Origin of the sequence: Desulfosarcina sp. (assembly GCF_046496365.1) — a bacterium.
GTDB lineage: Bacteria > Desulfobacterota > Desulfobacteria > Desulfobacterales > Desulfosarcinaceae > Desulfosarcina.
The window spans coordinates 1-57132 of record NZ_JAWOHB010000156.1 but is presented as its reverse complement, the minus strand read 5'-3'; the positions used below and the strand labels follow the sequence as shown (position 1 = coordinate 57132).

Below are 57132 nucleotides of genomic sequence, written 5' to 3'. Positions count from 1 at the left end.
GTTTTGGACGAAGCGATAACCGTTGTCGGACAGTTTTATCCGCTTATGGACACATTGGCCATACGGTCCGCATTCAACCAGACCGTATCGCTGTATGCGGGCGAATGGGAAGACATCAAAGGCTGTAACACCGATTATCACAACCTCAAGCATATCACCGATTGTTTTCTGGCCATGGTCCGGCTTTTTCATGGCGCCGTGGAGACGGGAAGCCATTTTTCCCCCCGGCAGGTGCACCAGGGGCTGGTGGCGGCCCTGCTGCACGATGCGGGATACCTGCAGAACAGGGAAGACTCGGAAGGCACCGGGGCCAAGTACACGATCAGCCATGTGAGGCGGAGTATGGACTTCGCCCAGCGACACTTCGCGGCCTTCGGCCTGCAGGAAAGCGACGCCTATGCCTGCATGGCGATGATTCACTGCACCGACCTCAACTGTGATCTGGCATCGGTTCCATTCCCCGATGACGCCACCGAACGGATCGGCAAGATGCTGGCCGGGGCGGATATCCTGGCCCAGATGGCTGATCGTACCTATCTGGAAAAGCTGCTCTTCTTGTTTTACGAGCTATCCGAGGCCCGCATCGACGACTATGATGACGAACTGGATCTGCTGAGACAGTCAAAGGCCTTTTACATTCGTATGGCGGACCGAATTGAAAACCAGCTGTCCGCTTCCAACCGTTTTATGATCCACCATTTCAAGGCCCGATGGCGTATTGATGAAGACCTTTATCAGCGAGCCATCGAAAACCAGCGGGTCTATCTGACGGAAATTCTGGCGGGGGACGACCCTGATCCTAAAGCGCGGTTGCGCCGCAGCCGGATCGTGGAGGCGTTGAAACATAGGTACGCTTCAGGCGCTGTCCTGACTTAACCGGCACAACGCTGCTTGCCTGTCGGCCGATTTCCGGGGTTGGCCAAAAGCGTCCATACAACAACGATGTGCCTTTTTCCCCGCCTTGACGAGGCGGCTACATTCGGCGACATCTTTTTGGATTTATTTGAGCCCGCCACCCGAATGCGATATGACCCCTTCGGGCATGGGCGCGACGGATTCCCCGCCTAAAAAGTAGCCGCCGTCCAGTCGCATTACGCTGCCGGTCATGAACGGGGCGTCGTCCAGCAGAAACCGGATGGCCCGGACCACGTCGTCCACCTGGCCGATTCTGGCCAGCAGGGTGTGATCGATGATGGCTTGCCGCTGACGGTCGGTCAGCAAGCCCCAGCCCCGGGTGTCCGGTCCGTGCCGCGTTTCAAAGATGCCCAGCATCAGTTCGTTGACCCGCACATGGGGTCTACCCAGCCGCGCCCAGGTTTCCGTGAGCAGTGAAATGCCGCGATTGGCAGCCGCATACCCTTCGTTGAAAAGAAGACTGGCCGGGCCGCAGCGACCGACAATTGCGGCAATGGACGATATGTTGACGACCGCCCCGTCTTCCGAGGCCTTGAGATGGGGCAGGGCCGCGTCGAACACCCACTGTTTGGCACGCAGGGTGGTGGCCATCTCCAGATCCCACTGATTGCAGGTGTATCGACCATGAACGACCGGCCACCCTCCCCGTTCAATGTTGTTGATCAGGATGTCCAGGCGGCCAAAATGGTTCACGGTCCGTTGAACCAGGCCGGAAATTGCATCGGTTTCCAGCAGGTCGATCCGTTCGATCAAATGGTCCGTTCCCGTGTCTGCAAAATCGTTTTGCATGGCGGCCAGGCTTTCCGGCCAGTCATGCCAGGTGGCCGCCACCCGGTGACCGCGGCGAAGCAGATCAAGAGCGATGGCCTTTCCAATGCCCTTGATGCCGCCAAGCACCAGGGCCACTTTGGCATCGGTTTTCATTTTCGGGCGCTCCCATGGATGCGTTGAACCGCGACAGCGAGCGCATTCCCCGCTGCTTGCGGCGGGGTTAGCGAGCGAGCAGGAAATTGCTTTTATATCCTTCCGGTGAACCCTCCCCGCGGCTTGCCGCGGGGAGGTTCCAATAGGTTGTTTATGACCCACTTTATGCCAACCTGCAGCAGCTCCAGGTCGCTGGATCGGGCACGGTCAAGGGCCCGGGTATCGACGGTGATCGCTAAGGGGTCGTCCTTTTTAAAGATCCCATCGCGAAACCGGTCCAGATTGTACAGGGCGGTGTATACCTGCTGGTTTTCGGCAGGCCGCAGCGGGTCTGGCCGATAACGATTTTTATGGCTGATCAATTCCAGCATCATATCATTCATGCGGTTGTGGTCGGCAAGCTGCTGGGCATCCACCCATTGGTCAACCGTCTGCCGCTCACCACGCCTGAATCCCAGGCAATGGGACTCTCGAATCAGTGCCCATTGTTCGGTCAGCATACCGGTTTCCCGGTTGCGTGAGACCCCCCGGGCCAGCGGATAGGTGCGGCAGGAGGCGGGCCGGGCAGGGTATACGCGGCAGCCGGCATCGGTCACAAAGGGGCAGGCCAGATCACCCGCGTCCTTGAACCGCAGTGAGACGACCGGCAGGCCCGTTGCGGGGCCGGTGCTTTTTTCGGTGTAGCTGTTGAGGAAATCAGCGGAGGAGATCTCTAGAAACTGCTTGAGGCACAACACGTCATAGGGGGTCAACACCTGGTTCAGATCCCGACAGCACCTGTTGAAGCAGGCCACCTGCGGCGAGCAGCTGAAACAGAAGGTCTGATTTTTTTCCAGGGGCGTGACCAGGTTATGCATAGCCGGTTTCCTGCAGGGTCGGTTTGTGAGCGATCAGTCAGTGCTAACATGCTGGGTGCCCGTGTCAACCTCAATTTGGGCCTGATAAGCCAATCGTACGAATCGGCAATCGATTTAAACCGGTTGCAAAGGTTAGGCGTGGGCAGGTTTTTCCACCACATATTGTACCTCTGCCGGAAGGTTCAACCATATGTAGGCTATCGCCTGTTTGAAGGTAAGTGACTGCATCTTTTGGGATTTTATGGCGCCGAAAATTCTTGACAATGAACATGCTGGATGGTATTGATCTTACCTTGTGTTACACAATGACTATCTTCCCGAATTTATACGATATATTCGATAGAACAAATCAATGCCGCAGCGCATTGGATCCATACACGCGACGTGTTTTGTGAAAACAGAGTAAGGGGTATTTTTGTTTACCCGGTGTAACTGTCCGGATCGAACCATTCGGGCACTTAATCTATGGAAGGGAGGTGCGAGGAACAGGAGGTCTAATCCTTAGTTTCGGAAGCAGGTTGAGTGAAATCTTTCTAACTAACCGTAGGAGGTATACTAAATGCCAAGTTTTGTAATTCAGGAAAAATGTGACGGCTGCAAGGGTGGTGACAAGACCGCTTGCATGTACATTTGTCCCAATGATCTGATGGTGCTGGATCCCAACGCCATGAAAGCCTACAACCAGGAGCCGGATCAATGCTGGGAATGCTTTTCCTGCGTAAAAATCTGTCCCACCCAGGCCATTGAAGTACGCGGCTACGCAGACTTTGTTCCGATGGGAAGCTCCATCATGCCCATGATGGGCACCGAAGATGTCATGTGGACCTGTAAGTTCAGAAACGGACTCATCAAACGCTTCAAGTTCCCCATCCGGACCACCCCCGAAGGCCAGGCCAATGCCTACGCCAACCTCAAGGGCAAGGACCTCGAAAGTGGACTGCTTTCCACCCAAGAGGCTGACGGATACACCATTCCGACCCCGAAGGTTTAATTCCGGTCCATTGTTTGCTGGTGAGATAAATTCAAGAATTCGATTTTCTACAGGAGGATAAAATATGGCATTACCGAATAAACCTGTGGGTGAGCTCAAGGCCGTGCGGGATCCCGAAGTCGTCGAAAAAGAGGTCGACATCCTCATCGTCGGTGGTGGTATGGCTGCCTGCGGTACGGCATTTGAAGTAAAAAAATGGATGAAAGACGGCCAGACTGTCCTGCTTTGCGACAAAGCCGCCATGGAAAGATCCGGTGCAGTTGCCCAGGGTCTCTCCGCCATCAATACCTATGTGGGTGAAAACTCTCCGGAAGACTATGTTCGCATGGTACGCAACGACCTGATGGGTTTGGTCCGTGAAGACCTGATCTATGATCTGGGTTGCTATGTTGACGATTCCGTTCATCTGTTCGAAGAGTGGGGCCTGCCGATCTGGAAAAAAAATGAAGAGGGCAAGAACCTGGACGGTAAAAAGGGTCAGAAAATGGGGACCCTGAAGGGTGGCGCCAAACCGGTGCGCACCGGCAAATGGCAGATCATGATCAACGGCGAGTCCTACAAGCGCATTGTCGCTGAAGCCGCCAAACTGGCCCTGGGTGACGACAATATCATCGAGCGCTGCTTCATCGTCGAGCTGCTCCTGGATGCCACGGTGCCCAATCAGATTGCCGGAGCCGTTGGTTTCTCCGTTCGTGAAAACAAAGTCTACATCATCAAATGCAAGACCATGATGGTTGCCTGCGGCGGTGCAGTGAACATCTACCAGCCCCGTTCGGTCGGCGAAGGCAAAGGCCGCGCCTGGTACCCGGTATGGAATGCCGGTTCCACTTACACCATGACCATGAAGGTCGGCGCCGAGCTGTCCATGATGGAAAACCGCTTCACCCCGGCCCGTTTTAAAGACGGATACGGCCCGGTGGGTGCCTGGTTCCTGCTGTTCAAGGCCAAGACCCTCAATGGCCTGGGCGAAAACTTTGCCGCCAGTGACCACTCCAAAGCCGAGCTGCAGAAATATGCACCCTACGGTACCGCCGCCATTACCCCGACCTGCCTGCGTAACCATCTGATGCTGGTCGAAATGAAAGAAGGCCGCGGCCCGATCATGATGGATACCGTGACCGCTCTGGCCGAGTTGGGCAAAACCATGGACAAGAAGGAGCTCAAGCACCTCGAGTCCGAAGCCTGGGAAGACTTTTTGGACATGACCTGCGGCCAGGCCAACCTGTGGTGTGCCCAGGACTGCGAGCCGGAGAAAAAGAATTCCGAAGTCATGCCCACCGAGCCTTACCTGCTGGGTTCCCACTCCGGCTGCTGCGGTCTGTGGACCTCCGGCCCGGATTATGACTGGGTTCCGGATGCATACAAGCTCAAAGCCCGCAATGGCAAGGTATACAACCGCATGACCACGGTGGAAGGCCTGTTTACCTCAGGCGACGGCGTGGGCTGCTCCGGCCACAAGTTCTCTTCGGGTTCGCATGCCGAAGGTCGCATCGCCGCCAAGCAGATGGTGCGGTTCGCCAGCGACTTTGCTGATTTCAAACCGACCCTGAAGCAGTCCAAGGAAGAGCTGGTGGATTTGGTCTACAAGCCTGTCCGCACCTTCCTGGATCACAAGGACTATACCACCGCCATCGACATCAACCCCAACTACATCAAACCCAACGGCATGATGTATCGTCTGATGAAGGCCACCCATGAGTATGGTGCCGGTACCGCCACCTACTACATGACCACCACCAAATCCCTGGAAGTGGTCATGGATCTGCTCAAGACCATGCGCGAAGACTGTGCCAAGCTGGCGGCCGGTGATCTGCACGAGCTGATGAGATGCTGGGAAATCGAACACCGCATCTGGACGGTGGAGGCCCACCTGCGCCATATCCAGTACCGCAAAGAGACCCGCTATCCGGGCTTCTACTATCAGGCGGACTATCCGGGCCAGGATGACGAGAACTGGTTCTGCTTCGTCAACTCCAAGTACGATCCGGCTGCAAAAAAATGGGATATCTTCAAGAAAGACTACATCAAAATCATCCCGTAATGGCATGACGGCTGACACATTAGTCGAATAGGAAAGTACCTCCAGGTGTCCTTGCGACACCTGGAGGTTTTTATTAACGTGGATCGGTGTGGGTTTTTCTGTTTTCGGGTAGTACCCATCTGGGAGAATGTGGCTGGGGTTCCCACAAAACCAGTGTACCACTCCCGGACTGTATTGGAGCGTGAAACCGGCAGCTGGAGACCCGGATCATTCGGGCCAGCGGTTTCCAGCTCCCCGTTTCCGGTTTCAATAAAAAGGTATTACCCGAAACCATTGGCAGTTTTTATGGACAACTTGTTTTCATGACCTTTTAGAAACGTTGATGCACGGAGGGATAGCATGACAAACGACAAAGCAGCCCCTGCGAGTGGAAGCATTATGGTGGTCGGCGGCGGCATCGCCGGCCTGACCACGGCCATCGAGGCCGCTGAAGTGGGGTATGAAGTGTTTCTGGTCGAAAAGAATCCTTATCTGGGCGGAAGAGTTGCACAGCTGAATCAATATTTTCCCAAGCTATGCCCGCCCTCCTGCGGATTGGAAATCAACTTCAGACGGATCAAGGACAATCCCAGAATCAAGGTGTTTACCCTGGCGGAAGTCGAAAAGGTGGACGGCACGCCAGGCAACTACAATGTCAGCGTTAAAATCAGCCCCCGTTACGTAAACGCGAACTGCACCTGTTGCGGCGCCTGCGCCGACGCCTGCCAGACGGAAATAACCGATGACTACAACTTCGGCATGTGCAAAACAACAGCGGCCTATCTACCCTTTGAAATGGCATTTCCGGCGAAATTCGTCATTTCACCGCAGATCATCGGCACCGACGATGCGATCAAGGTCAAAGAAGCCTGTAAATACGATGCGGTGGATCTGGACATGCAGGCCAAGACCGTTGTCCTGCCCGTGGGTGCCATCGTCTGGGCCACCGGCTGGGAACCCTACGACGCCCATCGGATCGACAACCTGGGTTTCGGTCAGTACGATAACATAATCACCAACATGATGCTGGAGCGTCTGGCTTCAAAATCGGGTCCCACTCACGGTAAAATCGTTCGCCCGTCGGATGACAAGGCACCGGCGAGTGTGGCCTTTGTCCAGTGCGCCGGATCCCGGGATGAAAATCACCTGCCCTACTGTTCCTACATCTGCTGCATGGCCTCCCTTAAGCATGCCACCTACATCCGCGAACAGTATCCGGACACCAAGGTATATATTTTTTACATCGATATCCGTTCGCCTGGCGACCGGTATGAAAAGTTCTACAACAAGATCAAAGAAGATAAGAACGTCATCCTGATCAAGGGCAAAGTCGCCGAGGTCAGCGAAGATCCGGCCACCAAGAACATCACCGTGGTTGCCGAAAATGCGGTCACCGGGGAAAAGATTCACCAGACGGTGGAGATGGTTGTTCTGGCCACGGGAATGCAACCCTCCGCGGCCAACACCAAGCTGCCTGCCGATCTGAAGACCAACGATGACGGATTCATCATCAATGACTTTGAAAAGGGCGGCATGTTTGGCGCCGGCTGCGCCACCAAGCCGGCAGATGTGGTCTCATCGAATCAGAATGCGACCGGCATGGCCCTGAAAGCCATTCAAACCCTGGTGAAAAGGTAGGAGGTAATCCATGGATAAAAAGTATGGTGTATATATCTGCGAAGGTTGTGGCATCGGGGAATCCCTTGATGTAAAGGCCCTGTGCGGGATTCCGGAAGAGGAGGGGGTGCCGGTCAAAACCCACCCTTCCCTGTGCAGCAGTGCGGGTGTTGAACTGCTAAAAAAAGATGTTGCCGGCGGTACCAACACCCTGGTCATCGCGGCCTGTTCCCGCCGGGTCATGTTTGATATCTTCCGTTTCGACGGCTGCATCGTGGACCGCGTCAATCTGCGTGAAGGGGTCGTCTGGTCGCACCCCCGCAGCGTCTTCCCGGCATTGACCGAAGAAGAGAAGGACGACGAGGACAAATTTGACCGTGTTCAGATGATGGCCGAAGACTATATTAAGATGGGCATGATCCGTGTGGAGAAGATCAAGCTGCCGGAGCCCTACCTGGTGGAGAACCTGTCCAGAAAAATTCTGGTTCTGGGCGGTGGAATCACCGGTATGTCCGCGGCGATTGACGCAGCCAAGGCCGGTTTTGATGTCACCATCGTCGAGAAAACCGCATCCCTGGGCGGATACGCAGCCAAGGTGCGAAAACAGATCCCGGTAGCCGCACCCTACGATGCGCTGATTCCCCCGGTAGTCGAAGCCAAGATCAAGGAAGTCGAATCCTTTGCCAATATTACCGTTAAAACCGAGACAGAAGTTGCCCGGATTGCCGGTCAGCCCGGTGAATTCACCGTCACCCTCAAAAAACCCGGGGAGAAAATCCCCTTCGACGTGCCTTTTCCGCTTCCCGACGAAATGAAGGTGGATGGGAGTGGCAAGGAGCTGGATGCCGAGAAACTTCACGAAGCATATATGGCTTACAATGAGGGCAAAAACGACATCCTCAAGCTGGACCCAGACGGCGAGATGTTTGGCGCCGTCATTCTGGCAGCCGGCTGGCGTCCGGACAACCTCCAAGGTGACCAGTACGCCCATCTGGGGTTTGGTCAGCTGCCCGACGTGATCACCAACCATCAGTTCGAAGCCATCGCCAAAGCCGGTAAGATCGTTCGACCCTCGGACGGCAAACCGGCCAAGTCTGTGGTTTTTGTCCAGAGCCCGGGCAAGGATGAATCTGACAGCGACTTTGCCTATGCCGGTTCGGTTACCAGTATGGTCGCGCTGAAACAGGCCAAGTACGTACGCGAAGACTACGCCGACGGCAAGGCCTTCATTTTTTACCAGCACATGCGCACCCCCGGCTTTTCAGAGCTTTTTTACAAGGGGTTGCAGCAGGATCCAGGCATCTTCATGACCAAAGGTGCCGTGATGGGCGTGGCCAAGAACGGCGGCGGCATGATTGTGGACGCCGAAAACACCCTGCTGGGTGAAAAGCTTCAGGTCAAGGCGGATCTGGTGGTTCTGGGCGCCGGTATGGTTCCGGCGACCAAGGATGACCCGGTGATCAACCTGGCTTACCGCCAGGGTCCGGGTTTCCGCGATATCGGTCTGTTCAACGGTTATGTGGATTCCAACTTCATCTGTTTTCCCTACGAAACCCAGCGCACCGGTATCTACGCTGCTGGCGCCATCCGTCGCTCCATGACCATGGAAGAGGCCATGGAAGATGCTTCCGGTGCGGCGCTCAAGGCCATTCAGTGCCTGGAGTCGGTCAACCGCGGCGTCAGCGTGCATCCGCGTTCTGGGGATATGACCTTCCCGGACTTCTTCTTCCAGCGTTGTACCCAGTGCAAGCGTTGCACCGAAGAGTGCCCCTTCGGGGCCCTGGACGACGATGAAAAAGGCACACCCAAACCCAACCCCACCCGCTGCCGTCGCTGCGGCACCTGCATGGGGGCCTGCCCCGAGCGTATCATCGGGTTTGCCGACTACAACATTGACAGTGTCGGCTCCATGGTCAAAGCCGTGCGCGTGCCGTCCGAAGATGATTACAGCGAGCCACCCTACCGTATCCTGGGGCTGGTTTGTGAAAACGACGCCTACCCGGCATTGGATATGGTCGGTCTCAACCGGCTGTCCTACTCGGCGGACGTCCGCTTGATTCCGATCCGTTGCCTGGGATCCATGAACGTAATCTGGATCAAAGATGCCCTGTCCCAGGGCATGGACGGCGTCTTTCTGCTGGGCTGCAAACACGGTGATGACTACCAGTGCCATTTCGTCAAAGGCTCCGAACTGGCTGAAATCCGAATGAAAAAGATCGGTGACGCCCTGGCCAGCCTGGCTCTGGAAAACGAGCGCGTGGCCCAGTTTGAAGTGGCCATCGACGACTACGACAAGATTCCGCAGATCATCAACGGTTTCGTGGAGTCCATTGAGGCACTCGGGCCGAACCCGTTCAAGGGCTTCTAATCAATTGATCCGATGGAAAGGCGGTGAACGCCGCCTTTCCTTTCTATTTTTGCCAAGTGAGGAGGTTACCAATGGCGGATTCATATCTGGTCGATCCTGATGTGGCTTTTATTGAAGAAGTCAGCAGGCTGGGCGGCGCCGATGTCAAAAAGTGTTACCAATGCGCCACCTGCGCGGTGGCTTGTCCCATCTCCCCGGATACCAAGCCCTTTCCCAGAAAGGAGATGATCGCAGCATCCTGGGGATTGAAGGACCGGTTGATCGGCAGCGGCGATGTCTGGCTGTGCCACAACTGCGGTGACTGCTCGACGCTCTGCCCCCGCGGCGCCCAGCCTGGTGATGTGCTGGCAGCAGTACGTGCAGCCACGGTCATTGAATATGCCACGCCCAAAGCGTTGGCCAGGATGGTCAGCGATCCCAAAAAACTGCCCATCCTTCTGGCTATTCCGGCCGCGATATTTCTGGTGGTGGGCCTGCTGCTGAAGATGGTGGGTGTTGACTGGCTCAATTTCAACCCCACCGGTGACAATCTGTGGCAGGCGGACTACATCGGCAATTACCTGGTGGACATCATCATGATTCCCACCTTTTTCGGCGCCGTGGGTGTTTTTGCCCTGGGATTGAAGCGCTTCCTGGCTGATATGCATGCCAATGCCGTCAAGGAAGGCAAGACCGACAAGGAGAAGATCGATCCGGCCGGTTTCATCCAGGCCCTGATCAAAACGGTGCCGACGATCCTGAAGCACGATAAGTTCAATGAGTGCGGCGAAAACCGGGAACGTTCAACGGCCCATATGATGGTGCTTTTCAGCTTTATCGGCCTGTTCATTGTGACCAACGCCTTTTTTGCCGCCGAGTGGATTTTCCACATCGAAGGGCCCTACCGCCAGATCAACCCGGTCAAATGGCTGGCTAACATCAGCGGTATCGCCCTGGTGATCGGCGGTATCCTGCTGTTGAAAAACCGTCTGGTTAAAAAGGACCAGATATCCAGCTACTGGGATTGGTATTTGGTGGGAATGGTTCTGGCCCTTGGTGTGACCGGCATGCTGACCCAGATGCTGCGCCTGGGCGGGTTGTACGACCTGTCGGCCTTCATCTACTTTCTGCACCTGATCTTCATTTGGGCCCTGTTCGCCTACACGCCATTTTCGAAATTGGCCCATATCGTCTACCGCACGGTGGCCATGGGCTACCAGGAGTACAGCGGACGCAAATAGTCAGATCCGTTCAATGGGAGCGTTAAAAAAAGGGGGCGCACAGCGCCCCCTTTTTTTATAGTGTCTCATCGCCGGAGTGATCGCCGTCGCCATTCATATAGGGCCACTGCGGTGGCCACGGCTGCATTCAGGGACTCCACATCGGGCGCCATGGGGATGGCCACGGCATTCGCCTGCCACCGGGGAGGCAGTCCCGGGCCTTCCATACCGGTCAGCAGGCAAAAGGCTTCCGGAAAAAAGGCCTCAACCAGGGGTTGACCCGATGCGGCCAGGGCGATGACCGGCAGGTCCGACGGGATCTCGGACAAGGATGGGCCTTGAAACAACCGGGCGGAAAAGACGCTTCCAGCCGACGCTCGAACCGCCTTGGGATGGAACGGGTTGGCGCTTTCGGCCAGCAGAATGATCCGGTCCACCGCAAAGGCAACGGCAGAGCGAATGACGGCACCCACGTTTTCTGGGTCCTGAAACGGAACCAGCAGGCTGCATCCGGCCAGCAGGCCCTCTTCCGGCCGCCAGGATCCGAACTCGGGAAAAGTAAAAAGAACGATGGGATGTTTGGTTCCGAACACGTCCAACGTCTGAAAAAGTGCTGGTCCCAGTTGAAGCCATTCCAGATCGCCGGGCGCATCCGCTGGGGGCGCGTGGCGGTTGCCGGAACTGATCCAGGCCAGGCAGCGCTCGGGCAATCGTTCCATCACTTCGGCCACCAATGTGGCCCCGCAAACCAAGGTCTGACCCTGCTTTTTGACCCCGCGTCCGCCATGCAGTTTTTTCAGGCTTTTGAAAATTGCGTTGCTTTCGCTTTCGATGACCTTTACGCGGTGTTTTTCCATGGTTTGCGATCTTTCACCGGCTCCAATGGGCTGACTTTTTCTCCGATAGACCACCAGCCGGCGCCGGTGAGGGGTGTGGGGGATCTGGTAGGGGATATCTTCGGCCAGTTCATATGTCGAAGCAAAGGTTTTCGAGGCCGCTTCGATTTCCACGTCGCAGCGGGGGCCTTTCATGAAAATGACCCTCCCGTCCTGTATCAGGCAACCGGCTACCCGTGCCAGGGTGTCGGCGATGGGTTCGACGGCCCGGGTGATTACGCCGGCAACCGGCCGGTCGTAATCCGGGGCAATTCCACGTTCCACCACATCGATGCCGGACAGGCCCAGCGCAGAGACGACTGTCTTTAAAAAGTCACAGCGATTCCGACGGCTGTCGGCCAGCAGGATCTGCAGATCGGGCCGCAGGATTTTAAGGGGAATACCCGGCATGCCGGGGCCGGTGCCCAGGTCCAGCAACGGAGAAGGCAGCGGTGTGTGCAGGGCCGGCAGGATGGCGTCGGCGTAGAGTTTGAGCACCATGTTCTCAAAATTGCGGATACGGGTGAGGTTCAGATCCTCATCGTGGCGCCGCAGCAGCTGGTGGTAGCTCCACAGCTGCTTGAGTTGATTGGCGGCCAGGTTGATACCGCAGCGTTTCAACAGCGCATCCATTGCGTCTGGGCCGGGGAGCATATGTTTTGGCCGGCTGCTCTGTTTGCCGGAAGACCTTGTCCCGCTATGCGTCACGTGCTACTCCTTGGGGTCAAAAGAATGATGAAACAAGGACCTCCACGATCCGGATGGGAGCGATGAACACAACCCCCTGCAACACCACTCCGTGCCATTTATTCGATCCCCGATGGCCGGTATTGTTCGAAGATAACCATTTGCTGGCGGTTTATAAACCATCGGGATTGCTGGTGCAAGGGGATCGTACCGGCGATTTGTGCCTGCTGGATCTATGCAAGCACTGGCTCAAGGCGCGTTACCGTAAGCCCGGTAAGGTCTTCCTGGCCATGGTTCACCGACTGGATCGCCCGGTGGCCGGCGTGGTCCTGTTTGCCCGTACCTCCAAAGCAGCCGGTCGCCTGTCCAGGCAGTTCCGGGAACGGAGCGTGGAAAAGCAATACCTGGCCGTGGTCAGGGGCTCGGTAGCCGCTGGTTCCGAAAGGCTGATCCATCACCTTGAACGTCGAAAGCGCGTGAGCGTCGTGGTACCGGCACCCACGCAAAACAGCCAGGAGGCACGGCTGCGCTACGCGGTTCTGGCTAAGGACAACACCAAAAGCCTGCTGCGGATTGTCCTGGAAACCGGCCGGCGCCACCAGATCCGCATTCAACTGGCCCACATGGGGCATCCAATCCTGGGGGACATCCGCTACGGTGCCGGGACGCCGCTGCCCGATCGGCAGATCGCCCTGCTGGCCCATGCGCTCAGCGTGGATCATCCCATCCGGAATGACCGGTTGCAATTTTCCAGCCCGATCCCACTGCAATGGCCCTGGCCGGATGACGGATGGCCGGACAGCCAACGCCCCCCCTGGGATTGGCAAGCCTTTGCCCCGGGAATCGATTCAGTCCAATTCATGTAACGATCGGATGCCCATCATGATTCAACCCATCTACCTGGATTACAACGGCACCACGCCCATCGACCCGGAAGTGATTGCGGTCATGCGGCCATTTTTGGAAACCGAATTCGGTAACCCGTCCAGCTCGCACTGGTACGGTATCCGGCCCAAACGGGCCGTGGAGGCGGCCCGGCGGCAGGTGGCCGCACTGCTCAATTGCCGGCCGGAAGAGGTGTTCTTCACCTCCGGCGGCACCGAATCCAACAACCACGCCATCAAGGGCATGGCCCGGTCCCTGAAGGAAAAAGGCCGCCACATCATCACCAGCACCGTCGAGCACCCGGCAGTGCTGGAGGTGTGCCGATACCTGGAACGGGAGGGCTTCGCAACCACGTTGGTCGACGTCGACGACGCCGGCTTGCTCAGTGTGGATGCCATTGCCGCGGCCACCCGTCCGGACACGATCCTGATCTCGGTCATGCATGCCAACAACGAGGTTGGAACCATTCAACCCATTGCCGACATCGCTGCCCTGGCCCGACAGCAGGGTGTCTGCATCCACACCGATGCGGCCCAGAGCGTGGGCAAGATCGCTACGGATGTTCAAGCGATGAACGTGGACCTGCTCTCTGTGGCCGGGCATAAGCTGTACGCTCCCAAGGGCATCGGCGCGCTCTATGTGAGAAACGGTCTTCTTCCCGAAAAGTTCTGTCACGGTGCCGGACAGGAGAGGGACTGGCGCGCCGGCACGGAAAATGTGCTCGAGATCGTTGGGCTGGGAAAGGCCTGTGAGATGGCCGATCGAAGCATGCAAGAAAGCTTCCGGCACCTCAAAACAATGCGTGATCGGTTACACGAAGGATTGATCGCCCGCTTGGGTCATGTCCGCCTCAACGGCCATCCCGAAAACCGTCTGCCCAACACCCTGAGCCTCTCTTTTAAAGGCTTGGAGGCCAACCGCATTCTGGAAGAGATCGGTCTGGAAGTGGCCGCCTCGGCGGGCGCCGCCTGTCATTCCGACACCGTCATGCTCTCCCACGTCCTGGAAGCCATGCGGGTCCCCGTGGAATGGGCCAAGGGCACGGTGCGTTTTTCAACCGGCCGGATGACCACCACCGGGCAGATCGATCATGCCGTAGAGGTGGTGACGCGCGCGGTAAAGCGTCTGCGCGGTTCCGCCTGACAAGTTCTCTTTTCCCGAAAATATTACTCAACATATAACGATTCAAGCCGATAGCAACCATCAGCAAACCATTCACACCCATGTCAGTCGTTGATTCATTTTTTGAAAGGAGTTGGCACGTTGGAAGATAAAAAGAAATTGATCAAGCGTGGATTGCTCGGCTGTGTGTTGCTCGGTTGTGTGTTGCTGGCTTTTGGCTGCATGAAAACGGTCAAAGGCCACTATTACAACCTCCAGGCCGATCAATATTACGATGGCGATCGGAAACAAAAGGCCTTTGAGATGTATTACCAGTCGGCCGGGAACGGCGTGGCCGATGCACAGTACATGGTTTCCCAGATGCTGCTTTCCGGGGATGGTGTCAGGGCCGATACGATGGAAGGCTTGCGGTGGCTGGAAAAGGCGGCCGCTCAGGATCACATCGAAGCGGCCAGGGATCTGGGCCTCTATCTGTTGGATGGCACCTTCGGCCGGCCCCGGGAACCAGAGCGGGGGCTCCTTTTTCTGGAACGCGCCGCTGCCGGGAACGATTCATTTTCGATGATGGCTCTGGGATACCTCAATTTTACCGGCTATGTGATTCCCAGGAATCCACAGGCAGCGGCCGACTGGTTCGGTCTGGCGGCCCAAAATGGCGAATCGATCCCCGGTGAATGGCAGGATGCCGGCTATCTGAATTCCGCCACGCCGCCTGCGGCCTACAATGCCAAAGCGGAATACCGGGCCCGGGTCAGACGCGCACAAACGGGTTTGAAGGCCTTGGGTTACTACAAAAGCAGCCTTGACGGCCTTCCCGGGCGTGGAACGGATGCGGCCGTCAAGCAGTTCCAGAAAGACCAGCAACTCGAGGTCAACGGGCAAATCGATGTGGCGCTGATGCGCCGCCTCTATCGATGCATTGTCTTTGATCCCCTGAACCGTCGGATGTAGGAGGCTGCCGTTATGATAAAAAAATTTCCGTGGGCCTGTTTTATCTCATTGGTCGTGTGTTTTTGGTTGTCTTCCCATCCGGTCCAAGCCGCCACGCAACAGATGGAAGCGAGTAAAGCCCAAAAAGAGAAGGAGCTGAGCAGCCTGGAAGGGCTTGCGAAAATCGTGGCTGACGAAATAGCGACCGCCAAGGCCGAAATGGCTCAGAACATGTCCACTACCGTCCAGAAGGTCGGGAAGTCCAAGGCCAATCCCGAAGGGCTGGTGACAACCGATGGCGGTGTGATGCACAGTCCCAGTCAGCATTGGAAGCTGGATGTTAAGAAGCTGCGTCAGGAATACCAGAATGCGGGCATCTACACCAAAGATGAAATCGAGACGATTGTCGAGTTTCACCAATCGTATGTCCAGAATCAGGGATTTACGGCCGGCATCGCTGAACAGCTGGCCAAAGTTGCCGAAGGCAAGGCCCAGCAGAGAACCATCCAGAAATATATTTCCAAGAAAAAACAGGAGATCAAGGACCTGGAAAACGCCCCGCAGGGAAACGATTCCGGCGGCGGCGGGGGTGGCGGCGGGGGGTATTAACTGACCATGCCAAAAACGGTCGACGGTGGTCATTGTTGATCTGCGCGAAGGGTGATTTTTGATGAAGTGTTCTTTCAGTATCATAATCGTCGTCATCGGTTCGTGCATGGCGCTTTCCTGTGCCGGGTTCAAGTCCGGTGGGAGTGGCGGGGCCGCCCGTTCCATGCTTGCGGAGTTTGGTTTTGAGGATGTGATGGCTGAACTGGACATCATGGAGCCGGCCACCGATGCGGTCTACCCGGTCGATCTGGCGGCTCCCCTGTTTCACTGGCAGGGGCCGGCCACCGGCCGCTGGCTGCTGAAGGTGACGGCAACCGGCCTGGACCGTCCGTTCTACATGGCCGCCTTCGGCAATCCCTGGGTTCCGCCCGGCCAAGACTGGGATCAGATCAAAGCCCTTGCTCCGGATAGGCCACTGGAACTGACCGTGTTTCAGCTCGCTGGCCGGCGGGCGGTGGCCCGGGGCACGGTTCGCTTTACCGTCTCCCCGATACCGCTGGCGTGCCGCGTCGTTTACCAGGAACTGCCGGTGCCTTTCAGCTATGCTGAAAAACATGTGGATCAGTTCCGCTGGCGCTCCCTGAGGCCGGGTGCGACCACCCCGCCGGCTACCGTGCTGGAAAAGGTCCCCTACTGCGCCAATTGCCACACCTTTTCACCGGATGGCGCTGTTTTCGGCCTGGATATGGACTATCGCGGAGATCGGGGTGGCTATGTGCTGGCCGATGTCGCTGGAAAAATGGAGCTGCGGCGCAGCGATGTCATCTCCTGGAATGATTACCTGCCGGGCCAGGGAGAGGTCAGCCGGGGATTGTTTGCCAGGATTTCACCCCTTGGCGATTATGTCATCGCCAGCGCCAAGGAGCGGCCCTTCCTGGTTCGCATCGACGACCCGGCCTATTCCCAGCTCTTTTTTCCCTTGAGCGGCCATCTGGTCTATTACTCCCGTCGCACCGGCGACATCCGGGCCTTGCCGGGAGCCGACCACCCGGATGTGGTGCAGACCAATCCGACCTGGAGTCCCGATGGCAGGACCATCGCCTTTGCCCGGGCAAAGGCGCCGGAAAACCTGTGGGCTGCGCTGGGGGGGAAGAAACTGCTCGATGCCGCTTCCGGAGAGGATATCCACGCGCTGAATCAGAAATATCGCATGCAGTTCGATCTGTGGCAGGTGCCCTTTGCCGCCGGTGCCGGCGGCCGGGCGACACCCCTTGCCGGAGCGAGCGACAACGGCAAAAGCAACTACTTTCCGCGCTATTCACCCGATGGCCGCTGGATCGTTTTCTGTCAGAGTGATACAGGTCTGGTCTCCCAACCCGGCAGCCGGCTGATGATCGTTCCCGCCGGCGGCGGGACCGTACGCGCGATGACCTGCAATCGCAACGAACTGAACTCATGGCACAGCATCTCGCCCAACGGCCGTTGGATGGTGTTCTCATCCAAACCCGATGGCTCGCGACTGACACGGGTCTATCTGACCCATCTGGACGACGACGGCCGGGATACGCCGGCCATCCGGCTGCATCGCATCGGAACGCCGGATTTTGCCGCCATCCTGCCCGAAGCCGTGGGTCTTGCGGCAGATGCCTTCAAACAGGTCCGCCTGGTAGAGCCCTGATCCCCCTTATTTCATGCAGTTTTTGCAGATGCCGTCCACGCGCACTTCGACCTTGTCGATACGGCCGGGAAACGTTTTCCACAGCGTAGCGCTATCCACATTCAGGCTGTCCGGCCTCAAACAGTCCATCTGGCCACAGCGCTTGCAGTAAAAATGGGGATGGGGGTGGTGGTTTTCATTGGGCGCCATGCCATAGTAAAAAGCCCTGCCGCCGGTGCTGATTCGATCCACCAGTCCGTGTTCCACCAGCAGTTCCAGGATGCGGTAAACGGTGACCCGGTTGATGCTGCAGCGCCGCTTCAGGGTTTGGTAGATATCGGCGGCGGAGAGGGGGTAGCTGTTGTTGCCGACCACTTCGAGCACATGCAGCCGGTTGTCGGTTGCACCCAGATCCGTAGCGTTCAGCAGGTCCTCGTAATTGCATTGATTGCACATGTCAGCTCCTGTGCGTATCCACGGCGATATTTTTGGGCGGAACCCGGGATGGTGAGGAATTTCTGCGGCCTGAAATCAATGGTTCGACCAGCAGGTTCAAGAAGAAAAAGAGGCCGGCCACCATGATGACGGAAGCTCCCGAGGTGAGGTCGAAGGCGTAGGAAAGCCACAGTCCGGCAATGGTGAACACGACACCCAACACACTGGATCCGATCATCATCTGCAGCATGGAGCGGGCATGCTTTTCCATAATAAAGGGTGGAATGGTCAGCAGGGCGATCACCAGGATCAGCCCCACCACCTGGATGACCATCACCACGGTGACGGCCAGCATGCCGATGAGCAGAAAATACAAGGCGGTCACCGGCACCCCGCGAATACGCGCGAACTCTTCGTCGTATGACAGGGCCAGCAGGTCCTTGTAGTAGATGGCCACCAGGACGACAATGCACAGCCCCATGACCACCATGATCCACAGATCCATCTCCGGCACGGTCAGGATGCTGCCGAACAGATAGCTCATGAGGTCCACGTTGTATCCGGGACTCAGGTCGATCAGGATGATGCCGCAGGCCATTCCCAGCGCCCATATAACGCCGATGATGGTGTCAGCGCGGTGCTTGGCTTTCAAGGTGACTGCGGCCATGATTGTGGCTGCCGCCAGGGAAAAACCCAAGGTGCCCGCCAGGTAGGGCAGATTGAAGTAAAAGGCCAGGCCAATACCACCATAAGCCGCGTGGGCGATACCGCCGGACAGGAAAACGATGCGGTTGACCACCACCAGCGTTCCCATTATCCCGCAGATGATGCTGGCCAGCAGGCCGGCGGCCAGGGCATTGCGCATGAACTCGAACTGCAGGGCCTCGACCATCGGTCACTCCTTGTGATGCTGCAGCACCCGATGGGGCAGGTGGCCGTGGGTGACCAGTTCTACGGGACAGACCGCTTCCGTGGTGCATGGATACATGATTTCGAGCATGTCGCCGGTTATCTCCGCCTGTTTATGATGATGCAGCCGGTGATTCACGCAAGCGACGGACTTGACGTAGGTGGAGATCACCAGCAGGTCGTGGCTGACCACTACAATCGTGACCTCTCGATTCAATCGTTTGAGCAGTTGGAAAAATTCCGTCTGACCCTTGGCATCAATGTTGGCCGTGGGCTCGTCCAGCAAAAGCAGCCGGGGTCGGGTCACCAGGGCACGGGCAATGAACACCCGCTGACGCTGGCCGCCTGACAGCTCGCCGATGCGCCGTTGGCTGAAGCCGGCCAGGTCAATTCGGTCCAGGGCCTCCAGGGCATCCTTGCGGTCTTGCCTGGCGTTTTTTGACCATCTTTTTCCGGGGGCCAGTTTCCCCATGAGTACCACGTCCATGGCGGTAATGGGAAAGCTGCGATTTACGTGGACATCCTGGGGTACGTAGCCGATATGGTGAGAAACGCGCGCCGCCGGTTCTCCCATAACCCGGATGCGTCCCTGTTCGGGTTTGAGCAACCCCAGGATCAGCTTGAGCAGGGTGGTTTTACCGCCGCCGTTGGGCCCGATCATGGCGATGAAATCCCCCTCGCAAACCTCCAGATTGATCTCCTCGAGCACCCGCTGCCCATTATAGGCGAAGGCAAGGTTCTCTATCTGGATAATGGGCGTGTTGATGACGCAATCATTTGAAAACATTTTTAAATTCCTCGGCAGTGCGCCGCAGATTGACATCCCAGTCTCCGGCCAGTGGATCGACAAAGACCACGCGCCCATCGATTGCTCTGGCTATCTGCTGGGCACTTTTCGATGAGAACTGGGGTTGCGCGAAAATCACTTTGATCCGATTGGATCGCGCATGTTCGATCAACGCCTTGAGTTGGGCCGGTTTGGGGCTTTTGCCTTGGATTTCGATGGGTACCTGCTTAAGTCCATAGGTATGGGCAAAGGTGCCCCATGAGGGATGAAACACCATGAACGCAGATCCCTTGAAGGCATCGAAGGTCGTCCTCAGGTGGGTGTCCAGGTCGACGATGTCCAGCATAAAATCACGGTAATTGGCCTCGTAGGTCGAACGATGGGATGGGTCGGCGGCCTGCAGTGCCGTGAGGATCGATCGGGCCTGCAGCATCACCAGGGGCGGGGACAGCCAGATGTGGGGGTCCAGGCTGTCGGGATGGTGATGCGCCTCTGCATGGCCATTTTCGCCGTGGTCATGGGCGGCCATGGGCAGTTTTAGGATCCCATGATCCGTGTAAACGACCTGCATGCGCGGGTTCACGGCGGTGATTTTTTCCAATTTAGCGGTTTCAAACTCAATGCCGATGGCAAAGTAAAGGGCCGCTTTGGAAAGGGCCACCATCTGCTGTGGTTTAGGCTCGTAGGTGTGTGGATCTGCGCCGGCTTCCACCAGAACCTGCACATCCACCAACTCCTTGCCAATTTGTTGCACGAAGTAGGCCTGGGGGGCGATGCTGACGAAAACAGGAATCCGATCGGCGGCCCATCCAGAGGCGGTAATTCCATATAAAATTGATAAAACGGTAAAAATGGATGTCCTGAGATAAATCATCGCCTACCTCTGAATTCAGGTGGAATTTTAATTCCGGAGCAAAATGACCTGATGCAAATCTATTGCATCGGATGGGATTTGGCAAGGATGAAATGCAAAAAATCAGTTTGGAGCACGGCGGTTGCCCGGCACGCCGCGCTCCTATGGGGAAATACCTCCCATCAGATCATGCCGGCATCACGCTTCTTCACCCAGCCGATCTTGTCTGCGGTGTAGCGGATGAGAAGATAGTCACCGGATTCCCGTTCCACGCGAACTTTGGTGCCGGCGTGCAGGACGAAGAGCTGGGTGGCGCTGTCGGCAAAACCGGAGCGAACGGCAGCGTTTTCAGGCAGAATGATCGCATGGCGGACACGGGCGGCATCGATGTAGTTGAAGAGGGCCGTCGCACTGAAGATCAGCGTGGCGGCAGTGGCTAGGATGGTGCTTGGGCGCAGGAGTCGTTTTTTACGGATGGTCAGCACAGTAAGGGCGCTCCACAGGACGGTGTTGAGCATCAGGGCGATCCAGCGCACGTTTTCAGGACTGAGCTGGTATTTCCAGAAAAACAGAATGCGCCACAGGGGCGACGACTGCTCGCCGCGCTCGTCCTTGGTCAGCGTCAGGGCGTAGTCATGGTTGAAGCGCAGGTCCGGGTCGTCGGGGAGGTGTTTCCTGGCGCGCTCATACCACAAAATAGCGCGGCCCAGGTCGCCGTTTTTCAGGTAGGCGTTGCCCAGGTTGTAGTACAGCCGGGCGTTGTCGATCCCGCCTTGGGTGAGCTGTTCAAAGGCGCTGATGGCCGCCGGCCAGTCCCCCTGGCGGTAGGCCGCGGTGCCGTCCATGAAGGTACGTGCATTTTCGGATGCCATGCTGCCGGTGGCGATCGAAAGAAAAAGCAGCAGCCCTGCGGCGGTCCTGTTCCAGCGTTTCATTGCGCAAGCCTCCGTACCGTCTGCCGGGTCTGGTCCAGCAGATCGGCCCTTTTGGCGATGTCCAAGGTGCTGCCCGAGTAGTTGAAGGATTCGATCTCCTCAAGCAGCCTTGCGGCAGCATCGGCATCTTCCATTTCCCAGCCGATTTCGATCAGCCGCGTTCGGGCCTCGGTCCAGGTGAGGGCGGCACCCGTCACGCCCCGCCGGCCCAGGATGGCGGACACCAGTGCGCGATAGAGGGCCGAGAGAAAGTCGGCATCGCTAGTGTCGCCGGCTGACGCGGTTTTCAGGGCCTGCCTAGCCCGCTCAGCCATGATCCGACCCGGCGAGTCATCTCTCCGGGTCAGGCGTATCGCCGCGCAGGTGACGGCAAAGCCCAATACCGGCAGCACCATCAGCACCCCGAACAGCAGGGGGGACATCTGGTGGCGGGTTTTCAGCGCCTCCAGGCCTTCCTTGAGAGGCAGGATGTCCCGGCCGGTGAATTCCACCCGATTTTTCAGCCTGGGCATCTGGTCCGGTGCGGCTCGGAAGACATCGATGTCGGCAGTTGCCGCCTCGGAGGGGGACACACGAATAGCCAACGCTGACGAAATCAGGGTCCGGTAGTCACCCTGGTCCACGTCGAAGTAGGTCAGCCGGACAGGGTCGATGCGAAAATGGCCTGCCTTTACCGGCACCAGGGCCGTGCGGAAGGTTTTGCTGCCCGTGGTGCCGTCGGCGTCATTCTGAATCGTTTCCTCTGGATTGTCTGCGTAGGTTTTGAAATCCACCGGTGTGGCAATGGCCGGCGCTGCGGCGTCCATGATGTTGCCGCGGCCGCTGACGGTGACGGCCAAGGTGGTGGAGTCGCCCACCTGGAGGTCGGTTTTGTCCAGCACGGCGCTGAGGTCGAAGCGCCCCACCAGGCCGGAGAAGACGGTTCCCGGCGGCCTGGTGGGAAGGTCGCGAACGGTCACTGTGACGGGATCGGACTGCAGCATGCGGGTGGTCATTTCCGTGCGTCCGAAAAAGGCATCCATGCCGGCGAAGGGGCGCGGCCGGCGGCTGCGCTGGACCAGTCCCACCTGGAGCACCGCCGGTTCAATGGTCTGCGGCCCGGTCTTTACGGGCACCAGGATGAAAATCACCTCGGTAACGATGAACTCCCGACCGTTGATCACCGTCCGGTAAGACTTGCGGTCTTTGACTTCCTCGGCGTGGAATCCGGTAAATTCCGGGGCCTGAAACTTGGCGTCGGCCACCTGGACGGCATTGAACAATCGGAAGGTATAGATGACCTGCTGACCGATCCAGGGGGAGGCGGTCGAGACGGTCGCCGTCACGTACACATCCCTCTGACCGCTGTCGGCAGGGGGGTCCTGGGAGACTGTGATGCGGATGGGCGTTGTATGGTGCGCCTTACCGTCAATGATCACGGGAATGGCCGAGATGGTCAGGCTGCCGGCCTTTAACGGAATCAGCACATAATTGTAAATCAGCTGGCGGGAAGTGCGGCCGTTGATCATCTGGAAGCTGCTGGTGGAGCCGCGGGAGATGGTCTTGAAATCGGTCAGTTTGGACAGATCGACCTCCCCGTCACCCCCTTCGATGGTGACCTGAAGGTTTATGGATTCACCCACTGTGGCCTGGTCACGGTCCACCATGGCGCTCACGGTGGCTGCATCGGCAGTCACGACAGCCGTCAGAAGCACCAAAAGGGTTATAACCAGTGTTCTGCCCATTACCAGTCTTTCTCCACCCGCTGGGAATCGGTGCCGGGCATCAACGCTCTGCCCGGCTGATCCTGCAGGCGGTTGAGCATCCGTTCGGCCTGTCCGGTATCCTCGGTCTGCTCGCCTGGCTGGGCTTGCTGCGGTTGAGCGGCAGCCGGTTGATCATTTTTGGGCTCACCGGATTGAGCGGCCTGCTGCTGCTGAGGGTTCATTTGATCCCCGAATTCATGTTTTTGCTCGGCCTTGCCACCCTCCTCGGATGGATCGCGTTGCTGCTGATCCTTCAAATCCTCTTCATCCCGCCCGCTACCGGGCTGGGATGCATTTTGTTGATCCTGATTTTCTATGTTCTTGTCGGGCTTATTCTGATCGTCACCGGATTGTTTTTCTTGCTGCTGTTCCAGGACTTTTTTGACGAATTCCATATTCTCTCTGGTCAACCGGTCGTTCGGATCCATGGCCAGCGCTGCCTCATAGTGGTCGAGAGCCGCTTTGACGTTGCTGCGCCTATATTCGGCGTTGCCCAGATTGTACAAGGTTTTGTGTTTCAACCCCTTGTCGGCTGTCTCGAGCACTTTTTCATAGTATTCGACCGCCGCATCGAAGTTTCCGGTTTTATAATAGGCGTCGGCCACGTTGTAAAGTGATTCGGGTTTATCCGGGGCATCCAACTGGGCATCGGTGAAGTGCTTGAGGGCTTTTTCAAAATTACCCGCCGCGTAGGCGTTGATGCCTTCGCTGGTATCATTGGCCCGGGCCGGCGCTGCCGGCATTATTGTCAGGGCCAGCAGCAATGCCGACATCACATGCTTGCGGGCCACGGGCAGCATCAGCTCGGCTACCAGGCATGCCAGGGCCAGGGCCAGGGGCCACTGGAAACGGTCTTCCCACACCTGCTTGCGGCCGGAAGTGAGCGTCTCCGCCTCCATTGTGCGGCGGATCTCGTCGGTGTAAATGGCATCCAGGTCCATGTCCCCGGCCACGGAGCGCACGTAGGCGCCGCCCGTGACGACGGCCATTTTTTTGAGGGTGTTCTCGTCCAGTCGTGAGAGGACGATCTGTCCGAAACGGTCCTTTTTGAACCCTCCGGCCGCCTCGGGTATGGGCACGCCTTCGCTGCCGCCTACGCCGATGCAAAAGAGCTTGATCCCATTTTCTTTCAAGGCCTCCGCGGCTTTCAGTGGGTCGCCGTCACCGGTGTTCTCTCCGTCGGTGATCAGAATGATGGCCTTGTCGGCGGCACCTTTGGGGTCGAAACCGTCTGTAGCCACCGTCAGGGCTCCGGAAATATCGGTGCCGCCCACCGGCAGGTAGTCCGGGGAGAGGGCATTTAAAAAGAGATTGAAGGCATCGTAATCCAGAGTCAGCGGGCACTGCAGGAAGGCGGTGCCGGCAAAGGCGACCAGCCCCACGCGATCGCCCCGGAGCATGGTCAACAGGTCGAACACCTCCCGCTTGGCCCGCTCCAGCCGGGAAGGAGAGATGTCGGCCGCGGTCATGGATCGGGAACAGTCCAGGGCGATGACGATGTCCACCCCGCGCTGGCGGATCTCCTGCCAACGGAAACCGTATTTGGGGCCGGCCAGGGCTACGGCGGTAAAAAGCACCGTTGCCGCCACCAATGTCCCTTTGATCCAGCGCCGGCGATCAGCCCTTTCCGGAACGATCACGGCCAATCCATGATTGGAGGCAAAACGGCGCAAAATGTCGCGCCGCCGGCGCATGCCGTAGACGACGGTCAGCACAAGCAGCGGTACGGCCCAGATGAAAAACAGCATTTCGATACGAAAAAAGCTCATGGGACGACCAGGTATCTCGTATGGCGCAGGATTACGTAAAGGGACAACAGAACGATGGCCGGGATCAGCAACCAGGGGTAGATCTCGCTGTAGTCGGCAAAGATATCCACCTTGACCTCGGTCTTTTCCAGTCGGTCGATGGTGGCATAGATCTGTTGCAGCCCCTCAAGATCCTCGGCACGGAAATAGAGTCCTCCGGTTTTGTCGGCGATGGACTTCAACGTCTCTTCATCGATGCTGACCTGCTGGTACACATAACGTTCACCGAAGAGGGGATCCTTGATCAGAAAAGGTGCCTTTCCCTGGGTGCCCACACCGATGGTATAGATCTTCACCCCCCTTAACACGGCAATCTCTCCGGTGTTTTCCGGGGACAGTTCTCCGGCGTTACTCTGGCCGTCGGTAAGCAGGATGATGATATTGGATTTGCTTTCGATGTCGGCCAGCCGTTTAAGGGAGATGCCGATGGCATCGCCGATGGCCGTGCGCTCTCCGGCTGCACCGATCTCCAGGCGGTCCAGGATGCTGACCAACGCGTTGTAGTCCCGGGTCAGGGGCAGTTGCGTGTAAGCGTGCGTGCCGAAGACCACCATGCCGATGCGGTCGCCGCTGCGTTTGGAGACGAACGCCTGGACCACCCCTTTGACCGCCTCCAGGCGGTTGATGACGCGTCCTTTATCCTTGAAATCGAGGGCGGCCATGCTTTCGGACAGATCAAGCGCCAAAACGATGTTGATTCCATCGGTGAGTATTTCCGTGCGTTCGGTGCCCCATTGGGGGCGGGCCAGGGCTATCACCATCAGGCACAGAACGGTGTATTTGATGGCTGGTACCAGCGGCCGCAAGCGCAGCGCCGGAGATGCCGGAATGCCAGCCACCGGAAACAGGGCGCTGCTGGCCATGGTCGGGGCATGGTGCCGGCGGTGGCGATACCCGGCCAGCAACGGCAACAGGAGCAGAAGCAGGAAAAACCAGGGTGAGGCAAATCGCAGCATGGGTTACCCCTCCCCCCGGACCGGCGTCGTGGAGGCTTGATTATCGCCGGTGCGGTTTTCCATAGCATGCTCCGGCGTGGTCCGACGCACGAACGCGCGGGCAAAAAGGAGGTCGGTTTCCATCTGCTTTTCCGCTGCCGCCACACTGCCGAACTTGATCGGATCCATGGCCCGGCAAAGCTGCTTCAACTGACGGGCCAGTTCCCGGTCGATGGGCAGCCGGTCGATGCAGGGCACGAACTCCTCGGTGGTCATCTCGGGCGCCCCGACGGCATAGCGGCCAAAGACATACCGGCGCAGGATGGCCGACAGGAAAAAATAGAAGGTTTTGCCGTGCAGTCCGCGCACGTCGCTGATCCGGTCCAGGGCCTGCATGGCGATCATCTCCGGCGGCAGTTCGGGAACAATGGTTAAAATGGTGCTGTTTTGTCGGGTTTTACGCCGCCACCACCAGGCCGCCGCCAGGATCGCCACGACAGCCAGGGCCGACAGTATGGGTATCAGCCAAGGCGCATCGAACCCCACCGGCACCGGCGGCCGGATGTCGTGGATGTCGGTCATGGGGGCCGCGGCGTCGGGGGCGGCCTGCCCGGCGGCGGGTGGTTGGGCGACGGGGATCGTCTCTTCCGCGCCCAGGACCGGCAGGACCAGCCAAAGTGCCAGCCACAGGATCAGCCCACTACCTAATTTTGCCGCCCGTCTCATCGTCTGCGTCGCTCCCGGTAGCGGAAATAGCGCACCAGGGCATCGGCGGCATCACCGTCGGTGGGCATCTCGATACAGTCCATGTCCATTGATTTGTGGGTCTGCAGGATACGATCGTGGACTGCCTGACGGCTGGCCCAAAACCGTTCGCGGGTAGTCCGGTCGGAGGCGTCCAGGTAACGCACGGCGCCGGTCTCCAGGTCCTTGAGGGCGACGATGCCGCCTTCGGGCAGACGGAATTCACCGGGATCGGTCACCAGCACGCTGACCAGTTCGTGCTTGCGGGCCGCCGAACGGATGCGCAGGGTGGCCTCGCGGCCGAAGTTTTCGGTGAGAAAATCGGAAACGAGAAAGGCCACGGTGCGCTTTCGGCATACCCGAGCCAGGAAATCAACCGCTTCGACGATATCGGTCCCGGTGTGCTCTGGCGCGAAGGTGAAAATTTCGCGGATGAGGCGCCACACATGGGCCGACCCCTTTTTCGGGGGGATGTAGCGCTCCACCTGATCGGTGAAAAGAATGGCCCCGGCCTTATCATTGTTGCGAACGGCGTTGAATGCCAGGATGGCGGCGATTTCCGCGGCAGTCTCCCGCTTGATGCTTTGCGTGGTGCCGAAGCGGCCGGACCCGCTCATGTCCACAAGAAGCATGACCACCTGCTCCCGTTCCTCACGGTAGCGTTTGATGAAGGGCTTTCCCATGCGGGCCGACACCTTCCAGTCGATGCTTTTCACCTCATCGCCGGGGGAGTACTCGCGGACCTCCTCGAACTCGATGCCCGCCCCCCGGAAGACCGATCGGTATTGCCCGGCCATCAGCGTGTTGACCACGCGGCCGGTCTTGATGTGGACTTTTTTGATTTTCTTAATGATTTCGGGAGAGAGCATATCACGGCACTTCCACCGAATCGAAGATACGGCCGATGATTTGATCGGTATCGATATCTTCGGCTTCGGCTTCGTAGGTCAACAGAATCCGATGACGCAGCACGGCCGGGGCGATGGTCTTCACGTCCTGAGGCGTCACATAGGCGCGGCCTTGAAGAAATGCATAGGCCCGGGCGGCCAGGCTCAGGAAGATGGTGGCCCTGGGCGATGCCCCGAACTGGATGTAGTTGGCGACTTCGATATTGTACGCTGCCGGGTTGCGGGTGGCAAACACCAGGTCCACGATGTAGTCTTTAAGCTTTTCGTCCATGTAGACGCGGTTGATCAACTGGCTGACGGCCAGGATTTCAACAGGATCCAGCACCGGCCGCACCGGCTGTTGGGTCTCGAAGCCGACCCGTTTCATGATCTCCTTCTCTTCGACCTTGTCCGGATAGTCGATGAGAATCTTGAGCATGAACCGGTCAACCTGGGCCTCGGGCAGCGGGTACGTGCCTTCCTGTTCGATGGGGTTCTGGGTGGCCATGACCAGGAAGGGGTCCGCCAGCGGAAAGGTGGTTTCGCCGATGGTAACCTGGCGTTCCTGCATGGCCTCCAGCAGCGCTGACTGGACCTTGGAAGGGGCCCGGTTGATTTCGTCGGCCAGGATGATGTTGTTGAACAGCGGGCCTTTTTTTATGCTGAAGTCACCGGTCTTGGGGCGGTAAATTTCCGTTCCCACCAGGTCGGCCGGCAACAGGTCGGGGGTGAATTGGATGCGTTTGAAATCGGCGTGGACCGTATCGGCCAGGGCTTTGACCGCGCTGGTTTTGGCCAGACCGGGCACCCCCTCGATAAGAATGTGCCCACGTGTAAACAGACCGATGAGCAGTCCGTCGACCAGCTCCCGCTGGCCCACCAGCACTTTGCCGATTTCTTCCCGGATCCGGTTGACCACGAGATGCTTTTCTTCGATCTGTGCTTTCAGTTCTTCCAGTGGCACGGCGTTCTCCTTTTGCCCAAGGGTCGGATCTGTATTCGTGCGAGTGGTATCCCGGCAGAGGCTTGTCGAGAATTAAATCAACGGGAAAATAAATAAGGAAGCGGGTATTGTCAAGGCGCTTGAAACCGATGGCAGGGCGCCGGCGGATCTCGGTTGAAGGCCAAATTGGATCTTAATTTTAAGAATGACGATCGAGTGACCGCAGCGTGTGCGAACTATATTTTGCTTGATGATAAACCTTGTGATAAAAAGACACGTGGTTGTCCGGTGACCCTTGCAGTCGACGCCCCAAAAGGATGTAAAGCATGAAAATCACCAGTATCCAGTTGGAAAGGCGGGAGATTTCAAAAGCGGAAGCCACGGCGCATGCCCTGGCACTGGTGGATCAGGCGTCGTCGAGTGATCTGATCCTGCTGCCCGAAATGTGGCCCTCCGGGTTTTTCCGTTTCGACCGTTACCCGGTCGATGCTGAACCCATCGACGGGCCGGTCGTCCTGGCGTTCAGGGACAAGGCCGCGGCGATACGGCGCCACATTCTGATGGGCAGTTTTGTTGAGCGGAATACAAAAGGGCTGTTCAATTCCAGCCTGCTGATCGACCCCCAAGGGAACGTGGCCGCCGTTTACCGCAAAATCCACCTGTTCGGCTACCAATCCAGCGAGCGCGATCTGCTCACCGGTGGCACGGAGGTGGTCGTGGCCGACACGCCGTGGGGGAAGGCCGGATTGGCCACCTGCTACGATCTGCGGTTCCCGGAACAGTTTCGTAAAATGGTCGATCGCGGGGCGGTTTTTTTCCTGGTGGTCTCTGCCTGGCCGGCGGTTCGCCTGGACCCCTGGGTTCTTTTTAATCGTGTACGCGCCATGGAGAACCAGGCTTTTCTGATATCGAGCAACTGCGCCGGCTCGGATGCCGGATCACTTTACGCGGGTCACAGCATGGTCGTCGACCCGTTGGGAAACATCCTGGCCCAGGGGGGGGAGAAGGAATGTATGATTACGGTGGAAATCGACATGGATCAAGTGGCGTCGGTGCGTAAAGAATTCAGTGCGTTGCATGACCGGGTCGATCTGGGGTAGATTTTGCCCAACTTAACCAATTTTGAAAGGAGTTTTCTCATGTCGAAAAAACTGTGGGTAGCATTCGGCCTGATCCTGTGTGTGGTGTTGATCGGAAATCCCGCGGCGGCTGTTGTGGAACTGAACATCGCCACCACCTACAGCGGCGCCAATATGCACGCTGAAACCTGCCGCGAATTTGCCAAGCGGATCAACGAGGCGCTGGCTGGAGAAGTCGTCCTCACGGTGCACGAAGGCGGGGCCTTGGGGCTCAAGGACGAAGACCGCTTCACGGCCGTGGCCGACGGCATTGTGCCGATTCAGAGCGTGCTGATGGGAGCCGCCGTGGGCACGTCACCGATTTTCGGTCTCAGCACCTCGCCCTTTCTGATCAAGAATTTCAAGGAGGCCAAACTCCTTTTGGATATTGTTCGGCCACAATACGATGCGGAGGCCAAAAAGTTCAACCAGATGATTCTGTATACGGCCCCCTGGCCGCCCAGCTCGATTCATGCCAACCGGCCCATCAAAACATACGCGGATCTGCAGGGACTGCGTATCCGGACCTATGACAAAAACGGCACCGAGGTTCTTAAAAAGGCCGGGGCCAACGCCGTCGTCATGTCCTGGGGGGATGTTTATCCCGCCTTGGCGACCAAGACCATCGACTCGGTTCTGACTTCGTCCCAGAGCGCGGTCGCCGGCAAGTTCTGGGAAGTGCTTTCCGACACCACCCGCGTCAACTTCGCCATTCCGCTGAACATGATCAATTTCAACCTGGACAGTTTCAATGACCTGACTCCCAAACAGCAGGCGGTCTTCGTGAAGATCGGCAAGGATATGGAAGTCCGCCAGTGGCAAATCGCCGAGGAAGCCATGGTTAATGATGAAAAAACCTGCGCCGACAACGGTATGACCATCACCACCGAGGTCTCCGATGAACTTGCCGCCAAACTGCGCGCCAGCGGTCAAGATGTCATTAACGACTGGCTGAAAAAGACGGGCAAGGTCGGTGAGGCGGTTCTGACGAAGTTTGACCAAGAACGCAAAACGCTCCAATAGCAAGATCGATTTTTCTACGGGGGCCGTAAGCTGCGGCCCCCTAATCATCTGTGCGTTTTCAGCTCCCCGCAAACGGCCGCAACTGCGCGACGCTGGCCTTAACGCGGGGGACTTGCAAGCGCCAATCCATGGATGCTGTCATGAACGCGTCACCCGAGGAGAGCAAACATCCGCTTTTTGCGGTTCTGGTGAACCCGATCAACCGGCTTTCCGATGTCGGTGCCATCCTGTCGGCCCTTATTTTTTCCGGAATGGTCCTGTTGATCCTGGCCGAGGTGATTATGAGAAACTTTCTGGGATCCTCAACCGAGGTTTCCGGCGAGTATTCGGGATACGCCCTGGCGGCCATGATTTATCTCGGAATGGGCTTTTCCTTCAGGGAGGATGCCCATATCCGCATCACTTTCCTGCGAGAACGGCTGGGGGCCATGAGCGCCTTCGTGTTGGAGGCCGGCTGCATGGTTTTTGCGATGGTCTTGTCCGGACTGTCGTGCGTTTTTATTTTTGAACTGGTCCTGACATCCAAAGGCCGCAATCTTACGGCCTACACGCCGGCCGAGACACCCCTTTATATCCCTCAGGCCATCGTTCTTGTCGGGATGGTCCTGCTGACCCTTCAAATCATCGGCCGTCTCACCGCCCTGATCGTCGGAGGGCTCCAACAATTCAAACTCACCCACGACGCCGGGAAGGGTTGATGAACGTTACGCTGGTTACAGTAATTGTATTGCTCTTCGGGCTGCTGGGGTCCGGCGTCTGGATCGCCATGTCGCTGATGGCCACCGCCGGTATATCGATGCAGCTCCTGACCAGCATGCCGGTGGCCAAGATCTGGGCGCAGGCCATGTGGAACAGTTTGAACAGCTGGTCCCTGGCAGCCTTGCCGATGTTCATTTTCCTCGGGGAGATGATTCTGCGCACGAGGATGTCCGATCTTCTTTTCGAGGGATTGCGACCGTTTGTTCAAATTATTCCCGGCCGCTTGCTGCACATCAACATCCTCGGTTCGGCTATATTTGCGGCCGTTTCGGGTTCGTCCCCGGCCACGGCGGCCACCATCGGTAAAATCACCCTGCATCAGTTGAAAGCAGATGGCTACGACAAACAGCTCAGCCACGGCTCCCTGGCCGGGGCCGGCACCCTGGGGCTGCTCATCCCCCCCAGCATCGTGCTGATCATTTACGGGGTGCTGGCCGAAGAGTCCATCGGTCAGTTGTTTATGGCCGGCGTGATTCCGGGGTTGCTGGTCGCAGGGCTTTGCATGAGCTACGTCATCGTCCGGGTCTTGCTGAACCCGAACCTGGCCCCGGTCAAAAGGGAAAAATTCGATCTCAAGGCCAAGTTTCGGGCGGTGGTCAAACTGCTGCCGGTGTCGACATTGATCCTCTTCATCCTGGGCTCGATTTATTCCGGCCTGGCCACCCCATCCGAAGCGGCGGCCGTCGGTGCCGTCGGGTCACTGGTCGCGGCTGCATTGCTGGGAGACCTGAAGTGGTCGAACCTGGTCGAGGCCATGAAGGGAACGATCAAAACCTCGGCCATGATCTGCTTCATTATCGCCGGGGCAAGTTTTCTGGCCGTGGCCATGGGCTACCTCAAGCTGCCGGCTCAAGTCGCGGCTTTCATCGGGTCCCTGGGCTTGAGCCCCTACATGTTGATCGCCATTTTGACCCTGTTCTACATGTTTCTGGGCTTTTTTCTCGACGGCATCTCAATGATCGTCATGACCCTGCCGATCACCCTTCCCCTGGTGGTTCAGGCGGGGTTCAACCCGGTATGGTTCGGAATCTTTCTGACGCTCGTCATCGAGGTCGGACAGATTACCCCCCCGGTGGGGTTCAATTTGTTCGTCATTCAGGGGTTAACCGGAGAGCGGCTGGAAAGCGTCGCCATGGCCGCGGTCCCTTTTTTCATGCTGATTTTTTTGGCCGTGATCCTGATAACCCTGTTCCCGATAATTGTCATGATACTACCGATGCAGATGGCGGGGTAACGGTTGTCTTTATACACCGCGTTGATTATTGTTGCACCGGGGTTCGTACCGTCGATAACGGTCAACAGTATACAGATAGGAAGGATGCCTGCCATGCGAGTCGAACTTGAGTTGACGGTCAAGCGGTTGAATCGTGAGCCTGAAAAGATCGTGTTCAGTGCCAAGCGGATGTTCAACGCGGGCTGGGTCGGCAGCGACCGCAAGGCTCTGCAGCACCACATCGATGAACTGGCAGAAGTCGGCGTCGCGGCACCGAAAAACATTCCCACCCTGCTGGCGTTGGGCAACCATCTGTTGACCCATAGCCGTCACATTCAGGTACACGGACCGCAGACGTCTGGAGAAGTGGAATGGGTGCTGTTGTGGCATCACGGAGAGATCCTGGTGACCGTCGGGTCAGATCACACCGACCGAAAACTGGAGTCGGTTTCGGTGGCCAAATCCAAGAACATGTGCCTCAACGTCATCGCCCGGGACCTGTGGCCCTATGAAGAGGTCAAGGACCATTTCGACCAGCTCCAGCTGCGCTGCACGGTCACCCGCAGCGGGAAGGTGTCTCTATACCAGGAGGATCGCTGCGGGGCGATCCTGCCTCCCGAATACTGGATCGAAGATCTTTATAAGCGTCTGGGAGGACTCGAGGACGGCCTGGTGCTTTTCTCGGGAACGATCGGTACGGTGGAGGGGCTGGTTGCCGGCGACGGATATGACTTTCAGCTGCACGACCCGGTTTTAAACCGCACCCTTGGCCATGGTTACACCTGCGAGGTGATGGCCGGTGCGATAGAGACCTTTTAGGGGGTGGGGATGGCAACGACAAGCATTGATCTTAACTGCGACATGGGTGAGAGTTTCGGTGCCTACAAGATTGGGATGGACGCGTCCGTGATCGCGTATATTTCTTCGGCAAACATCGCCTGCGGGTGGCACGCGGGCGATCCCATGGTGATGGATCGCACCGTCCGCATGGCCAAGGAACACGGCGTCAGTCCCGGCGCGCATCCCGGATATCCCGATCTGATGGGATTCGGGCGTCGGGAGATGAACCTGAGCCGCGATGAAATTCGGTCCTACATGATCTATCAGATCGGCGCACTGCAAGGTTTTTGTGCGGCCCACGGCCTGAAACTCAACCATGTCAAGCCTCACGGCAGCCTTTACCTGTCCGCCGTTGCCAACGAAGCGGTCGCCCGCGGGATCGCCGAGGCGATTACCGCCGTCGACCCGGACCTTTACTACATGGCGCTGGCCGGCCAAAAGGGCGAACTCGTCGCCGGCATCGGCAAAGCGATGGGCCTGAAGGTCATTCGAGAGGCTTTTCCGGATCGGGCCTACACCCCCGATGGCACCCTCGTACCCCGCAGCCGGCAGGGTGCGGTGATCAAGGATCCCGCCGAAGTCGCCGCTCGGGCGCTCCTGATGGCCCGGGACGGTGTCGCCGTGGCATCCGACGGGAGGCGGATCCCTTTGCGGGCCCAGACCCTTTGTGTCCATGGTGATACGCCGGGAGCCGTTGACCTGGTTCGGCAGATCCGCCAGACACTGGAAAACGAGAATATCCGGGTCGCCCCCTTCGCCGGCGGCCGGTAGCGGATGCAGTGGCCGTGAACCGTCAACGTTTCGATCAACCGAAATTCCGCCTGGCCGGCGACAGGGGCCTGCTGGTGGAGTTTGGCGATGCCATCGCCCCTGCAATCAATCAAACCGTGCGGGCGATGACCTTTGCGCTGGAAATGGCCGCAGTCCCCGGTGTCCGCGAAGTGATCCCCACCTACCGATCTATGGTCGTGGTCTACGATCCCCTGACGACCAATCCTTCTCTCCTCCAGCCCCGGATTCTGTCCCTTTATGGTAAGGTGGCCCGGATTGAGACACCCCCCCCAAAAGAGAGCGTCATTCCGGTCTGTTATGGAGGAGAATACGGGCCGGACATCGCGTTTGTGGCCGCGCATAACCACATCGGTATCGATGATGTCATCCGCCTCCATTCGGAACCCTGCTACCCCATTTACATGCTGGGATTTTCTCCGGGATTCCCTTTCCTGGGAGGGCTTTCGGAGAAACTGCACACCCCCCGGCTGACCTCCCCGCGGACCCGGGTTCCGGCCGGCTCGGTCGGTATTGCCAACAACCAGACCGGGATCTATCCGATCGCCAGCCCGGGAGGCTGGCAGCTCATCGGCCGCTCGCCCGTGCGGCTCTTTGACCCCGAAAGGCCGAACCCCTTTCTCTTGCGTGCAGGCGATACCCTCAGGTTCGAGCCGATCACGCCGGACGAGTACCGGCGACGTGCCGTCGGAGGCCAAGATGACTGACCTTTTCGACGTGCTGTCGCCGGGCGCCTACACGACCGTTCAGGATCTGGGACGATTCGGTTGGCAACGGTTTGGCGTCCCGCCCAGCGGCATGCTGGATGATTTCGCCGGACGAATCGCCAACATGCTGGTGGGAAACCCCGACACGGCGGCGCTGCTTGAGTTGACTTTCTCCGGCCCTACCTTGAGGATCCTCGCTCCGGCGACCATCGCTTTGACAGGCGCGGATATGCCGTTTTCAATCAACGGCGCCCCGGCCGCCGGCTGGTGTGCGGTGCCCGTTCAGCCCGGGGATACGGTGACCGTCGGCATGGCGAAAAGCGGCTGCCGCGGGTATCTGGCGGTCTCGCAAGGCATTGACGTGCCCCTGGTCATGGGCAGCCGTTCCTGCTATGTCGGCGCGGCAATCGGCGGCTTCAAGGGGCGGCCCCTTCAGGCCGGCGATTGCCTGAGGCGGGGTCCCGGGGAGGCCGGCCATACGACGCGCCGGGTGCCGGCGGCGCTTGTTCCGGCTTATCCGCCCGAGATCACCCTGCGGGCGATCCCCGGTCCTCAGGATGATTTCTTCGATCATGGTCTGGATGTTTTTTTCAACGCATGGTTTACCGTGTCGCCCCAGGCAGATCGCATGGGCTGCCGTCTCCAGGGGCCGGTTATCTCTCAGATCGAGGGCATGCCCCAGAGCATCATTTCAGAACCGAGTCTTCCGGGGGGCGTGCAGATACCCCGGGACGGGCAGCCGATCATCCTGCTGAGCGAACAGACGGTCGGGGGATACACCAAAATTGCGACGGTGATTTCCAGCGACATTTGGCGTGTCGCCCAGGCCCTTCCGGGAGACCGCATCCGCTTTGAACGCATCGGCATGGATGCCGCCCATGCGCTTTACCACCGCCAGGCCTCACTTTTGGAACGGATTCGCCACGAAATGAAACTGCCGGAGGCTGAGCAGCGGTCCGGAGGGGTTGCACCCAAGCCTGCGGCCGTTGACTGGGACTCCCCTGAGGTTGTGGATAAACTCATTCATTGCTTGTATCAGACCTAGTGGTTTTCAGGGGCAAGGCGCACCGCCGCCGGCAGGGGGGCAGCCTGAAGCACCAGGCCATGTGCCATCAGTACAGGCGGATCGCTTTCGGATCCAGTCCGGGGTCCGGAAAAAGCGTCAGGGTGACGTCGGCGGCCGCAGTCAGATAGGTGGTTGTTCCGTCTGCCTGCAGACGAAACGGCCGGTCGTGGCCCGGAACGATTTCGACAGCGTGGGCCCTCACCCAGTCATAGTTGTTGAGGGCGGCAGCTTGGGAAAAAAAAGCCGGCGGCGCCATCCGGTTGGCAAATTCCCAGGCATTTTTGACGCCGTCGCCGGCTATCAGAATCTTTTCCCGAGATAGAAAGAGGCCGGCCTGGCCGGGCGTGTGGCCCGGCAGGGCGACCACGCTCACGTCGGGGAAAAGCGCGCTGCCGTCGGGGATCGTCTGGAACCGGTCCTTCAGACTCAAGATCATCGTCGCAGGCACGTAAGGATCCCGGCGTTCCCGGTATTCCCCTTCCAGGACATAGCTCAGTTCGCGTTCGCTCACGAAGATCGGAATGTTTTCGAACAGATCGATGTTCTGGCAGTGATCGTAGTGCAGATGGGAGATGAAAACGGCGTCCAGCGCTTGCGGGTCGAGCGACAGCGCCTGCAGCCGTTCAATCAGCAGGCTGCGATCGCCATAGGAGCCGGTATCGAAAAGAACCCGACGACCTCCGGTATCGATCAGGGCAACCGTTGACCAGCCCAGCGCGCCGCGGTTCGAAGAAACCGGGATGCCCGGTAGGAGGAGGGTGTAGCGCTGGCGTGACCGGTCCGTTGCACCCTTGGCGTCGGTCGGCGTCGGCTGTTTTTGCATGGAGGAATTCCTTTCGTCGGTGGATTGGCCTGGTCAGATGCGAGCAAGCGCTGCGGTTGTATGCACGTTCTTCTCGTTTCTCATCTTTATAAGACCAGTGCCCATGCGTTTGCTTGCTAATCTACCAAAAAACCCCCGGGTTGTCATGGGGATCTCCAACGATTCAGTTCAACGGAGAACAGGGAGAATTAACCCACAATGCCTGAATGGAAAAACCGTATACCAAAAACCATCTTCATAAAGCCAATTGAACCCGACCAGCCGGCGCCGTAGGTCAAAAAACAGAAAGGACCTTTCGCTGCCATCCATGACTATTGCACTGATCGCCAATCCCAGCGCCGGAGGCCGAAAAGGATCCCAAGCCATCCCGAAGGTGGAGGCCCACCTGCGCCGGCATGGTATTGAGTACCGGATTTTCATTACCCAGTACCATGCCCACGCCATGGATATCGCCAGAAAACTGACCCCTGCGAATTACGATGGCGTCGTGTCTTTAGGTGGAGATGGGACCAACTTTCATTTGCTCAACGGCCTTATGCAATATCACGATCCTGCCACGCTGCCTCCGCTGGGCATTATCCCCGTGGGCAGCGGCAACTCCTTTGCCAGGGACCTTGGCATCTGCACCACGGCAGACGGCATTCGGGCGCTGATCAGGGGCCGGACGCGACCAGTGGACGTGTGCAGTTTTACCCAGGATGGGCAGCCCTGGTATTTCGTCAATCTCACCGGATTCGGATTTGTTACCGATGTGGCCCAAACGGCCCACCAATGGAAACGATGCGGCGATTTCAGCTATGTTCTGGGAGTCTTCCGCCGAATGCTGGAATTGCGGTTTCACCGCATGGAGCTGGTAATCGATGGCATGCGAATCGAAGGCGAAAACTGTTTCGTGGAGTTCTGCAACTCCCGGTACACCGGGGGCCGGATGCTCATGGCGCCGGATGCCAAGATCGACGATGGCTGGTTCGATGTGGTGGTTGTGGGGCCGATGAGCCGACGGTCACTGATGGCTACCTTCCCCAGAATTTTTAAGGGGACCCACGGGCAGCATCCGGCGGTCCGTTTTTACCGGGCCAAAACAGCCTCGGTGAAAACCGACCCACCCAAAACCCTGCTGCCGGATGGTGAATGCTTCGGGTCGACACCGACACAGGTCGCTGTAGATCCTCGACGGGTGAGGTACTTCGCTTGAGCGCATTGCGTTCGGCACTGCTGTGGGCCGTGGGTGCGGCTTTTTTTGCGCTTACCTTCGTCGTTCTTTCCATCGGCCTGTTCTTGTTATCCCGGGAACGGGTTTTTAGCCTGGCCCGGCTTCTTTTTTCCATCCAGGCCAAATTAATGGGGATTCGGCTCATGGTAGCCGGTCTGTCGCATCTGGACCGGACGCGGACCTTTCTGATCATGGGCAACCACCAGAGCCTGTTTGACCTGTTCGTCATTCCTGCCGCCATTCCCCTGACCTACGTGGCCGTGGAAGCGGCCTACCACTTTTCCATCCCCTTGTGGGGCAGTCTGGTCACCCGATGGGGGTGCATTCCCATCCATCGCAACAACCTGGAAAAATCCAAGCAGAGTTTGGAGATTGCACGGCAGCGACTGCGCGAAGGAACGTCCATCCTCATCCTGCCCGAGGGCCACCGGACCCTGACCGGAGAGATGGGTGAGTTTAAAAAAGGTCCCTTCCACCTGGCCCGCCAGGCCGGGGTCGATATCCTTCCATTCGCCATCAGCGGACTTTTCGATTACCATTCCAAGGGGGCGTTTCAATTGAATCCCAAACTGGTGCATGTATCCATCGGGCCGGCGATTCCCTATGCGGTGTGCGCCCGAATGATGCCGGAGCAGTTGCGCGCTCATGTTCGCCGCATCATCGCCGATCTTGCCGGATCCTCCGGCACGGATCACTGACGGCGATCAGGGCATCGTCTCGAGTTTTTGCATGAGCCGGTGGGTGTTTGTAATGTTCTCACGGGCTTTTTCGTGCTGCGGGTTGCAGATCAAGGCCATCTCCCATTCGGCGATGGCTGATTTAAGATCTTCGTTGATGAAGTGTTTGACCCCGTTGCGGTAATGAATCTGAGCCATCTCCGCCAATCGGGTGCGGACGGTTTCCTTCAGGGCCATGCTGGCGCCATGACCCGCATCGGTTTTTTCCAGCACCTGCCGGGCCTCCAGAAGACGCTTGTGATCGAGGTGGTCAAGGGCCAGCCGATAGCGTGATTCGGCGGCCAGATCGCGGGCATCGGCATTTCCCGGCGCTTCCTTGAGCAACCTTTCGACCCCGTCGATACTCTGCTGATAATCTCCCTGATCAAAATGCTTCCGGGCCCTTTTGAGGATCAGGGCTGTCTGCTGTTCGAACAAGGCAATCTCTAGCCTTTCCAGCGCCGCGGCCTTGCCCGCGACCCCGTCGGGAATCAAGGCTAAAGACTGTCGTGCGGCTTCCAATTGGTTAGATTCGATTTGGGCCTCAGCCATTTTCAGGCGGATGGTGTGGATCAGTGCCTGGGCGTCGGGGTTGTTTTTTTGGGCCTGTTCGGCCTGGGTCAACGCGCCGTCAAGGTCATTGTCGGCCAAACGTGCCCTGGCTTCGGCCAGTTGATCGGGCGGTTGTTTTTTAATGGCTTGCCTTGGCGGATCTTTTTCCAGTTTGGGCAGAATCAGCAGGGTGCCGGGGATCAGTGCGGCGTCTTCGGGCAGATCGTTGAACCAGGCCACGAGAAAGGCTTTGTCCGCATCACCAAACACTTTTTTGGCGACGGAAGCCGGATGATCACCGGACACCGACTGGTAGACTGCCAGGGGAAAGGGTGAAAAGCGGGTAACAACTTGTTTTAGCGCCGGCTGAAAATCGGGATTAAGACGCAGGGCTGCCAGAAATCGGTTGCGGGCTGCCGGCAGGTTTTTGCTGCCCAGTTGCGCCAAGCCGTCTTGATAGTGCATCTGAACTGCTGCGGTGATTTTTTTTTCGAGGCGGGCTATTTCGCGACGAGCCTCCGTCTGATTGATTTTTATGTGCTGAACCAGCCGCCAGTGATCCAATGCCATGGCAAGGTCGCCTCTTGATTCCAGCTGGCGGGCCCGTGCGCGGATGTCATCGACTTGCGCAGCCGCCCACCAGGGACCGGTGTGTATATATTCCGACACCGAGTCCACCATGCCGGCGCATCCCAAAAGGCAAAAAGCGGCTATACATGCGCAGGCAAGCAGCCGGTGTCTCATCAGTTCAGGTCCGCCGGGATTAAGGTGGTGAGCAAGCTGGCGAATCGCTCCGGGACGACTCCGCCGTCGATGACGGTTCGATGGATCGCAAACCGGTCGGCGAAAAAGGGGTTGTCTCCCGCTGACAGGATGAACGCCGCCGAAAAGCCTAGCTTGGCGGCCATGGCGGCCACCAGGCTGTTGGTGTCGCCGTGCGGATAGGCCAGGAACCGGCAGGGTGCATCCAGGTGCATTTCGATCGTTTTGCGGGCTAGGTGCATTTCGGATTCCACCGCCTTGAAGTAGGCTTCAAGCGGTTCTCCTTGGGAAAGGCGGGTCAATGACTGTCCGCTTCGGCCCCGGCATCCGATGGTAAAGCCATTGGCGTGTAATTCCTGGATACGGTCCCAGGACATGGCCCCTTTGCGGCCTACGCCGGCGGTGGCCACGAACACCGTGGCCGTGAATCCCACCTCTGTCAAGATCGGAATGGCGATCTCATCGAGCGCTGAGGATACGGTGTCGAAGGTGATCAGCACCGACCGGTGGGGCAGTTGGCCGGGAAATTCCATGAAAGCGACCAACTGGTCCGGGGTGATGGCGGTGAAGCCTTCGGATTTCAACCAGCGCATCTGCCGGTTGAATGCCGACCGGGCAACCCGCAGCTTGCGCCCTGATTCCTCGCCGATATCCACATAGGCCAAGACGGGTACACTCTGATAGCCGCCAGGGGTTAGGCCTCCCGGTCGAAACGGGGCCATGGGCACCATGACCGCCCGGCCTGGGGAAACATAATCAACTTCATTATATTCAAGAATCATCCACCCCTTGGAGGCATCGTTCAAATAGCGCCGGGCCATGTCGGCCGGCGCTTCTTCCTGGCGGGGGTTCACGAGGAGGGGCGGCACGGAGGCGGATGCGGCGTTTTTCTGCTGACCACACAGGGCCGGGGGGCGCAGGCCGCAACCAACCAGCAGGGCTGCGCAGACGACGGCAACCCGGAAAACCTTGCACGCGAGCGCAGGCTTCCACGGTCCAGGTAAAAAATCAATCGGTCGATTTGACATGGGCCCGTTGTCTGATGGATGTCACCCGAAAGATTTCCACGGGTGCGTTTTTACCCTTGATGGCGCGGGTGCCGGCCTTTTCAACGCTGATCATTGCATGCAGCTTTTTGTAAACGGCCTCCGTCACCAGAACTTCACCGGGGGTGGCCAGGTCGCTGAGGCGCGACGCCAGGTTGACCGTGTCGCCGATGACCGTATATTCCATTTTTGCCTGGGAGCCGATGTTTCCGGACACAATGGGGCCGGTGTGGATGCCGATACCCACGGACGACAGCAGGGGGTTGGCATGCGCATGTTGCCGGTGCAGCTGATCCATGAGATCCAGGGAGGCCCTCACCGCCCGTTCCACATGATCTTTCCTGAACACCGGCACACCGAATACGCCCAGCACACAGTCACCGATGAATTTGTCCACGTACCCCCCGAAGTCCAATATGGCGCGGGTGGCGATTTCGAAATAGGTGTTGAGCAACTCCACGACCGCCTCGGGTTCCCGCTCTTCCGCATAGGCAGTAAACCCCCGGATATCGGCAAAAAGAATCGTGGCGTCGTTCTTGTGCCCTTTGAGCCACATTTTTTCCGGGTCGGCGATGATCATTTCGAGCACCTCCTCACCCACATATTTTCCGAAGGACTGGCGGGTCAGCGTGTGCCGGAAAAGTTCTTCCCCCATCTGGTTGAAGGCGGTGGCCAGGTTGCCCAACTCGTCTTGCCTGTCGAGCTCCACGCGATAACGGTAGTCTCCCTTGCCGATGGCTTCGGTGGCGGCCACCAGTTGTGAAATCGGCCGGGAAAAACGAATTCCCAAAAAGATGGCAGTGGCCAGGCCGATGGTCATCATCACTAGGGTCATAAACAGGATGGAGCCCTTTTCCCTGTCCACCATCCGTTCGATAAAATCCAGCGAGACGCCCACATGGACGGCCCCCACGATCTTGTCCTGAAAGAGCACTTCCCGGGTCAGGTTCAGGATCTGTTCCCCGGAATCGGCAACGAAAGAAAAATAGGAGATATTGCCCCGGGTTGTCTGCAATGCCGTCGGCCTGGGTGTTGCCAACGCCGTGCCGATCCGATCCACCTCGGTATGAGCCCGGATCAGATCCCGGGTGTCGGTTACCACCGCATAGCGCAGACCTTCGGTCTCGTTGGCCTCCTTGATCAGGGTGTTCAGGCTCAGAATGTCATCGTCGATCAGCGGAATACGGGCGTTGTTGACAAAATAATTGAGGCTTACCGTCCCCAGGGTGACCGTCTGGTCGAAGAGCCGGGCCTTCTGCTTGCTGATGATGAAGATGCTGAACGAGACTGTGGTGACCGTAACGATCAGCAACGCGCCGACGCTAAGCTTGAGCCAGATCGGGATGGCCGGGGCGGGAAGCCGTTCGGCCAGGGGACCGCGTTGACGGCGTATGAGTTCACGGATGTTGTCCGACAGGGATGCAACGGAGATTCTGAAGTTGGAATTTATTGCCTCCACCACGGCAGCTTCGGAGGCTATTCCCAGGTCGGTAATCAATTGTCCCAGGCGGACGGCCTGACCGTCTTCAAGCAGTCGCTGCCGCTGGGCGTCGAGGGCGGTTTGCAGCTGTCTGTCGGTGATAATGCCCCGGTCCACCAGAACCTGGCCCAACTGCATGTCTCCAGGCGAACGGCGTTGGAAAAGCTGCCTGATTCCGGAGACGAGGGTTTTGGGGGGACGTTGCATATACATACCGCCGCATTGGGGGGTCAAGATCCCATGTTGCGTTCAAATCCAGACGGCAGGGGTTTCTTTTAGACGATCCGGTGACCGGTTAACAGCTGCCTGCTTCGTCGCCTCGCCGCTTTTGGTTTTCCCTTGAAGCAATGCGCAATGGGGTGCCATGTGACGCCGATCGGCACTGAATCAGAAAGGACTATAACGGGGTGGGTCGGCCGGTGTCAACACACAGCTAGTCGAGCGTTGACAGACCGTGGCCCCAAGGCTTATCTTAACCAGCATGGTATTGCCGCAGACAGCCCGATCCATGTGCGATTCTCAGTCACCTTCCGACAACCGGCTGAAGCGGTTTCAGGCAACCCCTTCGACAAAGGCGGCGAAAAATGAAGACGGCCAATGATATGATCCAGGAAAAGGGAAGCGATATTCTCTGTGTTCCTGTGGGGACCACTGTTCTGGATGCGCTCAAAAAGATGAACGCGCGTAAGGTGGGAGCGATTCTGGTGACGCGTGACGACAAACCGGTGGGGATCTGGACGGAACGGGATCTGATGCGCAACAGCCTCGAGGGTATATTTGATCCCAAGACTGCCCGCATCGAGGAATACATGACCAGAGATCTCATTTTTGCTCCGCACACCGACAGCGTTTACAACCTCATGGACAAGTTTTTGGGGCTGCGGGTGCGTCACCTGCTCATCGAAAAAGATGGCCAGAGCATCGGCATGGTTTCCAGCGGTGATGTGATGAAGGCCGCCATCCACGCAAAGGACACCGAACTGAAACAGCTCAACGCCATGGTGAGTTGGGACTACTACGAAAACTGGCGCTGGCGGCCCGAATCCAAATAGCGGTACAGACCCCCCAACGATCGACATCCATGCCCGGTCAGACGGTTTTCGGCTGGCGGGGCGGGCTTACCAGCGCCTCGCCATCGAGCACCTTGGTGCCTTCTTGATTGACGCAGGTGGTCTTCAGGCGGACCCGTTTTTTTTCTTCCATTTTTTCGATCACCTCCACCGTGGCGGTCACCGTATCCCCGATTCGCACCGGAGCCAGAAATTCCAGCGTCTGCTTCATGTATACGGTCCCCGGGCCTGGCAGGCGCATGCCGATCACGGCCGATATGAATCCTGCCGACAGCATGCCGTGAGCAATCCGTGTCTTGAAGAAGGTGCCCTGTGCATAGGTTTCATCGATGTGGGCCGGGTTTAAGTCGCCGGTGACGCCGGCAAACAGGTAGATGTCCGCGTCGGTGACTGTTTTTGAGAATCGATCCGAATCCCCGGTTTTAAGCTGGTCGAAAGTTTTACCAATCATGCTGCTTCCCCTTTGCGCGGCGGCCCTCGGCAGGCAGATCAATAAACAGCTGCGCCTGGTTAACTGCTGCGTTGCCTATCCGATCGGCTTGGTCTTGTCATGCCTGCGTCCATGAAGCGCGGCCGTCTGCCTTTCCGAGGGTTTTGGTACGTAGCGGCTTAAACGAAGTCCTCCACTTTTTTAAAGGCCTCGTCGACTGTTTTCTTATACTCCTCCCGACCTTTCTTGAAGGCATCAACCCATTCGCGGATGGCTTTTCTGCCCTCTTCGGGCATCCAGGTCGCCTGGTTGAGCATGGTGTTGGCCAGGGTTTCGGTCTGGTCCTGAACCATGACCATGGCGTTATAAGCATTGTTGAAGGCGCCTTTGTTGAAATCCACCATTTGCCTGAAGATTTGTTTCTGATCCATACTGACTCTCCTTTGGTATGTGATTGGCTGGTCTCGTGTATGGCTTAAATATAGATTGCCACCGGCAGATGTCAATGGGAAATTGTTGCAATGCACAAAAAAATGACTTGCCATTGTAAAATTTCCGAGGCTGTGTATATTTGATTTTAAAAGGATTCGCGGATCAAATTAAAGTGTGGTATATGTTGCAGTGTGTCAAACTTGGAAGGGAAAAGAATTCATGCCTGATCCCATCGTGTTGAAAAAATACAGCAACCGCCGACTATACGATACCCGGAACAGCCGCTATGTTACCCTGGAAGATGTTTCTGCAATGATCCGCGCCGGTGAGCAGGTGCGGATTCAGGACGCCACCAGCGGGGAGGATGTAACCGCTTTTATCCTCACGCAGGTCATTCTTGAAGCGGCCAAGCGCAGAAACAATTTGCTGCCGGTGCCGGTTCTGCACCTGATTATTCAATTCGGGGACAACCTGTTAGGCGATTTTTTTGAAAAATATCTGGAAAAAACCATCCAGAATTACATTGCCACCCGCAAGGCTTTTGACCATCAGTTCGACAAATGGCTCGACCTGGGGGTGGATATGTCCCGACGCATGCCGGAGGTGATGTCCGGAGTATCCTCCGTGGAAGCCATGTTGGAAATATTCGGTGTCCCCAGGCCGCCCACCACAGGCAACAACACGCCTTCGACCCACCTGGAACCACCGGGCAAGGGTGAAAGCGATCCACCAACGAACCGGTGACCCATTTAACCGCCCAATGTGTCGGGTGACCCGTTTGGTGCCATGCGCAAGCACAGCGCAGGCGGTTCCGACACCCCGAGGTGCCCATGCCCGATTTGAATTTTTTCGCTCCCGCTGGTCCGCCCCTGCGCTGGGTAACGGATGCTGTTGAATATGCCGGTGATTATTTCCAGCGGGCTATACTATTTGCCGATGTCATGAGGCGCCGGGGGAACCAGTACCTCGACCATCTCCGACGGGGTCAACCGCCGGTACTGGCTTTTTCCTACGACATTCTGCTTGACGGTCGAACGATCGACCCGCCCACCAATTACTATCTGGCCAGAATACGGGATCGCCGGGCGTCATCCGCATCAGGTCCTCCCCCTGCAGAGGAAAACCGACGGTCAATGCTTGCGGCCTCATGCACCAGTGCAACCCGGCGTCCGGTGATCATCATCGATCCCCGGGCGGGTCACGGTCCGGGGATCGGCGGCGCCAAACAGGATTCCGAAATCGGAATGGCTCTGGATCAGGGTTATCCGGTGTATGTGGTTCTCTTCAGCACCTGGCCGGTCGCAGGGCAGACCCTGGATCATGTTCAGCGGGCGCTGGCCCGGTTTGTCGAGGCGGTCCGGGACCGCCATCCGCAAGCCCGCCGCCCGGCCATCATCGGCAATTGTCAGGCCGGGTGGGCCACCGCACTGTTAGGGGCCATGCGGTCCGATATCACCGGACCCATCGTGTTGAATGGTGCACCGCTGTCCTACTGGGCCGGGGTCAAGGGGACCCATCCCATGCGCTACAAGGGTGGTTTGACAGGCGGTGTTTGGCAGGCCTCGCTATGGGGAGATCTGGGCAACAATTTTTTCGACGGTGCCCATCTGGTGGCCGGTTTCGAGGACCTCAACCCAGCCAATACCTTGTGGGACAAGCAGTACCACCTGTGGACCAGGGTGGATACGGAAGCCGACCGCTACCTGGATTTCGAGCGCTGGTGGAACGGCTATTTCATGCTTACATCCGAAGAGATTCATTTCATCGTGGACCAGTTGTTCGTGGGCAACCGTGCCCAACGGGGGCAACTGGTGATGAACGACCGGCGGGTGGATCTGAAGGCGCTCACGGGTCCCATCATGGTCTTTGCTTCCCGGGGAGACAATATCACCCCCCCCCAGCAGGCCCTCAACTGGATCCCGGCCGTGTGGGGGTCGGTTGACGAAATCCGACGGCGGCGCCAGGTCATTGTTTACATGGTCCACGGTACCATCGGCCATCTGGGTATTTTTGTCTCTGCGGGGGTCTCGCGCAAAGAACACCGTGAAATCATAGCCAGTATTGACCTGATGGACTATCTTTCACCTGGACTTTATGAAATGGTGATCACCGACGAAGCACCAGGCGGCATCCGGCACGTGGATTTCGAAGCGCGGGAGATGGCGGATATTTTGGCCCTTGACGATGGCATTGCTGACGAAAAAGCCTTTTTCGCGGCAGAGACCTTCTCCCGACTTAACGACAGTGCCTACCGGTGGATGGTGCGGCCCTGGGTGAAGACCGGGGTGACCGCGGCCGCGGCCGAAACCCTCCGTCAGCTGCATCCGCTGCGAACGTCGCGTTATGGCTTTTCCGACCTGAACCCGCTGATGTCCACGTTGGGCCACCTTGCAGAAAACGTGAAAGACCAACGGCGTCCCGTCTCGCCGGACAACCCCTTTTTGGCCATGCAACATATCTTTTCCGAAACAGTATCCAAAAGCCTGAATCTGTACCGCGATATTCGCGATCAGGCATTTGAATCCTGGTTTTATGCGGTTTTCGATAATCCGTGGATTCGTGCACTGTCGTCTGATGAATGCAGCCATGGCGATGCTGAAACGTCCGCATTCCGGCCCGACGCGCTGGAACCGATCGACGCGGGGGGGTTCGCCGAAGCGGTGGTCAGGATCATGACCGCCCTGGCCCATGCCGGCGGCGGTACCCGTCGCCGGAAACTTGCTGCATATGACGCCCTGGCCGGCCAGGACATCCGCCTGGCGGATCTTCATGGACCGGCCTTGCGTTCAATGGTCAAAATGCAGTCGAGTCTTATGGCTGCTTCACCGGAAGCCGCTCTTGCCGCCCTGACCTGTCTGCTGCCCAGCCGGGCGGATCGGCAAAAAGCCCTGGCCATCGCTTTTGGGCTGATGGCCAATGAGACCGATGCAGGCCCCCAGCTGGTTCGCATGCGCGATGCCATCGCCGCGGTGCTCACCTGACCAAGGAGGATGTGACATGCCACGAGGTGTCTGCAACTTCTCAAAAGGGTATCTGCCGACGGGCTTGGCCTGCATGGCGTCCAGGGATGTTGCGCAGGCCGGGGCCCGAACGGCCATGGAGCACCTTTTCCGATGAACCCATCCAGCCCGCGGATTGGATCCGCACCCCCGACCTGGATCGATCTCGGCGCGCTCCGGATTGCGCTGGTGGCCTGCGGTACGGGCTGGTTGGTGGTGGAAAAGCCCTGCGGGATGAGCATCCACAACGATCCGGGAGGAGACCTGTGTTCACTGACCCTGACTGCTGTGCGCAAGGGACATCTGCCGGCCGTGGGCCGGAATGTACCCGCCATTCATGCCGTCCATCGCATCGACCGGGACACTAGCGGCCTCGTGCTGCTGGCCGGCGATCCGGAAAAACTGGCTTTTTTCGGTGGGCAGTTCGCCGCCGGGACCGTTGGCAAGCACTACCTGGCCCTGGTTCATGGCCGTCTTGAAGGGCTGCACGGCAGTTCTGACGGGTCTGAATGGGACTGGCCGCTGACCGCTGAGGCCGCCGGGCGGAACGACCCCGCAGGTAAGGGCAAGCGGATGCCTTGCACCACCCGATGGCGGACGCTGGCCCACAGCCTGCATTATTCCCTGGTCGCGTGCGAACCGCTGACCGGCCGAAAACATCAGATCCGGCGGCACGCCAAACTGGCCGGCCATCCGATTGTCGGGGATCGACGCTACGGTTCGGGTCGTGCGCTGGTTTTCCTGCGCCGGCACTCCGACTTCAGTCGACTGGGGTTGCATGCCCATGCCCTGACCCTTTGTCTGCCCGGTGCAGTCGAACCGACCACCTTCATGTCAGGCGGGCTGCCCGATCAGATGCGGCTATTGCTGGAGACGGACCAGTGACCGCCGCCGGTTGTTTTTAAATCCGTCAAGGCGGATAAGAGGCAAAACATGTCTGATGATGCCAACCCCTTTCAGGGAAAAATGGTGGATATCCTCAATTATGGTGCCTTGAACCTGGCCATGGGTATCGGGTACCGCAGCGGGGTTTTCGATGTGCTGGATGACCAAAACCGGCCGTGTACGGTCGATGAAATCTGCAGTGCGGGGGGGCTCAACCGCCGATACATGCAGGAGTGGCTGGGGGTGATGGTCTGTGCAGGCATTGTGGACCTGGTCCGGGGTGATGACGACGAGCCTCGGTTCTTCCTGCCCAAATCCCATGGGGATGTGCTTGCCCGCCGGGCCGGCAGCGCCAATTTAGGAGTTTACACCCAGGAGATACCCCTGCTGACGACTTGTGCCATGGCACGTGTGGTTCAGGGCTTTCAGACTGGTGATGGAATCCCTTATGAACAGTATCCTGACTTTCATGATTTTATGGGGCAACTGGGGGAGGCCAAACACCGTCAGGTGCTGGTGGACGTTTTTTTGCCGTCGGTGGATGGCGGACGGATAGTCAAGGCCCTGCAACGGGGCATCCAGGTCTGCGACCTGGGATGCGCCCAGGGGGTCGCCACCATCCTGATGGCCCAGGCCTTTCCCGCCAGTCGGTTTACCGGCATCGACATCAGCGGTGAAGCGCTTGATACGGCCCGTTTCGACGCCCAGGCCAAGGGATTGACCAATGTCGGGTTCGAACAGCGCGACGCGGCCGGCCTGCGTCATTCCAACGACCTGTCCGGACGATTTGACTACATTACCGCTTTCGATGCGATCCATGACCAGACCCGTCCCCTGGAGGCGCTGCAGGGAATTTATGAAATATTAAAAGACGACGGGGCCTTTTCCATGATCGACATTGCCGCTGAAAGCAGTTTGGACGGCAACCGAAACCACCCCATGGGGGCATTTTTGTATACGGTCAGCCTGATGCACTGTATGCCGGTGGGGCTTGTGGATGACGGTGCCGGTCTGGGGATGATGTGGGGCCGTCAGCTGGCCGAACGGATGCTTGGGCAGGCCGGTTTCAGACGGGTTGCGGTGATGGAAATACCCGACGATGCGTTCAATCTGCACTTTTTCTGCAGAAAATAGCTCCAGATGGAAGGCCTTTACCGCGAACTGGAAATCGATTGTCATCCGTATTCGGTTGCGGTGGCGTCAATTCAACCGATGGTATTTTTCACAATCCCCACCAGCTTTTCCGGATCGAAGGGCTTTTTGACGAAGGCAATGGCGTCCTTGATCGCGTGGTCACCGTCGATGCCGCTGACCACGATGACCGGGGTGTCGCGCAGCTCGTCGTCCTTACGCAACTTTCTGTAGAAACGGGGCCCCCATTCGCCGGGCATCTGCAGGTCCAGGGTGATCAGGTCGGGCTTCTCTTTTTTGACCACATCCAGGCCTTCCATGGTGCTGGAAGCGGTGCATGTCTCGTAGCCGTTGTCGCTGAAAACGGCTTCCAGATATTTCACCACAATAGGGTCGTCATCGATGATGAGAATTTTTTTTGGCATGGAAGAAGGCTCCTAAGCATTGCTTTTTGTATCAATTTCTCGGGGCTGGAATCAGGTCTGTCAATGCGCCGCGGTCACGGTTGTCCTTTCTTGTGGCACTCCCCGCACATGATGGGCCCCTTTTTCAGTTCCTGGTGGCAGCCCTTGCAATGGGTGTGGAATGCCTTGATCAAGGTCGGCCGGTCGTCGGAGCCTTCCAGATCGTGACATTCCGAACAACGCTGGTCTTCCGAGGATTCACCTTCCACCCGCTCGCCGTCTGCGTAGACGTGGTGACATTCGGCGCAGTCGTCAATATCCGCCGCTTCATTGTGTTCGTCATGTACGAACACCGACGGCGTGCGCTGCGGATTGCTGAAGACCGAGTTGTCCACGGCAGTCATGTCGTCCTGGGACCATGCCGAGGTCAGGACGAAAAGGATTCCAATCAGGGATGAAAGGGCCATCCGTGGGACGATTTTCATATTTCCTCCCGGTTTCACACAGGCTTTTCCATTACTTCGTAAATGATATCTCCGAAGAATTTGATTTCCAGGCCGATTTCATAGTGGTGCACGATGTCGTGAAGGCCGCTGTGGCAGTTGTGGCATGGTGCCACAAGGACCTCGGCGCCTTTGGTCTTGGCCCCGAAGAGCTGCTCGGCCTTGACCCGGTTGCCCTCGATGCGCGTCATCTTAAACGGGGGGCCGGTGTTAATCACCCCGCCACCGGCACCACAGCAGTAGTTGTGCTCCCGGTTGGGGTGCATTTCGATCACATTCTCGCACAGGGCATGGGCCACGTAGCGCGCCTTTTCATGCAGCCCACCGCCGCGCACAACGTTGCACGGATCGTGAAGGGTGACCGGCGGTTTGTACTTTTTGGCGATCTTGATACGGCCCGCTTTGATGAGATCGTAATAGAATTCGATGGCGTGGACAATGGTGAAGGGCGGCATGGACCATCCCAGCCAGCGGTTGCCCATGTCGTAGACCGAGCGGAAGGCGTGGCCGCACTCACCCATGACGATCTTTTTCACCTTGAGCCTGGCTGCGGTCTCGAAGTGGGTGCGCTTGATGCGGCCCATGATTTCATTGTCGCCGGTGAACATGGCCATGTCGCTGTTGTCCCAGCCCAAGGAGGCGGGCATGGTCCAGTTAATGCCGGCCACATGCATGATGACAGCCGCCTGGTAAATCAGTTGGGCCTGGAACTTCGGCTCCGGGGCGATGACGCTGTACATGATGTCTGCACCCTCTTTTTCCAGGGGGATGCGCAGGTTGGGGATTTCCGCCTGGGCCTCCTCCTCCTGCCACTGGAGGGTGTCGGGCCATTCATCACCCTTGACCCACATCTGGTTCATGGTTACGGAATGGCTGTGGGCTGTGTCCTGAATGTATAGCGGAGTGACCCCCAGCTTGTGGATGATCCGGCGCACCACGCTCATCAGATAGGCGATGTCGATGCCGAAGGGGCAGTACTGGGCACAACGTTTGCACAAGTTGCATTCGGTGTGGGCGATGATGGCTGCCTGGCGAATGAATTCCGGGCTTACACGCCCCTTTTTCCTTAACATTTCCCAGATGGTCTGTTTAACCTTGCCCACCGGTGAGTAATGGGGGTCGTTGTCGTGGGACAGGTAATAGTGGCAGGCTTCCGAACACAGGCCGCAATGGATGCAGGTTTCCACATAGATTTTTAACCGGGCGCCGGTTTCCGAATCAATGACGCTGTTGATCACCGACTGGATTTTCTCCTCCGTGAGCCGTGAGATGCCGACATCGATTCCTTCGTCGACGACCGGGGTGGCTTCTTTTTTTGACGGTTCGGCCATTTCGAGAACTCCTTTTCAGCAGCCACCGGATTTGAACGCCCCCGGCGGCTGATTGGTTTACACCGCTGCCCTACCAGTCCCTGGCATGCCGAACCTTGCCGAATTCGGAACCCATGTACGCCCGGGTAAAGGGCGAGAAAAGCATGTGGCTGAGACGGGTGAAGGGAATCGCAGCCAGCATGATGTTACCGGCCAGCACGTGCAGGGACATCATCAGTGGATAAGCGAACCACTGATGGTAGGCAATCAGCCCCGTAATAAAAGGAGCCGCCACGATGGCCAGAATCACGAAGTCCGAAGGCGAGGTGACAAATTTTACCTCCGCCTGGGTAAGTCTTCTCACCAGGAAGTAGACGGTTCCCAGGATGACGATTATCGTCATGGCATCGGCGACGGCGTCGGGCAGTGTCCACCAGCTGATTCCGAATGCCTCGTCCCAGAGAACCACGTGGGAGAGCAGAAAGATGGGCGTGACCAGAAGGCAGAGGTGAAAGGCGAAGGTGACGACGGTGAGCACGGGCTGCCGCCGCCAGTTAACGGTGGCAAAAGGGGTAATCCAGTGGATTATTGATCTCAGGCTATAGCGCCAGCTCATATAGGAAAAGATGAATTTTTCTTTGTCGGCTACCAGCTTCAACAGACTGGCAATTCGATAGATACTGCCGCCGAAAAAGAGAATAAAGGCGACCCATGCCAGCGGTCCGCTCACGAAGTTGTAGAAGGTATGCATAAGTTTCTCCTAACCGACGATATCAGCAACCGGCACGATACGCCGCACGTAGTTGCCGGCTTCGAGGGTGCGCAGCAGCAGCTGCGCTCCGTCCGGACTAAAGACCGGCTCCCAGGCGGCGTCACAGGACATGGACCAGACCCGGTTGTTCACCGTGTAGGTGTACTGACCCTCTTTTTCCACCATGGCGGCCACATCTCTGCCGTCCGGGCTGAAGACCGGCTTCCAGGCCATGTCCCAGGCTTGGGACCAAGGGCTGCCGTCCACCACCACCCTAAAGGTCTCCCCATCCTTGGCCAGGGCGGCGATTCGCCTGCTGTCGGGGCTGAAGGTCGCGTCGGTAACCAATGTGGAAAAAGTAGCCGTCCAGGGCACCCCGTCCACAGCCATGGTCCAGCGGCCGTATTTAGGGGCCACGACGGCGGCCAGCCGGCTTCCGTCGGGACTGAACATCTGGTGCCAGAGCTGGACAAAGCGGCGGTCCCAGACAGGTTTGTCATTTTCGGCCAAGGCCCACATTCCCTTTTCCCTAACCGGAGCCACCACGGTTCCGGTGACCGGGTTGAATACCGGTTCCCAGACGGTTGTGTAGCGGGATTGCCACGGTACGCCATCCACGGCGATGGTGTATTCGTAAAGGTTGAGCCGGACTTCAGCCGCCAGGTGCTTTCCATCCGGGCTGATGGCCAGGTTCCAGACATTGACAAAGCGCATGTCCCAAGGTCGGCCGTCCAGGGCGGCAGTGAAGCTGCCCTGCTGGAATTTATGGATTTCTCCCGAGTCCACATCCGCCACCTGAACGGCGCCGGCAGTATGCCGGCCGTCCGGGCTCAGGGCAAAATAGGTCATGTTGGCATAAAATTGCTTCCAGGGTTCCCCATTAAGAACCATGGCATACTTCATATCCTGCTGCACCGCGGCGGCGATATTGGTGCCGTCGGCACTGAAGCGGGGCTCCCAGATGTAGCCGAATTTTTTCTCCCAGGCCACCCCGTCCACGGCCATGGTCCACTCGCCCATTTCCGAAACCAGGGCGGTCAGGCGGCCGTCCGGCGAGAAACGCAGATGCCAGATCTTATCGAATACCGCTTCTCCCCAGGCCTCACCGTTGGCACGGACGGTGAATTCGCCCTCGTCAAGGTTGACAATGGCGGCGACTTTCTCGCCGTCGGGGCTCACATAGGGTTCTTCAACCCATCGGTATTCCTTTTTCCAGGAATCCAGTGGGATCTTTTTTTCACCGCGCTCCCAATCCCAGCTTCGGGCATCGACCATAGTGCCTCCTCGTTGAAACGCTGCTGCGTGGACGACCATGTGCTCACGGACGAATACAAAAAATTTTAATTTTTATACGGATTAGGATTCAAAATCGCAAGTTTGTTTTTAACCATATGCACACAAACACCCGTGATGATCACGACCTTGCATTCTGGCTGACGGCTTTCACTGCGGCCTCCAGCGTATCCATGTAGGGGGCGAGCCGTGTGACGCCCACCATATTGAAGATGGTCTTGAAATTTTCCGACAGGCCGGTAATGCAAAAACGGGTTCCGTCCGATCTGGCTTCGGCGATGAGGCGGGTCAGCAGGGCGATGCCGGTCCCATTGACCGCTGCATGCTCGTCGAACCTGAGCACGATTCCCTTTGCGTCAGCAGCTGATGCCTGGTCCATCAGTGCCATGAGCAGCGCTTTGTGTGCGCCGGACAAGGTGCCACGAATCACCAGGATGGCCACATCCGACGAAATATCCATCTGAACGGGAACGATACCCCGCTGATCGTTCAGCAGACGTGCTTCCGCGCGTTTGAGGGCGGCATCGAGCGCGCTGCGCCGGATGGGTTTGGTAATAAAGTCGGTGGCTTCGAGGTTCAGGGCGCGAACCGCGTGGTCCATGTCACCGTGGCCGGTTATGACGATGACCTCTGTTGCCGGGGCCTCCCGCTTGATTGTTTTCAGCACCTCGAACCCGTTCATACCGGGCATTTTAATGTCAGTGAAAACGATGTCCGGGTGGTGTTTTCCAAGCAGTTGAAGCCCTGCTGCGCCATTTTCGGCGGTCATTGCGGTATATCCATAAGCATTCAGAAACAGACGGAACATGGTCAAGGTGGCTGCTTCGTCGTCGATGACCAGAACCGTTTTTATCGTGTTTCTTGCAAAGGTCATTGTTCGGGGCGGCGTTGGGATTAAATGGATTTTTGATCCGGCGTCACTGATCGTAGACAGGGTAATGATACCTGAAACAAGTATAATTGCAACGATTTCCTTGATGGTGAGAATCCTAGGAATCGCGGTCGTCGTCGGCGTCTCTGTTTTTCCGCATTCGGGCTCATGGTGTTTGCACCGGGTATGCCATGTGTTGTATATCCATGTCGTGGACGTATGCATCTAATACCGCCCGTTTGATCTTCAGGCAACCTGATTGAAAAACTGAGCGCCATGGCTGACCCTCGTACCCATTCCAAAATTGTTCCGCCGGACCTTTCCCGGATCATTTCCCGGTCTCGTCTGATTCAGCGCGTCTCCGCTGCGGGTGCCGTGCCAGTCATCCTGATCACTGGCCAGGCAGCCCAGGGAAAGACGACGCTGGCGGCAGAGATTGTCCGCCTCGACGGTCCGGTTGGTGCGTGGATGCACCTGGATCCCTCGGACGACGACCCGGTCAATTTTTTCCACTTGCTGGTCCATGCCATCAACGCGGCCCAACCAGGACTGGATGTCTCCCCATTTCTGAAAAACCCGGCTATCACGTTCGGGCCGGAATCGAGTCCCGCCCGTATTGCCGAACGGGTCGGGGTATTTCTGCAAACGGTTATTGCCAAGGCTCCGGTTCGTCTGGTGATTGACGGGCTGGATGATCTGTTCAGCAACCCAGGCAGCCTGGCAGTCATCGATATCATGCGCAAGGTTATTTTTCCACCCAGCCGCCTGTTGATGGTGTCTCGTGAGATTCCGCCACTGACCCTTGACGCGCTGCAAATGCGACATGAACTGCTGGTTTTGGACAACGATGATCTGGCCTTTACCACCGATGAGATTTTCCGTTTTTTCCTTGACCTGCATGGTCTGCATCTGGCTCCGCCCCAGTTGACCAGAATTCACGAGATCACCGATGGATGGGCTGGTGGACTGGTTCTGGTGTGGGAAGCGTTAAGCCATGTTCCCGAGGACCAGCGCATCGGTTTTATCAACAATGGACTCCCCACTGCCATGCAAGGCAGACGGTCGGCCTATTTTTCCGAAGCGTTTTTTTCGGGCCTGGAGGCGTCCCTGCGACAGTTGCTGATTCGTTCGGCCATATTCGACACAATCAATGCGAAGCTGATTGCCTGCTACCTGGGCGACACCACGGAAGAGGAAATCGACTGCCTTCTGGCCGACCTGGTGCGACGGAATTTATTCATCCACCCCTTTTTCGATCCCAGCACCGGTTGGGGATATCGCTACAACCAGCTTTTCCGTGATTTTCTGCTCGATAAATTCCAAAATTCACTCGACAAGCCGGAGCAGCGGGTCCTTCTCATCAGGGCTGCGGATCTGATCTGGGATGAAGGCAATTTCGAGGGTGCCATTCGTTTATTTCTGCAAGCCCAAAGCTTTGACAAAGCGGCGGCTGGAATAAAAAAAATTGCCATGGGCCTATCCGCTCAGGGCCGTTTTGCCGACCTGGCCGGGTGGATCGACATGCTGCCCGATTCGCTTTTTCAGGACGATGCCTGGCTTTCGTTTTATCGGGCGGCGGGGGATCGCATCAGCGGCGGGCGCAGGAATATAACGGCCTTTTCAAAATTATTGAACCGATTCGCCGCCGAAGGAGATCAGCGGGGTCAACTGATGACACTGGCTTACCTCATCGAGACCGCCATTTTCATAAGCCATCCGGCAGGAGACCTCAAACGCTGGCTCGAATCGGCCTGGAAGCTTATCGAAAGGGTGAGTGGAAACGAATACTACCCATTTGCCAAGGCCGTGCTGTGGATGCAGGTGGCCTTTGGGTACATCTCCGGTGCCGGGGACCTGCAAAAGGGCCTCTCCGCCTGCCGCAACGCCATGCTGCTGGCCGGCACCATCCGGGACGATATTCTTACGGTCAACGCTACCATTATCCACGTTTTCGGGCTTTCCCTTAGCGGCGAATTTTCCGCGGCGGAGAAAGCCCTGGCCACCATCCAGGATCTGGTGGCCGCCGCCTATCCGGAGTACCGCGCACTGCGAAACATCGTTTGCATGAAGCTGGCCTTGTCCAAGGGTGATTTGGAGCTGGCTCAGCGCCTGCTTGATGCCAACCAGGGGGATATAGACCGGTTCGGTCTGCTTTTCCTCTATCCCATACACGTGGATCTGACCGGTCTGCTTCAGATCCAGCAACGGCGTTATGAGGCCCTGGGACGCACCGCCCGCCATCTCAGCGATGTGGCCACCCTGACGGCCAACCCTTTCTACAGCGGACTGGCCTTGCGCCTGCGGGCGCTCAATGCCTATCATCAGTGATCAGCGACACCAACCACATCAGCGTGCACCTGCAGTTCGGC

General features: G+C 57.9%; 53 protein-coding genes (1 of these 53 only partly in view). 27 read left to right on the top strand and 26 right to left on the bottom strand.

The window, feature by feature from the left end; genetic code table 11:
- Positions 1-876, top strand: the 3' portion of a protein-coding gene (locus R6V78_RS15610; protein ID WP_410290303.1) for a hypothetical protein. The gene continues 51 nt to the left of window position 1, outside the view; only the last 876 of its 927 coding nucleotides appear in the window; the start codon falls outside the window, past its left edge; its stop codon occupies positions 874-876.
- A 123-nt stretch (positions 877-999) separates the two neighbouring features.
- On the opposite strand, the gene R6V78_RS15605 is transcribed toward R6V78_RS15610, so the two are convergent.
- Together R6V78_RS15605 and R6V78_RS15600 are read right to left on the bottom strand one after the other, a co-directional pair.
- On the bottom strand, positions 1000-1839 hold the full coding sequence (locus R6V78_RS15605; RefSeq protein WP_410290302.1) for an SDR family NAD(P)-dependent oxidoreductase: 840 nt from the start codon (positions 1837-1839) through the stop codon (positions 1000-1002).
- A gap of 92 nt (positions 1840-1931) precedes the next feature.
- Positions 1932-2696, bottom strand: coding sequence for a YkgJ family cysteine cluster protein (locus tag R6V78_RS15600; protein ID WP_410290301.1), 765 nt, complete (start codon positions 2694-2696; stop codon positions 1932-1934).
- Positions 2697-3255: 559 nt separating this feature from the next.
- On the opposite strand from R6V78_RS15600, the gene aprB reads away from it, so the two are divergent.
- From aprB to qmoC, 5 genes are all read left to right on the top strand, one after another.
- On the top strand, positions 3256-3687 hold the full coding sequence (gene aprB, locus R6V78_RS15595; RefSeq protein WP_410290300.1) for an adenylyl-sulfate reductase subunit beta: 432 nt from the start codon (positions 3256-3258) through the stop codon (positions 3685-3687).
- Positions 3688-3751: 64 nt separating this feature from the next.
- Positions 3752-5728, top strand: a complete 1977-nt coding sequence (gene aprA / locus R6V78_RS15590; RefSeq protein WP_410290299.1) for an adenylyl-sulfate reductase subunit alpha — start codon at positions 3752-3754, stop codon at positions 5726-5728.
- A gap of 339 nt (positions 5729-6067) precedes the next feature.
- Positions 6068-7345 carry a CoB--CoM heterodisulfide reductase iron-sulfur subunit A family protein gene (locus tag R6V78_RS15585; protein WP_410290298.1) on the top strand — a complete coding sequence of 426 codons (1278 nt, stop codon included), beginning with the start codon at positions 6068-6070 and terminating at the stop codon, positions 7343-7345.
- Positions 7346-7355: 10 nt separating this feature from the next.
- Positions 7356-9692 (top strand): FAD-dependent oxidoreductase, encoded by a 2337-nt coding sequence (locus R6V78_RS15580; protein ID WP_410290297.1) that lies wholly within the window; start codon positions 7356-7358, stop codon positions 9690-9692.
- 71 nt (positions 9693-9763) lie between these two features.
- Complete coding sequence (gene qmoC, locus R6V78_RS15575; protein ID WP_410290296.1) at positions 9764-10912, top strand: quinone-interacting membrane-bound oxidoreductase complex subunit QmoC; 1149 nt, start codon at positions 9764-9766, stop codon at positions 10910-10912.
- A 65-nt stretch (positions 10913-10977) separates the two neighbouring features.
- On the opposite strand, the gene R6V78_RS15570 is transcribed toward qmoC, so the two are convergent.
- Positions 10978-12420: an RsmG family class I SAM-dependent methyltransferase gene (locus R6V78_RS15570; protein ID WP_410290295.1), complete on the bottom strand. Its 1443-nt coding sequence runs from the start codon at positions 12418-12420 to the stop codon at positions 10978-10980.
- Positions 12421-12536: 116 nt separating this feature from the next.
- Between R6V78_RS15570 and R6V78_RS15565 the strand changes: the two genes are divergently transcribed.
- The 5 genes from R6V78_RS15565 (at position 12537) to R6V78_RS15545 (ending at position 17617) form a co-directional block, all read left to right on the top strand.
- Entirely contained in the window at positions 12537-13319 is a 783-nt protein-coding gene (locus tag R6V78_RS15565; RefSeq protein WP_410290294.1) for an RluA family pseudouridine synthase, read from the top strand.
- Positions 13320-13335: 16 nt separating this feature from the next.
- On the top strand, positions 13336-14481 hold the full coding sequence (locus tag R6V78_RS15560; protein ID WP_410290293.1) for a cysteine desulfurase family protein: 1146 nt from the start codon (positions 13336-13338) through the stop codon (positions 14479-14481).
- A 120-nt stretch (positions 14482-14601) separates the two neighbouring features.
- A complete protein-coding gene (locus tag R6V78_RS15555) occupies positions 14602-15411 on the top strand; it encodes a peptidoglycan-binding protein (RefSeq protein WP_410290292.1) in 810 nt (269 codons plus the stop codon).
- Positions 15412-15423: 12 nt separating this feature from the next.
- Positions 15424-15999, top strand: a complete 576-nt coding sequence (locus tag R6V78_RS15550; protein ID WP_410290291.1) for a hypothetical protein — start codon at positions 15424-15426, stop codon at positions 15997-15999.
- A 61-nt stretch (positions 16000-16060) separates the two neighbouring features.
- Positions 16061-17617: a hypothetical protein gene (locus tag R6V78_RS15545; RefSeq protein ID WP_410290290.1), complete on the top strand. Its 1557-nt coding sequence runs from the start codon at positions 16061-16063 to the stop codon at positions 17615-17617.
- A 6-nt stretch (positions 17618-17623) separates the two neighbouring features.
- On the opposite strand, the gene R6V78_RS15540 is transcribed toward R6V78_RS15545, so the two are convergent.
- From R6V78_RS15540 to R6V78_RS15490, 11 genes are all read right to left on the bottom strand, one after another.
- Positions 17624-18052, bottom strand: coding sequence for a Fur family transcriptional regulator (locus R6V78_RS15540; RefSeq protein WP_410290289.1), 429 nt, complete (start codon positions 18050-18052; stop codon positions 17624-17626).
- A gap of 1 nt (position 18053) precedes the next feature.
- On the bottom strand, positions 18054-18923 hold the full coding sequence (locus R6V78_RS15535) for a metal ABC transporter permease (protein WP_410290288.1): 870 nt from the start codon (positions 18921-18923) through the stop codon (positions 18054-18056).
- A 3-nt stretch (positions 18924-18926) separates the two neighbouring features.
- Positions 18927-19727: a metal ABC transporter ATP-binding protein gene (locus tag R6V78_RS15530; protein ID WP_410290287.1), complete on the bottom strand. Its 801-nt coding sequence runs from the start codon at positions 19725-19727 to the stop codon at positions 18927-18929.
- On the bottom strand, positions 19714-20601 hold the full coding sequence (locus tag R6V78_RS15525; protein ID WP_410290286.1) for a metal ABC transporter solute-binding protein, Zn/Mn family: 888 nt from the start codon (positions 20599-20601) through the stop codon (positions 19714-19716). The genes R6V78_RS15530 and R6V78_RS15525 overlap by 14 nt, the downstream gene beginning before the upstream one ends.
- Positions 20602-20762: 161 nt before the next feature.
- The gene (locus R6V78_RS15520; protein WP_410290285.1) at positions 20763-21515 is read right to left on the bottom strand and encodes a tetratricopeptide repeat protein; all 753 of its coding nucleotides are present in this window, start codon (positions 21513-21515) and stop codon (positions 20763-20765) included.
- Positions 21512-23239, bottom strand: coding sequence for a BatD family protein (locus tag R6V78_RS15515; protein ID WP_410290284.1), 1728 nt, complete (start codon positions 23237-23239; stop codon positions 21512-21514). The genes R6V78_RS15520 and R6V78_RS15515 overlap by 4 nt, the downstream gene beginning before the upstream one ends.
- The gene (locus R6V78_RS15510) at positions 23239-25029 is read right to left on the bottom strand and encodes a vWA domain-containing protein (protein WP_410290283.1); all 1791 of its coding nucleotides are present in this window, start codon (positions 25027-25029) and stop codon (positions 23239-23241) included. The genes R6V78_RS15515 and R6V78_RS15510 overlap by 1 nt, the downstream gene beginning before the upstream one ends.
- Complete coding sequence (locus R6V78_RS15505; RefSeq protein WP_410290282.1) at positions 25026-26024, bottom strand: VWA domain-containing protein; 999 nt, start codon at positions 26022-26024, stop codon at positions 25026-25028. The genes R6V78_RS15510 and R6V78_RS15505 overlap by 4 nt, the downstream gene beginning before the upstream one ends.
- 3 nt (positions 26025-26027) lie before the next feature.
- Complete coding sequence (locus R6V78_RS15500) at positions 26028-26729, bottom strand: DUF4381 family protein (RefSeq protein WP_410290281.1); 702 nt, start codon at positions 26727-26729, stop codon at positions 26028-26030.
- Positions 26726-27616 carry a DUF58 domain-containing protein gene (locus R6V78_RS15495; protein WP_410290280.1) on the bottom strand — a complete coding sequence of 297 codons (891 nt, stop codon included), beginning with the start codon at positions 27614-27616 and terminating at the stop codon, positions 26726-26728. The genes R6V78_RS15500 and R6V78_RS15495 overlap by 4 nt, the downstream gene beginning before the upstream one ends.
- A 1-nt stretch (position 27617) precedes the next feature.
- A complete protein-coding gene (locus R6V78_RS15490; protein ID WP_410290367.1) occupies positions 27618-28571 on the bottom strand; it encodes an AAA family ATPase in 954 nt (317 codons plus the stop codon).
- A gap of 332 nt (positions 28572-28903) precedes the next feature.
- Between R6V78_RS15490 and R6V78_RS15485 the strand changes: the two genes are divergently transcribed.
- The 8 genes from R6V78_RS15485 to R6V78_RS15450 all read left to right on the top strand — a co-directional run bounded on the left by R6V78_RS15485 (position 28904) and on the right by R6V78_RS15450 (position 36071).
- The gene (locus tag R6V78_RS15485; RefSeq protein ID WP_410290279.1) at positions 28904-29677 is read left to right on the top strand and encodes a nitrilase-related carbon-nitrogen hydrolase; all 774 of its coding nucleotides are present in this window, start codon (positions 28904-28906) and stop codon (positions 29675-29677) included.
- 39 nt (positions 29678-29716) lie between these two features.
- Complete coding sequence (locus R6V78_RS15480) at positions 29717-30718, top strand: TRAP transporter substrate-binding protein (RefSeq protein WP_410290278.1); 1002 nt, start codon at positions 29717-29719, stop codon at positions 30716-30718.
- A gap of 140 nt (positions 30719-30858) precedes the next feature.
- Entirely contained in the window at positions 30859-31416 is a 558-nt protein-coding gene (locus R6V78_RS15475) for a TRAP transporter small permease subunit (RefSeq protein ID WP_410290277.1), read from the top strand.
- The gene (locus R6V78_RS15470) at positions 31416-32711 is read left to right on the top strand and encodes a TRAP transporter large permease (RefSeq protein WP_410290276.1); all 1296 of its coding nucleotides are present in this window, start codon (positions 31416-31418) and stop codon (positions 32709-32711) included. Before R6V78_RS15475 ends, R6V78_RS15470 begins: the two co-directional genes overlap by 1 nt.
- Before the next feature lie 93 nt (positions 32712-32804).
- Positions 32805-33509, top strand: a complete 705-nt coding sequence (locus R6V78_RS15465) for a DUF2848 domain-containing protein (protein WP_410290275.1) — start codon at positions 32805-32807, stop codon at positions 33507-33509.
- 9 nt (positions 33510-33518) lie between these two features.
- Entirely contained in the window at positions 33519-34301 is a 783-nt protein-coding gene (locus R6V78_RS15460; protein ID WP_410290274.1) for a LamB/YcsF family protein, read from the top strand.
- Positions 34302-34315: 14 nt separating this feature from the next.
- Complete coding sequence (pxpB, locus tag R6V78_RS15455) at positions 34316-35026, top strand: 5-oxoprolinase subunit PxpB (RefSeq protein WP_410290273.1); 711 nt, start codon at positions 34316-34318, stop codon at positions 35024-35026.
- Positions 35019-36071 carry a biotin-dependent carboxyltransferase family protein gene (locus R6V78_RS15450; RefSeq protein ID WP_410290272.1) on the top strand — a complete coding sequence of 351 codons (1053 nt, stop codon included), beginning with the start codon at positions 35019-35021 and terminating at the stop codon, positions 36069-36071. Before pxpB ends, R6V78_RS15450 begins: the two co-directional genes overlap by 8 nt.
- Positions 36072-36138: 67 nt before the next feature.
- Here R6V78_RS15450 and R6V78_RS15445 read toward each other — a convergent pair whose 3' ends face one another.
- A complete protein-coding gene (locus tag R6V78_RS15445; protein ID WP_410290271.1) occupies positions 36139-36915 on the bottom strand; it encodes an MBL fold metallo-hydrolase in 777 nt (258 codons plus the stop codon).
- Positions 36916-37222: 307 nt separating this feature from the next.
- Here R6V78_RS15445 and R6V78_RS15440 point away from each other — a divergent pair, with 307 nt between their 5' ends.
- Together R6V78_RS15440 and R6V78_RS15435 are read left to right on the top strand one after the other, a co-directional pair.
- A complete protein-coding gene (locus tag R6V78_RS15440) occupies positions 37223-38110 on the top strand; it encodes a diacylglycerol/lipid kinase family protein (RefSeq protein WP_410290270.1) in 888 nt (295 codons plus the stop codon).
- Positions 38107-38826: a lysophospholipid acyltransferase family protein gene (locus R6V78_RS15435; protein ID WP_410290269.1), complete on the top strand. Its 720-nt coding sequence runs from the start codon at positions 38107-38109 to the stop codon at positions 38824-38826. The genes R6V78_RS15440 and R6V78_RS15435 overlap by 4 nt, the downstream gene beginning before the upstream one ends.
- Positions 38827-38832: 6 nt before the next feature.
- On the opposite strand, the gene R6V78_RS15430 is transcribed toward R6V78_RS15435, so the two are convergent.
- The 3 genes from R6V78_RS15430 to R6V78_RS15420 are packed head-to-tail and all read right to left on the bottom strand — an operon-like array spanning position 38833 to position 42891.
- The gene (locus R6V78_RS15430) at positions 38833-40140 is read right to left on the bottom strand and encodes a tetratricopeptide repeat protein (RefSeq protein WP_410290268.1); all 1308 of its coding nucleotides are present in this window, start codon (positions 40138-40140) and stop codon (positions 38833-38835) included.
- On the bottom strand, positions 40140-41186 hold the full coding sequence (locus tag R6V78_RS15425) for a polysaccharide deacetylase family protein (RefSeq protein WP_410290267.1): 1047 nt from the start codon (positions 41184-41186) through the stop codon (positions 40140-40142). Before R6V78_RS15425 ends, R6V78_RS15430 begins: the two co-directional genes overlap by 1 nt.
- Positions 41167-42891, bottom strand: coding sequence for an adenylate/guanylate cyclase domain-containing protein (locus R6V78_RS15420; protein WP_410290266.1), 1725 nt, complete (start codon positions 42889-42891; stop codon positions 41167-41169). Before R6V78_RS15420 ends, R6V78_RS15425 begins: the two co-directional genes overlap by 20 nt.
- 377 nt (positions 42892-43268) lie before the next feature.
- Here R6V78_RS15420 and R6V78_RS15415 point away from each other — a divergent pair, with 377 nt between their 5' ends.
- Positions 43269-43736 carry a cyclic nucleotide-binding/CBS domain-containing protein gene (locus tag R6V78_RS15415; RefSeq protein ID WP_410290265.1) on the top strand — a complete coding sequence of 156 codons (468 nt, stop codon included), beginning with the start codon at positions 43269-43271 and terminating at the stop codon, positions 43734-43736.
- 37 nt (positions 43737-43773) lie between these two features.
- Here R6V78_RS15415 and R6V78_RS15410 read toward each other — a convergent pair whose 3' ends face one another.
- Both R6V78_RS15410 and R6V78_RS15405 read right to left on the bottom strand, forming a co-directional pair.
- A complete protein-coding gene (locus R6V78_RS15410) occupies positions 43774-44205 on the bottom strand; it encodes a MaoC family dehydratase (RefSeq protein WP_410290264.1) in 432 nt (143 codons plus the stop codon).
- Between the two features lie 158 nt (positions 44206-44363).
- Positions 44364-44615, bottom strand: coding sequence for a hypothetical protein (locus tag R6V78_RS15405; protein WP_410290263.1), 252 nt, complete (start codon positions 44613-44615; stop codon positions 44364-44366).
- 220 nt (positions 44616-44835) lie between these two features.
- On the opposite strand from R6V78_RS15405, the gene R6V78_RS15400 reads away from it, so the two are divergent.
- The 4 genes from R6V78_RS15400 (at position 44836) to R6V78_RS15385 (ending at position 49634) form a co-directional block, all read left to right on the top strand.
- Complete coding sequence (locus R6V78_RS15400; RefSeq protein WP_410290262.1) at positions 44836-45360, top strand: polyhydroxyalkanoate synthesis regulator DNA-binding domain-containing protein; 525 nt, start codon at positions 44836-44838, stop codon at positions 45358-45360.
- Positions 45361-45446: 86 nt separating this feature from the next.
- On the top strand, positions 45447-47597 hold the full coding sequence (locus tag R6V78_RS15395) for a DUF3141 domain-containing protein (RefSeq protein WP_410290261.1): 2151 nt from the start codon (positions 45447-45449) through the stop codon (positions 47595-47597).
- A gap of 132 nt (positions 47598-47729) precedes the next feature.
- The gene (locus R6V78_RS15390) at positions 47730-48500 is read left to right on the top strand and encodes an RluA family pseudouridine synthase (protein WP_410290260.1); all 771 of its coding nucleotides are present in this window, start codon (positions 47730-47732) and stop codon (positions 48498-48500) included.
- Between the two features lie 48 nt (positions 48501-48548).
- Complete coding sequence (locus R6V78_RS15385) at positions 48549-49634, top strand: class I SAM-dependent methyltransferase (protein WP_410290259.1); 1086 nt, start codon at positions 48549-48551, stop codon at positions 49632-49634.
- A gap of 71 nt (positions 49635-49705) precedes the next feature.
- On the opposite strand, the gene divK is transcribed toward R6V78_RS15385, so the two are convergent.
- The 6 genes from divK to R6V78_RS15355 all read right to left on the bottom strand — a co-directional run bounded on the left by divK (position 49706) and on the right by R6V78_RS15355 (position 54766).
- Positions 49706-50056 (bottom strand): DVU0259 family response regulator domain-containing protein, encoded by a 351-nt coding sequence (gene divK / locus R6V78_RS15380; protein ID WP_410290258.1) that lies wholly within the window; start codon positions 50054-50056, stop codon positions 49706-49708.
- Between the two features lie 74 nt (positions 50057-50130).
- Complete coding sequence (tmcA, locus tag R6V78_RS15375) at positions 50131-50520, bottom strand: acidic tetraheme cytochrome c3 TmcA (protein ID WP_410290257.1); 390 nt, start codon at positions 50518-50520, stop codon at positions 50131-50133.
- 14 nt (positions 50521-50534) lie between these two features.
- Positions 50535-51869, bottom strand: coding sequence for an electron transfer complex ferredoxin TmcB (gene tmcB, locus R6V78_RS15370; protein WP_410290256.1), 1335 nt, complete (start codon positions 51867-51869; stop codon positions 50535-50537).
- A 70-nt stretch (positions 51870-51939) separates the two neighbouring features.
- A complete protein-coding gene (gene tmcC / locus R6V78_RS15365) occupies positions 51940-52599 on the bottom strand; it encodes a TmcC family electron transfer complex membrane anchor subunit (RefSeq protein WP_410290255.1) in 660 nt (219 codons plus the stop codon).
- A gap of 9 nt (positions 52600-52608) precedes the next feature.
- Positions 52609-53874: an electron transfer complex subunit TmcD gene (gene tmcD / locus R6V78_RS15360; RefSeq protein ID WP_410290254.1), complete on the bottom strand. Its 1266-nt coding sequence runs from the start codon at positions 53872-53874 to the stop codon at positions 52609-52611.
- A 139-nt stretch (positions 53875-54013) separates the two neighbouring features.
- Positions 54014-54766, bottom strand: a complete 753-nt coding sequence (locus R6V78_RS15355) for a response regulator (protein ID WP_410290253.1) — start codon at positions 54764-54766, stop codon at positions 54014-54016.
- Between the two features lie 273 nt (positions 54767-55039).
- Between R6V78_RS15355 and R6V78_RS15350 the strand changes: the two genes are divergently transcribed.
- Complete coding sequence (locus R6V78_RS15350; protein ID WP_410290252.1) at positions 55040-57091, top strand: hypothetical protein; 2052 nt, start codon at positions 55040-55042, stop codon at positions 57089-57091.
- Positions 57092-57132 lie beyond the last annotated feature (41 nt).

Excerpts from the sequence above, each read along its gene's own strand:
- R6V78_RS15605 (WP_410290302.1), bottom strand. The coding sequence starts at position 1,839 with ATGAAAACCGATGCCAAAGTGGCCCTGGTGCTTGGCGGCATCAAGGGC.
- R6V78_RS15600 (WP_410290301.1), bottom strand. The coding sequence starts at position 2,696 with ATGCATAACCTGGTCACGCCCCTGGAAAAAAATCAGACCTTCTGTTTC.
- aprB (WP_410290300.1), top strand. The coding sequence starts at position 3,256 with ATGCCAAGTTTTGTAATTCAGGAAAAATGTGACGGCTGCAAGGGTGGT.
- aprA (WP_410290299.1), top strand. The coding sequence starts at position 3,752 with ATGGCATTACCGAATAAACCTGTGGGTGAGCTCAAGGCCGTGCGGGAT.
- R6V78_RS15585 (WP_410290298.1), top strand. The coding sequence starts at position 6,068 with ATGACAAACGACAAAGCAGCCCCTGCGAGTGGAAGCATTATGGTGGTC.
- R6V78_RS15580 (WP_410290297.1), top strand. The coding sequence starts at position 7,356 with ATGGATAAAAAGTATGGTGTATATATCTGCGAAGGTTGTGGCATCGGG.
- qmoC (WP_410290296.1), top strand. The coding sequence starts at position 9,764 with ATGGCGGATTCATATCTGGTCGATCCTGATGTGGCTTTTATTGAAGAA.
- R6V78_RS15570 (WP_410290295.1), bottom strand. The coding sequence starts at position 12,420 with ATGCTCCCCGGCCCAGACGCAATGGATGCGCTGTTGAAACGCTGCGGT.
- R6V78_RS15565 (WP_410290294.1), top strand. The coding sequence starts at position 12,537 with ATGAACACAACCCCCTGCAACACCACTCCGTGCCATTTATTCGATCCC.
- R6V78_RS15560 (WP_410290293.1), top strand. The coding sequence starts at position 13,336 with ATGATTCAACCCATCTACCTGGATTACAACGGCACCACGCCCATCGAC.
- R6V78_RS15550 (WP_410290291.1), top strand. The coding sequence starts at position 15,424 with ATGATAAAAAAATTTCCGTGGGCCTGTTTTATCTCATTGGTCGTGTGT.
- R6V78_RS15545 (WP_410290290.1), top strand. The coding sequence starts at position 16,061 with ATGAAGTGTTCTTTCAGTATCATAATCGTCGTCATCGGTTCGTGCATG.
- R6V78_RS15540 (WP_410290289.1), bottom strand. The coding sequence starts at position 18,052 with ATGTGCAATCAATGCAATTACGAGGACCTGCTGAACGCTACGGATCTG.
- R6V78_RS15535 (WP_410290288.1), bottom strand. The coding sequence starts at position 18,923 with ATGGTCGAGGCCCTGCAGTTCGAGTTCATGCGCAATGCCCTGGCCGCC.
- R6V78_RS15530 (WP_410290287.1), bottom strand. The coding sequence starts at position 19,727 with ATGTTTTCAAATGATTGCGTCATCAACACGCCCATTATCCAGATAGAG.
- R6V78_RS15525 (WP_410290286.1), bottom strand. The coding sequence starts at position 20,601 with ATGATTTATCTCAGGACATCCATTTTTACCGTTTTATCAATTTTATAT.
- R6V78_RS15520 (WP_410290285.1), bottom strand. The coding sequence starts at position 21,515 with ATGAAACGCTGGAACAGGACCGCCGCAGGGCTGCTGCTTTTTCTTTCG.
- R6V78_RS15515 (WP_410290284.1), bottom strand. The coding sequence starts at position 23,239 with ATGGGCAGAACACTGGTTATAACCCTTTTGGTGCTTCTGACGGCTGTC.
- R6V78_RS15510 (WP_410290283.1), bottom strand. The coding sequence starts at position 25,029 with ATGAGCTTTTTTCGTATCGAAATGCTGTTTTTCATCTGGGCCGTACCG.
- R6V78_RS15505 (WP_410290282.1), bottom strand. The coding sequence starts at position 26,024 with ATGCTGCGATTTGCCTCACCCTGGTTTTTCCTGCTTCTGCTCCTGTTG.
- R6V78_RS15500 (WP_410290281.1), bottom strand. The coding sequence starts at position 26,729 with ATGAGACGGGCGGCAAAATTAGGTAGTGGGCTGATCCTGTGGCTGGCA.
- R6V78_RS15495 (WP_410290280.1), bottom strand. The coding sequence starts at position 27,616 with ATGCTCTCTCCCGAAATCATTAAGAAAATCAAAAAAGTCCACATCAAG.
- R6V78_RS15485 (WP_410290279.1), top strand. The coding sequence starts at position 28,904 with ATGAAAATCACCAGTATCCAGTTGGAAAGGCGGGAGATTTCAAAAGCG.
- R6V78_RS15480 (WP_410290278.1), top strand. The coding sequence starts at position 29,717 with ATGTCGAAAAAACTGTGGGTAGCATTCGGCCTGATCCTGTGTGTGGTG.
- R6V78_RS15475 (WP_410290277.1), top strand. The coding sequence starts at position 30,859 with ATGAACGCGTCACCCGAGGAGAGCAAACATCCGCTTTTTGCGGTTCTG.
- R6V78_RS15470 (WP_410290276.1), top strand. The coding sequence starts at position 31,416 with ATGAACGTTACGCTGGTTACAGTAATTGTATTGCTCTTCGGGCTGCTG.
- R6V78_RS15465 (WP_410290275.1), top strand. The coding sequence starts at position 32,805 with ATGCGAGTCGAACTTGAGTTGACGGTCAAGCGGTTGAATCGTGAGCCT.
- R6V78_RS15460 (WP_410290274.1), top strand. The coding sequence starts at position 33,519 with ATGGCAACGACAAGCATTGATCTTAACTGCGACATGGGTGAGAGTTTC.
- R6V78_RS15450 (WP_410290272.1), top strand. The coding sequence starts at position 35,019 with ATGACTGACCTTTTCGACGTGCTGTCGCCGGGCGCCTACACGACCGTT.
- R6V78_RS15445 (WP_410290271.1), bottom strand. The coding sequence starts at position 36,915 with ATGCAAAAACAGCCGACGCCGACCGACGCCAAGGGTGCAACGGACCGG.
- R6V78_RS15440 (WP_410290270.1), top strand. The coding sequence starts at position 37,223 with ATGACTATTGCACTGATCGCCAATCCCAGCGCCGGAGGCCGAAAAGGA.
- R6V78_RS15430 (WP_410290268.1), bottom strand. The coding sequence starts at position 40,140 with ATGAGACACCGGCTGCTTGCCTGCGCATGTATAGCCGCTTTTTGCCTT.
- R6V78_RS15425 (WP_410290267.1), bottom strand. The coding sequence starts at position 41,186 with ATGTCAAATCGACCGATTGATTTTTTACCTGGACCGTGGAAGCCTGCG.
- R6V78_RS15420 (WP_410290266.1), bottom strand. The coding sequence starts at position 42,891 with ATGCAACGTCCCCCCAAAACCCTCGTCTCCGGAATCAGGCAGCTTTTC.
- R6V78_RS15415 (WP_410290265.1), top strand. The coding sequence starts at position 43,269 with ATGAAGACGGCCAATGATATGATCCAGGAAAAGGGAAGCGATATTCTC.
- R6V78_RS15410 (WP_410290264.1), bottom strand. The coding sequence starts at position 44,205 with ATGATTGGTAAAACTTTCGACCAGCTTAAAACCGGGGATTCGGATCGA.
- R6V78_RS15405 (WP_410290263.1), bottom strand. The coding sequence starts at position 44,615 with ATGGATCAGAAACAAATCTTCAGGCAAATGGTGGATTTCAACAAAGGC.
- R6V78_RS15400 (WP_410290262.1), top strand. The coding sequence starts at position 44,836 with ATGCCTGATCCCATCGTGTTGAAAAAATACAGCAACCGCCGACTATAC.
- R6V78_RS15395 (WP_410290261.1), top strand. The coding sequence starts at position 45,447 with ATGCCCGATTTGAATTTTTTCGCTCCCGCTGGTCCGCCCCTGCGCTGG.
- R6V78_RS15390 (WP_410290260.1), top strand. The coding sequence starts at position 47,730 with ATGAACCCATCCAGCCCGCGGATTGGATCCGCACCCCCGACCTGGATC.
- R6V78_RS15385 (WP_410290259.1), top strand. The coding sequence starts at position 48,549 with ATGTCTGATGATGCCAACCCCTTTCAGGGAAAAATGGTGGATATCCTC.
- divK (WP_410290258.1), bottom strand. The coding sequence starts at position 50,056 with ATGCCAAAAAAAATTCTCATCATCGATGACGACCCTATTGTGGTGAAA.
- tmcA (WP_410290257.1), bottom strand. The coding sequence starts at position 50,520 with ATGAAAATCGTCCCACGGATGGCCCTTTCATCCCTGATTGGAATCCTT.
- tmcB (WP_410290256.1), bottom strand. The coding sequence starts at position 51,869 with ATGGCCGAACCGTCAAAAAAAGAAGCCACCCCGGTCGTCGACGAAGGA.
- tmcC (WP_410290255.1), bottom strand. The coding sequence starts at position 52,599 with ATGCATACCTTCTACAACTTCGTGAGCGGACCGCTGGCATGGGTCGCC.
- tmcD (WP_410290254.1), bottom strand. The coding sequence starts at position 53,874 with ATGGTCGATGCCCGAAGCTGGGATTGGGAGCGCGGTGAAAAAAAGATC.
- R6V78_RS15355 (WP_410290253.1), bottom strand. The coding sequence starts at position 54,766 with ATGACCTTTGCAAGAAACACGATAAAAACGGTTCTGGTCATCGACGAC.
- R6V78_RS15350 (WP_410290252.1), top strand. The coding sequence starts at position 55,040 with ATGGCTGACCCTCGTACCCATTCCAAAATTGTTCCGCCGGACCTTTCC.